44 protein-coding genes and 1 tRNA gene are annotated in these 57,385 nt (G+C 56.5%); 23 read left to right on the top strand and 22 right to left on the bottom strand.

All coding sequences use genetic code 11. From position 1 onward, the window contains the following. Positions 1 to 686: 686 nt before the first annotated feature. The 10 genes from pelG to Y5S_RS17980 form a co-directional block, all read right to left on the bottom strand. Positions 687 to 2,057 carry an exopolysaccharide Pel transporter PelG gene (pelG, locus tag Y5S_RS18025; protein ID WP_035235035.1) on the bottom strand — a complete coding sequence of 457 codons (1,371 nt, stop codon included), beginning with the start codon at positions 2,055 to 2,057 and terminating at the stop codon, positions 687 to 689. After that, the gene (gene pelF / locus Y5S_RS18020) at positions 2,057 to 3,616 is read right to left on the bottom strand and encodes a GT4 family glycosyltransferase PelF (RefSeq protein ID WP_035235033.1); all 1,560 of its coding nucleotides are present in this window, start codon (positions 3,614 to 3,616) and stop codon (positions 2,057 to 2,059) included. Before pelF ends, pelG begins: the two co-directional genes overlap by 1 nt. Further along, positions 3,597 to 4,604 (bottom strand): hypothetical protein, encoded by a 1,008-nt coding sequence (locus Y5S_RS18015; RefSeq protein ID WP_035235031.1) that lies wholly within the window; start codon positions 4,602 to 4,604, stop codon positions 3,597 to 3,599. The genes pelF and Y5S_RS18015 overlap by 20 nt, the downstream gene beginning before the upstream one ends. Next, entirely contained in the window at positions 4,597 to 5,928 is a 1,332-nt protein-coding gene (locus Y5S_RS18010) for a PelD GGDEF domain-containing protein (RefSeq protein ID WP_035235029.1), read from the bottom strand. Before Y5S_RS18010 ends, Y5S_RS18015 begins: the two co-directional genes overlap by 8 nt. Continuing rightward, the gene (locus tag Y5S_RS18005) at positions 5,928 to 6,440 is read right to left on the bottom strand and encodes a hypothetical protein (protein ID WP_035235027.1); all 513 of its coding nucleotides are present in this window, start codon (positions 6,438 to 6,440) and stop codon (positions 5,928 to 5,930) included. Before Y5S_RS18005 ends, Y5S_RS18010 begins: the two co-directional genes overlap by 1 nt. 11 nt (positions 6,441 to 6,451) lie before the next feature. Continuing rightward, on the bottom strand, positions 6,452 to 9,220 hold the full coding sequence (locus Y5S_RS18000) for a tetratricopeptide repeat protein (RefSeq protein ID WP_035235026.1): 2,769 nt from the start codon (positions 9,218 to 9,220) through the stop codon (positions 6,452 to 6,454). Further along, positions 9,220 to 10,092 carry a tetratricopeptide repeat protein gene (locus Y5S_RS17995; protein ID WP_035235025.1) on the bottom strand — a complete coding sequence of 291 codons (873 nt, stop codon included), beginning with the start codon at positions 10,090 to 10,092 and terminating at the stop codon, positions 9,220 to 9,222. Before Y5S_RS17995 ends, Y5S_RS18000 begins: the two co-directional genes overlap by 1 nt. After that, a complete protein-coding gene (locus tag Y5S_RS17990; protein WP_231552743.1) occupies positions 10,055 to 12,829 on the bottom strand; it encodes a bifunctional glycoside hydrolase 114/ polysaccharide deacetylase family protein in 2,775 nt (924 codons plus the stop codon). The genes Y5S_RS17995 and Y5S_RS17990 overlap by 38 nt, the downstream gene beginning before the upstream one ends. A gap of 131 nt (positions 12,830 to 12,960) precedes the next feature. Then, the gene (locus Y5S_RS17985) at positions 12,961 to 13,521 is read right to left on the bottom strand and encodes an HNH endonuclease (RefSeq protein WP_035235021.1); all 561 of its coding nucleotides are present in this window, start codon (positions 13,519 to 13,521) and stop codon (positions 12,961 to 12,963) included. A 271-nt stretch (positions 13,522 to 13,792) separates the two neighbouring features. Next, positions 13,793 to 14,428, bottom strand: coding sequence for a DUF3047 domain-containing protein (locus Y5S_RS17980; RefSeq protein WP_052041701.1), 636 nt, complete (start codon positions 14,426 to 14,428; stop codon positions 13,793 to 13,795). A gap of 105 nt (positions 14,429 to 14,533) precedes the next feature. On the opposite strand from Y5S_RS17980, the gene Y5S_RS17975 reads away from it, so the two are divergent. Both Y5S_RS17975 and Y5S_RS17970 read left to right on the top strand, forming a co-directional pair. After that, on the top strand, positions 14,534 to 16,135 hold the full coding sequence (locus Y5S_RS17975; protein WP_035235017.1) for a GMC family oxidoreductase: 1,602 nt from the start codon (positions 14,534 to 14,536) through the stop codon (positions 16,133 to 16,135). Positions 16,136 to 16,258: 123 nt separating this feature from the next. Next, positions 16,259 to 17,917 (top strand): hypothetical protein, encoded by a 1,659-nt coding sequence (locus Y5S_RS17970; protein ID WP_035235016.1) that lies wholly within the window; start codon positions 16,259 to 16,261, stop codon positions 17,915 to 17,917. 398 nt (positions 17,918 to 18,315) lie between these two features. Here the strand turns inward: Y5S_RS17970 and Y5S_RS17965 are convergent, their stop codons facing one another. Further along, positions 18,316 to 19,863 (bottom strand): adenylate/guanylate cyclase domain-containing protein, encoded by a 1,548-nt coding sequence (locus tag Y5S_RS17965; protein ID WP_035235014.1) that lies wholly within the window; start codon positions 19,861 to 19,863, stop codon positions 18,316 to 18,318. Positions 19,864 to 20,057: 194 nt separating this feature from the next. Here Y5S_RS17965 and Y5S_RS17960 point away from each other — a divergent pair, with 194 nt between their 5' ends. The 3 genes from Y5S_RS17960 to Y5S_RS17950 all read left to right on the top strand — a co-directional run bounded on the left by Y5S_RS17960 (position 20,058) and on the right by Y5S_RS17950 (position 21,278). Next, positions 20,058 to 20,615 carry a nitroreductase family protein gene (locus Y5S_RS17960; RefSeq protein ID WP_035235013.1) on the top strand — a complete coding sequence of 186 codons (558 nt, stop codon included), beginning with the start codon at positions 20,058 to 20,060 and terminating at the stop codon, positions 20,613 to 20,615. Further along, positions 20,612 to 21,049 (top strand): YiiD C-terminal domain-containing protein, encoded by a 438-nt coding sequence (locus Y5S_RS17955; RefSeq protein ID WP_035235012.1) that lies wholly within the window; start codon positions 20,612 to 20,614, stop codon positions 21,047 to 21,049. Before Y5S_RS17960 ends, Y5S_RS17955 begins: the two co-directional genes overlap by 4 nt. A 141-nt stretch (positions 21,050 to 21,190) precedes the next feature. Then, positions 21,191 to 21,278 (top strand) — tRNA-Ser (locus Y5S_RS17950). A 791-nt stretch (positions 21,279 to 22,069) separates the two neighbouring features. On the opposite strand, the gene Y5S_RS17945 is transcribed toward Y5S_RS17950, so the two are convergent. The 4 genes from Y5S_RS17945 to Y5S_RS17930 all read right to left on the bottom strand — a co-directional run bounded on the left by Y5S_RS17945 (position 22,070) and on the right by Y5S_RS17930 (position 25,938). Next, positions 22,070 to 22,351, bottom strand: a complete 282-nt coding sequence (locus Y5S_RS17945; protein WP_035235042.1) for a hypothetical protein — start codon at positions 22,349 to 22,351, stop codon at positions 22,070 to 22,072. A gap of 99 nt (positions 22,352 to 22,450) precedes the next feature. Next, positions 22,451 to 23,467, bottom strand: coding sequence for an AraC family transcriptional regulator (locus tag Y5S_RS17940; protein ID WP_035235011.1), 1,017 nt, complete (start codon positions 23,465 to 23,467; stop codon positions 22,451 to 22,453). Between the two features lie 170 nt (positions 23,468 to 23,637). Further along, positions 23,638 to 24,780: a fatty acid desaturase family protein gene (locus Y5S_RS17935; RefSeq protein WP_035235010.1), complete on the bottom strand. Its 1,143-nt coding sequence runs from the start codon at positions 24,778 to 24,780 to the stop codon at positions 23,638 to 23,640. 33 nt (positions 24,781 to 24,813) lie between these two features. Further along, positions 24,814 to 25,938 carry a ferredoxin reductase gene (locus Y5S_RS17930; RefSeq protein WP_035235009.1) on the bottom strand — a complete coding sequence of 375 codons (1,125 nt, stop codon included), beginning with the start codon at positions 25,936 to 25,938 and terminating at the stop codon, positions 24,814 to 24,816. Between the two features lie 186 nt (positions 25,939 to 26,124). Here Y5S_RS17930 and Y5S_RS17925 point away from each other — a divergent pair, with 186 nt between their 5' ends. The 3 genes from Y5S_RS17925 (at position 26,125) to Y5S_RS17910 (ending at position 29,845) form a co-directional block, all read left to right on the top strand. Continuing rightward, positions 26,125 to 26,775, top strand: a complete 651-nt coding sequence (locus Y5S_RS17925) for a TetR family transcriptional regulator (RefSeq protein ID WP_035235008.1) — start codon at positions 26,125 to 26,127, stop codon at positions 26,773 to 26,775. Positions 26,776 to 26,918: 143 nt separating this feature from the next. Continuing rightward, positions 26,919 to 27,791: a MaoC family dehydratase gene (locus tag Y5S_RS17920; RefSeq protein ID WP_035235007.1), complete on the top strand. Its 873-nt coding sequence runs from the start codon at positions 26,919 to 26,921 to the stop codon at positions 27,789 to 27,791. Positions 27,792 to 28,186: 395 nt separating this feature from the next. Next, positions 28,187 to 29,845 carry a DEAD/DEAH box helicase gene (locus Y5S_RS17910; RefSeq protein ID WP_035235005.1) on the top strand — a complete coding sequence of 553 codons (1,659 nt, stop codon included), beginning with the start codon at positions 28,187 to 28,189 and terminating at the stop codon, positions 29,843 to 29,845. Positions 29,846 to 30,003: 158 nt separating this feature from the next. Here Y5S_RS17910 and Y5S_RS17905 read toward each other — a convergent pair whose 3' ends face one another. Beyond that, entirely contained in the window at positions 30,004 to 30,219 is a 216-nt protein-coding gene (locus Y5S_RS17905; protein ID WP_035235004.1) for a dodecin, read from the bottom strand. Positions 30,220 to 30,405: 186 nt separating this feature from the next. Between Y5S_RS17905 and Y5S_RS17900 the strand changes: the two genes are divergently transcribed. Continuing rightward, the gene (locus Y5S_RS17900; protein WP_035235003.1) at positions 30,406 to 30,921 is read left to right on the top strand and encodes an Hsp20/alpha crystallin family protein; all 516 of its coding nucleotides are present in this window, start codon (positions 30,406 to 30,408) and stop codon (positions 30,919 to 30,921) included. 53 nt (positions 30,922 to 30,974) lie between these two features. Beyond that, the gene (gene bla, locus Y5S_RS17895; RefSeq protein ID WP_081939829.1) at positions 30,975 to 31,748 is read left to right on the top strand and encodes a subclass B1 metallo-beta-lactamase; all 774 of its coding nucleotides are present in this window, start codon (positions 30,975 to 30,977) and stop codon (positions 31,746 to 31,748) included. A 34-nt stretch (positions 31,749 to 31,782) separates the two neighbouring features. Here the strand turns inward: bla and Y5S_RS17890 are convergent, their stop codons facing one another. After that, positions 31,783 to 32,517: a nitroreductase gene (locus Y5S_RS17890; RefSeq protein WP_035235002.1), complete on the bottom strand. Its 735-nt coding sequence runs from the start codon at positions 32,515 to 32,517 to the stop codon at positions 31,783 to 31,785. Between the two features lie 72 nt (positions 32,518 to 32,589). On the opposite strand from Y5S_RS17890, the gene Y5S_RS17885 reads away from it, so the two are divergent. From Y5S_RS17885 to Y5S_RS17840, 10 genes are all read left to right on the top strand, one after another. Beyond that, complete coding sequence (locus Y5S_RS17885) at positions 32,590 to 33,090, top strand: DUF1643 domain-containing protein (protein WP_035235001.1); 501 nt, start codon at positions 32,590 to 32,592, stop codon at positions 33,088 to 33,090. 92 nt (positions 33,091 to 33,182) lie between these two features. Then, positions 33,183 to 33,635, top strand: coding sequence for a DUF3429 domain-containing protein (locus Y5S_RS17880; protein ID WP_231552742.1), 453 nt, complete (start codon positions 33,183 to 33,185; stop codon positions 33,633 to 33,635). 158 nt (positions 33,636 to 33,793) lie between these two features. Beyond that, on the top strand, positions 33,794 to 36,109 hold the full coding sequence (locus Y5S_RS17875; protein WP_035234999.1) for a fatty acid cis/trans isomerase: 2,316 nt from the start codon (positions 33,794 to 33,796) through the stop codon (positions 36,107 to 36,109). A gap of 292 nt (positions 36,110 to 36,401) precedes the next feature. Continuing rightward, positions 36,402 to 37,277 carry a putative selenate ABC transporter substrate-binding protein gene (locus tag Y5S_RS17870; protein ID WP_035234998.1) on the top strand — a complete coding sequence of 292 codons (876 nt, stop codon included), beginning with the start codon at positions 36,402 to 36,404 and terminating at the stop codon, positions 37,275 to 37,277. A gap of 2 nt (positions 37,278 to 37,279) precedes the next feature. After that, on the top strand, positions 37,280 to 37,927 hold the full coding sequence (locus Y5S_RS17865) for an ATP-binding cassette domain-containing protein (protein WP_035234997.1): 648 nt from the start codon (positions 37,280 to 37,282) through the stop codon (positions 37,925 to 37,927). Next, a complete protein-coding gene (locus Y5S_RS17860; RefSeq protein ID WP_052041699.1) occupies positions 37,924 to 39,411 on the top strand; it encodes a PhnE/PtxC family ABC transporter permease in 1,488 nt (495 codons plus the stop codon). The genes Y5S_RS17865 and Y5S_RS17860 overlap by 4 nt, the downstream gene beginning before the upstream one ends. Positions 39,412 to 39,521: 110 nt before the next feature. Next, entirely contained in the window at positions 39,522 to 40,295 is a 774-nt protein-coding gene (locus Y5S_RS17855) for a PhzF family phenazine biosynthesis protein (RefSeq protein WP_035234996.1), read from the top strand. Then, positions 40,295 to 42,469 carry a selenide, water dikinase SelD gene (gene selD / locus Y5S_RS17850; protein ID WP_035234995.1) on the top strand — a complete coding sequence of 725 codons (2,175 nt, stop codon included), beginning with the start codon at positions 40,295 to 40,297 and terminating at the stop codon, positions 42,467 to 42,469. Before Y5S_RS17855 ends, selD begins: the two co-directional genes overlap by 1 nt. A gap of 48 nt (positions 42,470 to 42,517) precedes the next feature. Continuing rightward, a complete protein-coding gene (locus Y5S_RS17845) occupies positions 42,518 to 42,907 on the top strand; it encodes a PA2779 family protein (protein ID WP_035234994.1) in 390 nt (129 codons plus the stop codon). Between the two features lie 14 nt (positions 42,908 to 42,921). Next, a complete protein-coding gene (locus Y5S_RS17840; protein ID WP_035234993.1) occupies positions 42,922 to 43,860 on the top strand; it encodes a PA2778 family cysteine peptidase in 939 nt (312 codons plus the stop codon). Here the strand turns inward: Y5S_RS17840 and Y5S_RS17835 are convergent. The 3 genes from Y5S_RS17835 to Y5S_RS17825 form a co-directional block, all read right to left on the bottom strand. Next, complete coding sequence (locus Y5S_RS17835) at positions 43,824 to 44,465, bottom strand: hypothetical protein (RefSeq protein ID WP_035234992.1); 642 nt, start codon at positions 44,463 to 44,465, stop codon at positions 43,824 to 43,826. The genes Y5S_RS17840 and Y5S_RS17835 overlap by 37 nt on opposite strands. Next, positions 44,465 to 45,805 (bottom strand): peptidylprolyl isomerase, encoded by a 1,341-nt coding sequence (locus tag Y5S_RS17830; protein ID WP_231552741.1) that lies wholly within the window; start codon positions 45,803 to 45,805, stop codon positions 44,465 to 44,467. The genes Y5S_RS17835 and Y5S_RS17830 overlap by 1 nt, the downstream gene beginning before the upstream one ends. A gap of 64 nt (positions 45,806 to 45,869) precedes the next feature. Continuing rightward, positions 45,870 to 46,892: a phospholipase C/P1 nuclease family protein gene (locus Y5S_RS17825; RefSeq protein WP_035234991.1), complete on the bottom strand. Its 1,023-nt coding sequence runs from the start codon at positions 46,890 to 46,892 to the stop codon at positions 45,870 to 45,872. A 438-nt stretch (positions 46,893 to 47,330) separates the two neighbouring features. Here Y5S_RS17825 and Y5S_RS17820 point away from each other — a divergent pair, with 438 nt between their 5' ends. From Y5S_RS17820 to Y5S_RS17810, 3 genes are all read left to right on the top strand, one after another. Further along, positions 47,331 to 47,996: a tRNA/rRNA methyltransferase gene (locus tag Y5S_RS17820; protein WP_035234990.1), complete on the top strand. Its 666-nt coding sequence runs from the start codon at positions 47,331 to 47,333 to the stop codon at positions 47,994 to 47,996. Positions 47,997 to 48,510: 514 nt separating this feature from the next. Next, positions 48,511 to 51,855 carry a mechanosensitive channel MscK gene (gene mscK, locus Y5S_RS17815; RefSeq protein WP_035234989.1) on the top strand — a complete coding sequence of 1,115 codons (3,345 nt, stop codon included), beginning with the start codon at positions 48,511 to 48,513 and terminating at the stop codon, positions 51,853 to 51,855. A gap of 334 nt (positions 51,856 to 52,189) precedes the next feature. Continuing rightward, a complete protein-coding gene (locus tag Y5S_RS17810; RefSeq protein ID WP_035234988.1) occupies positions 52,190 to 54,082 on the top strand; it encodes a propionyl-CoA synthetase in 1,893 nt (630 codons plus the stop codon). A 371-nt stretch (positions 54,083 to 54,453) separates the two neighbouring features. Here the strand turns inward: Y5S_RS17810 and Y5S_RS17805 are convergent, their stop codons facing one another. Both Y5S_RS17805 and Y5S_RS17800 read right to left on the bottom strand, forming a co-directional pair. Continuing rightward, positions 54,454 to 56,514 (bottom strand): BCCT family transporter, encoded by a 2,061-nt coding sequence (locus Y5S_RS17805; RefSeq protein WP_035234987.1) that lies wholly within the window; start codon positions 56,512 to 56,514, stop codon positions 54,454 to 54,456. A gap of 147 nt (positions 56,515 to 56,661) precedes the next feature. Further along, positions 56,662 to 57,150, bottom strand: coding sequence for a VOC family protein (locus Y5S_RS17800; RefSeq protein ID WP_035234986.1), 489 nt, complete (start codon positions 57,148 to 57,150; stop codon positions 56,662 to 56,664). Positions 57,151 to 57,385: the final 235 nt, after the last annotated feature.

The following is a 57,385-nucleotide window of genomic DNA, read 5'->3' as shown; positions in this document are numbered from 1 at the left end:
TTTGGTAGTGTGAACAGGCCCTATCCGAAAACCATCGACTTGCCACCGGATTCTCATTCCAGGCGACTCGGGAGCCTCTGAAGCCGAAGGCTCTTGCAAGGCTCTCTTTCTCTTAGACGGACAAATACCCGCTATCGTACTCAGGGGAGTGGCCTAAAAAAGGAAGCGGCTGGGGTTGCCAAATCAGGAGGACCACTGTGGTGCCTGCTGGCTCTTCTGGCCCTGGGCCCCACCGTAGGAGCGACGGTTCCGTCGCGATGCCGGAAGCCGTCTGAATGCACGTTCGTGCAAATATTGACCTAAAGAGCCAATGAAAAAGTCTGTAGAGCGAATGCAGATGCGAACAGGTGTCCACATAATGATTGCGTCGATGAGGTCCCATCCATCGACTGCGGAGTTCTGCTCCGTGTAGCTCTCCCGAGCCAAACTTTAATCGGCGCCCCATGGGCGCCGTTTTTTTTGCCGTTCAGCCATCGCCTGGTGCGACGCAGTGACAGTGCAAAAGGAGCCGATGATTTTAAAGGATGGGGATGCGGTAGGGACTGCAGAAATGCCGTTCTTCGTTGAACGTCCGTATTCGCTACGTTCACTTTTCGGGCCGCGCTGTGGATGTTACTGCGCCAAGCTTCGTTCCCAAAGGGCTGCGCTTCCTGCACTGCAGCCCTCCAGATAATGTTTGGCCAAGCTCAGTTCAGCATGAAGGTGACGTATTCCAGCTCACCCATCTTGCGGTTCACCAGCCATAGCCCCACCAACACACAAACACCCAGTGCCGCCATGTAACCAAAACCGAAGAACTGCGGCCCCAGCGACAGGCTAATGGCAGTAAAGATGATATTGAGCACCAGAAACAGGCTGGTCAGCAAAACCAGCATGCGACGCTGATCCAGGTAACAGAAGACGTTGATAATCGCGAGGAAAACCACCTGTAGGGCGGCTGCAACCAGCTGAACCTTGAGCAGAGGCAAATACAGTTCGGAAATCCCCAGAGCAGCAAAGATCTGCGCGCCGGTGGCCATAATCACCAGCGCCGCAATCGCCTGGATCTTGAGAATCTGGAAAATGCCCTGGCGGATGACAAAGACCATCTGGTTACGCATATCCTCGATATAGCTCAGCGACCCTCCTTCTCGTACTGCGGTATAGAAGTTGTTGTAGTACTCCACAAAATCCGTCTCCATGCGCACGAGAAATACTGCCATGCCTGGAATCAGGGAAAGATAGGAAAGAAAGACCGGGATATCGTAAATCAGTGAAGCGTGCATGGGCCCAATGACCTGGCCGCCCGTACCGGGGAAATACCAGAACATGATCTTGTCGGCCCAGACCCCGGCGTTATAGAACAGCCCGACAAACATCAGCGAGGGGAACAGATACTTGCTGCTGAAAAATTCGAAAGACACGATGCGAGTGGCGGGATAACCACGAACAATCAGCACCAGCATGCCACCCAACAATGTCACCTGACCGAACAAGAAACCCAGCAGCAATCCTTCAAGGTTGAAAACGCGCAGCCAGTAGGCACCCAGTACGGTAATCGAATAACCCAGAGCATATAGCCACAAGATCGCCTTGTACTGCTTCATGCCGGACAGGAATACCGTGGCGATCCAGATATTGCATAACACCACGAAACTGGCCACAACCAGTGCCCGGTAAAGAATGCTCTCACCGGGAAACAGGAATAACACCGTCAGCAAGCCAACCACACCAGCAATGGCCGTCACCAGCAGCGTAACCCCACCAAAGTTCGGCAGAATCAGCTCTTCCCGATTCTCAAAAACCCTGTCGGCACAGAAACGGGTAAAGGCGAGTTGCAGAAAGCCTGTCAGTATCAGACTGAGGGCAATCATATAGGTGACGGTCACCTGAAAGTGCGCGACCGCCACATCCGGGATCACCGTGCCGAGGCTGAAGATACCGATGATCAGAATGCCGATAATCGACAAGACCCAGGGACCGGAACTGATCACGCCCGCATAGGCATAGGCCCGGATCAATCCCAGCAGTGTGTCCTTGCGGAGCAGTTTGCGTAACTCAAACCCGATACCGGCCATCAGCGATGCCCCTCTTGCTGAGCCTGAGCCGCTGTCGCGCCGTCACCGGCCTGCATCAAATCGTGGTAGAGGGAACCATAGGCCTTGAACATTAATTCCTGGGTGTAGAAGGTCTCTACTCTCTGAATACCTGCCTGTTGTGCAGCATTCCAGGCCTGTTCATTGGTCAGCAACCGGTTGATCGCCTGGCCCAGCGCCTCAGGATCGGCAATACCCACCACTTCGCCGGCTTTGCCAAAGGCTTCATCTTCAGGACCCAGTCCCTCGATCAATTGCCGGCAGGAACCCACATCGGTGGAGACGCTTGGCACCCCGGCAGCCATGCCTTCCAGAATCACCAGAGGCAAGGCTTCACTGATGGAACTCAGCACCAACACCCCCACCTTCGGCAGCAATTCATCCACTTTCTGGAAACCCAGGAACTGCACGTTTTTCTGTAGCCCGAGGCTAGCTACCAACCCCCGGCATTCCTTGGCGTATTCCGGGTCTTCTTCCTCGGGACCGGCAATCCAGCCCTGTGCATCAGGCACTTCGTTGACCACCGTTCTCATGGCGCGCAAAAACGTTTTCACATCCTTGATCGGGACTACACGACCAACCAGGCAGGCAACCTTGGGCAACTCTCCTGTGCGCGTCTCACGCACATTCTCAAAACGCGGCAGATCGATACCATTGGGAATACAGCGGGTGCGTTCAGCAGGAGCACCATCGGCGACCTGTCGCTCACGATTACGTTCATACAACGCCACAATGTCATCCGCTGCCAGATAACACTGTTTGCCCAGCTCAGTGAAAAAATTCACCCACTTCTCACGAAAGTAGGCCATTTCCGCATTATTTTTCTCGACCAGGCCACGGTTGTCCGTGATCCACTCACTCTGAAACAGGTCGATTTTTCTTTCCTTGGTATAGATACCATGCTCAGAAAGCAGTAATGGCTTGCCGGTACGACGCTTGAGCAAAGCCCCCAGGAAACCGGCGTAGCCGGTGGAGATGGTGTGATACATCCTGGCCGGGATCAGGTTGTCGGCAATCTCGTTCAGCGCCCAGATTGGCGAATGCATGATCCTGACAGTCCAGAAGTAATCCACGAATGATGGATCACGACTTTGTTCCCGGTAGCATTTGGCAATGTATTCCCAACTGGCCCGGCTACGCAGGAAGGAGTCTTCCGAGAGCGCCTTGCCATCTCCGAGCTGGCTCACTATGTGCTCAAACATGGCCTCTTTTTGCTCGGTTTGCTTGCCGCTTTTGATCAAGTCATGAAACTTGCCAACTTGTTCATAGGCCGCCGCATCCCCTTTCATCGCTCGCTTCTGGGCTCCGCGCTGAAAGTCATGCAGATAATGGGTCTCCAAGTGCACCACATTATCGGGCAGCTGATATTTCATGGAACCGTAATCCTCAGGACGGCTGCCGATGAAACAACAGGCAAAGGAATACTGAGGAAAGCCCCGGATCATTTGATTGACCCAGCTGGAGACACCGCCGCTGACAAAGGGGAAAGTCCCTTCAAGCAGCAGACAGATATCGGCCTTGTCAGCGGTGGGAAAGCCCATGACTTCTCCAGTATTCAACGGATTTATTCAGAAAGGTGAACTGACTGTTATCGGAAATTTCACCCATGAGGCGGCGCACCAGCGGAAACTGACGACGCTCCATGGCAATTTCCGCCAACCATGGATTCACCTGGCTTGCAGAAAGCCCCAAACGGCGGGCAAAGACCAGGGATTGCTGGGCCCCGGAGGTATCACCCTGGGCTAGTTGTATCCTGCCCCGCAACACCCAGATGCCAGCATCCTGGGGTGCCTCCATGAGGGCCATGTCGGCGTAAAGCGCGGCCTTCTCCAGCGTCAATTTACGGATATCGCCTCGAACCAGGTCCTGGTAATTGAGCTCCCAGTACAGTTCTGACAGACGCCTCGTCAGCATGTAACGGCGTGATTCCTTCGCCCGTTCCAGCAATTGCAAAAGGCGATCAATATCACGCGTGATGGTCTTTTCTTTCTGATCGAGGATGCCGTAGGAGAGCAACCGGATATCTTCGAAATTGTCGCCCAGCGATTCGCGGAGCACCTTGCCTGTCACCCGAGCTGGCATGTCCTTGAGTACCAGCATCCCCTGCAGACGCAGCGAATCCGGCGAATCCGGATTGGAAAGCAGACTCTGGATATCGATCTGCCGGAATGTACTGCCGGAAGCGGCCTGCACCGGCGTGTAATAAGGATCTGCAACCAGTGAGAAGGGGCTTTCACGAAAGATGACCGGTAACCAGATACCAACAACGATGCCGCCCAGCAAGGTAAAGAGCCCAATAGCCGGGATAAAAAACGCGAACGCAAAAATCAGCAACCATGACACCACCGTCGGAGTGCGAAACCGCAGAGGCAGTAACCGCCAGGCCACCAGCGCCATCAGCGCTGCGGCCACTCCATGGGCCATCAGATAGAGCAGGAAGTGCGTCAGCGATGTGTCATCGCTCAGCAGCAACAATAACGATGCGGCTTCCGCACTGACCGCCAGCACCACCAGCTTCAGCTCAGACACGCCCGGCCTCCAGCAACTCCTCAAGCTGCACTTCGGGAGCACGGGTATCCATGTGCCGATAGAAGAAGCGTACCCCAGCCTGGCGCAGACTCATGAAAGCAAACTCTTCCTGTAGCCATTGCTCCGTTCGCAACACAAATCCTTCCAGACCTGAGACGCCCGTCATCGGCATCATGATCAGCAGCGTGCGGTCTGACACCCACCAAGCAAGATCGAGGCTACGCAGGCCTCGTCCCAGGGCATCCAGGATCAACCCGGCCTGTTCACTGTCATCCGCCACGAACAGGGTCAGGGAGGTTTCCACCTTGCCCTCCTCGCGCAGCCGACTGAGCGCCACCATTTCGCGCGCCATCTGGAAAGGCAGCTCCGGCCATTGCTGCAGCAGGGATTGTGCCTCCTTCCCTGCATACACCACATCCGCATAGAAGTTGAGTAGCACAGAGAGCAACTGCAAGTTCTCGTGATTAACCGACAGGAATGGCATCCGCTCGACCACCAGAACACCAATGATGTCACCGGCACTGTTACTCACTGGAGCACTCACCAGATAGGCACCGTGATAGTGCTCCTCACGCTCATGCTGAACATGGGCCAGCAACCGGTTTTCCATGGCATGAGCCAGCAGCGCATTATCCTTTTCCAGAGGCTTGTTCTCACCCAGCAGTGCAGCGGGCGTTTCATCAATCACACCATCCCAACAGGCATAAAGCGCCGCCCGCTGCAGCTGGCAGTAATCCGCCAGAATGCCCAGCAGATCATCCCCCGCCGGCAAGCTGATTTCGCGGCTTTCTTCCAGTGTCAGACTACGCAAGCGAAGCAGGGCATCACGCACGGTGTAGGGCTTGGTCAACAGATTTTCTTCAAGCCGGTCATGGGAAAGGCGGAGCAGGACAAACCGCTGGGTGAGGTTTTTCAATCGCTCCAGGGAATAGCTCGCCGAGCTATCCGCACGCATCAAGCGAGTGCGCCACAGGTCAGAAAATTCGCCCGCGACTAGGGTCAATACCAAACCACCCAACATGGCACCTTCCGGGAAGGCCTGCTGCGAATAAACACCATACGTCTGGAGCGCAAACCAGCAGCCAATCAGACACAGCATGGCCCACACGCCCACCAGGCCGCCGTAGCGCAAGGCCACCACTACCGGCACAAGCAGAATCCAGTGGAACTCCGCCCCCAGAGCCATGGGATCAGCCGGACGCAGCCACAGGCCAATGCCCACCGCCACTGCCGTCAGCAGCAGGGTTTCGAACATGGACCACCCTACCCGCATGGAAGGGGCAAGCCACTGTGTCAATTTGCCGTTGGCGATCCGCTCCAGCATTAGTCCACTACCGATTTGAGCAGTTTGTCGATAACTTTCTGGCCGGTTTCACTCAGCGAATCACGCGCCCAACCCGCACGGGAAGCCGTACCGCTGTAAACGATCTTGTTGGAGGGCAGCTCACGAATTTCCAGCATCACGCCTACCGCGGGCTCGCCGTCGACACCGGTTTTGTAGCGCCATTCATGCACCACTCCACTGACCACATAATTGGCGTTCTGGGCACTCACCCATTGCGCCATTTTGTTTCGGCTGGCGCTGGAAGAAGCCTCAAACAATACGCCTTCGTTATCCGTTTCCGGATACACTTCAACGCGCTCAACGCCATGACGATAGAGAACCGCCTCCACGATGGCTGATCCCCTGAGCCCGGCCTGCGGGGTGGCTGTGCGATTCACCAGCGGCAGTACCAGCCAGGTACCCTCCGCCGACAGGTTGACCCCCTTGCTGCTACGAACGTGGGTGCACCCGGCAACCGCGATCATCAGCATGACTGCGATGAGAACTCTCATGACATTGCTCCCTAATAGTAAATTCTGTATTCCAGTGCCATCCGGTAGCTGTCTTCATCGCTACCGCCAGTATTGAGTTGCCGCTCAAGCAACAATTTCCAGGCATCACGCCCAATCAACGGCCCTTCAATACCGATCCGACCATTGACCCCATCTTTAAACAGACTGTTTTCGCTGTATCCCACTTCCGCCCAGGCTTGCAGTCGATGCGGTCGAATGTGTATATCGGTGCTACCCAGCAACAGCACGGCTTCTGTCTGGTAATAGTCTTGCGGGATTGCAGAGGTCGATTGCCCCGGTGGAATAAACTGGCGCACTTCCGCCATGCTTTGGCGTGTCTCGGTAAAGTCGGTACGGGTGTGGATCACCCTCAAGCCGGGAGAGAAACGGGACATCCAGGGACGCCAGGTGGAACCAATATTCAGGATGCGGCCCTCGCCAAGCACCTGATCATTCAAATCACGGTATTCGTAATCTGCGATATCAATGCGATTCTGCCAGCTGGAAGACGGGTTCCAGTTCAACGCCAGCAGGCTGCCGGTTCGGGAGCCGCCCAGAATCAACAATGAGGATTCATCCGCCGGCATGTGCCATTGGTATTCCAGGCCCAGCGACCACTCACGAGAAAGCCGCGCGCCAAGATCCAGTGCCGCCATGGTTTCCTGATTTTCCAGCAGGGTCCGCTGCCCCACATACAAATCATGCTGGTATCGGGAGCGACGATATTGCCAAATCGCCCCAACGCGACGTTCATCCTCATCAACCACCAACAAGGTATCGTCGTTACTGCTGAACGCTCTCTGATCCAGTTCCAGCGCCCATTGACTGAAACGGCCTACTGGCTGGTACTGGGTAAACGCCCACTCTTCAATATCGAGTGCCCCAATCCGCTGCAGACCCGCATCCAGTTGAGAGGAGCGTGCAAACGGCAGCAACAGATCTTCCTGCATGGGATGAGCGCCCGCCAGCTGAGGAGCACCGCGCTGCAGATCCATGAAAGTCGCCGCCGCCAGCGCAGGCTCTTCAAGCTGAAGCTGTACGTCCAGGTTTTCCTGGATGGAAAGGCGACGTCCATACTGCTCACGGACACGCGCTATCCCGTCCACATCGCTCTGCAGGGAGGCATAAGCCAGTGCAGTGCCGGCCCGCAGTTCACCCTCGGCCTGAAGCTTGCGCAGGTACCAGCCCAGCGCCAACTCCTGACTGGTCTGCAACAGCGACCATTGCGCCAACCACTCTGCCTTGTCTCCCTCGTCCATTTGATCCCGGGAGTCAGCCAGCGCATTAGCGCGATTCAGCGACGCATCACCATTTTCGAAATACTGGCCAAGCGCCTGCATCATGTAGTGATATTCGCCCCGCTGTTCGCTATCCACCTGTGCCGGCAGATTAGCCCACAGGTGACGCAGTACCGGCCAGGCCTCATCGCTACGACCTGCCGCCATCAGCGTCTGGGCATATTGCCACTGGCGCGACCAATCATTCGGGGATCTCTTCAGCAATGCAGCCTGGTAACGCAAGGCAGCGTCGGTATCACCCAACACCAGCCAGGCCGCAGCAAAAGCTTCCCAGTAGCTACTGTTACGCCGCCCTTCCGCTTCCCAGGCTTGCAAGCTTCGACGCAGGATATCTTTATTGCCAACAGCCACATGCAGCCACAGCCAGCTAATACGGGACTCGCGATCGTCAGGGGCGAGATAGAGTGCCCGTTCCAGAGACCGCCGCGCTTCCGCGTGTCGCTGATTACGCGCCTGATACGCCGCCTGAAACTGCATGAAGGGCGGATACTGCTCCAGCTTTTTTCGTCGCTCGGGGCTAAGTTGGGAAAGAAAAACCTCCACGCCAGTGTTGTCGCCGCGCTCCTGCAGGGCATAAAGCACGCCCACCGCCAGCGCTGGATCTTCCAGCTTGTCCCAGGCCCGCGACATCAGCGCAACCATCTCTTCCCGATCCTGGTAACGGATCAGATTGATATAGGTATACAGGTCAGGGATCGTGTCATCGTCATGGGCAATCAGCTGTTCATAATTTTCGCGAGCGACGTCCCAGCGCCCCTGCTCCGCCGCCATAACCGCCAGCTGACGGGTAATCAGCGGGGAGTAATCCAGGCCCCGAGCATCGCGGATCAAATTATCCAGTGCCTTGTCCCGCTCCCCTTGAACCCATTGAATGCGGGAAGCATGCAGTGCCATGTCATGCTGAGGGCCATATCGGTCCATATAGTCGCGCGCATAACCGGCTGCTTGCCGATCCGCACCCTGATTCAGGGACAGCAACATCATTTGCCGCAAGGCCGGGCGGCTTGGGTACCGGCGATTCCAGTCCCTGAAAAACGCCACGCCATCAGCAGGCTTACCAGCCAGCTCGTACTGGCGAGCAATTTTTTCAATCAGATCCGCATCCCGAGGAGTCGCTCGCAAGGATTTCTGGTGCGCCTTGAGCACCAGCTCATCGTGATAAATCGCCGGTGCCAGCTGCATGACTTCATCCCAGGCCTGCTGGGAATCAGATAACTCTGCGACTTTACGCCAGGCCTCCAGAGAGGTTTGCGGGTCCCCCTGCCAGCGCGCGATCTGAGCCAGACGCTCCCACCAGCGCACATCATCAGGACGCCAGTACAAAGCGTTTTCAATGACCTGGCGAGCACGCACCAGATTGCCGGCCCCGACAAACACCTGATAGCTGTCGTTGTAGTACGCTTCGACATAAGGTTCCGGTGGCTGAGCATGTCCATAACCGCTCAGCAACAACACACCGAAAAGCCATCCCCGCCACTGCATTAACGATCACTCCCGGGAAGGCGTAGCAACAGCACCGCATAGTGCTGGGCCTGGGGCACATCGGCGCACGCCAGCGACAGGTTCATCAGCCGGTAAAGCACATCCTTATCCTTGAGAAACGCCTGATCTCGCTCGCGCATGACGCGAACCGCTTCCGCATACAGTTCGCCAGCCTGAAGTACTTCCAGTGCTGACAGAAAGGCTTGCCGGCGTGCGGAATAATCGCTACTGGCATCCATGGCTGCCAGATGAGCCTCGGCGGCTTCCTGATAACGTCCATCACCCAGCAGCAGGCGCGCTGACAGCGCGTGCAACTTCTCGGCCCCCTGCCCCTGTGCGGCAAGTTGCCGGTAGAAACGAACCGCCTGATCCACCAAGCCCATGGCCATGGCCATTTCTGCCGCTTGGTCAGCTTGTTCGGCAGTTAGCTGGCTAACATCCAGTGCCTGAATCTCTTCCCGGGTTTGGGGATAAAGCGACGACCCTGGACGCTGTGCAGGTTGCATCGCCATCAACTGAATAAAATCACCACGCAATTCGAGCCAGGCGATTTCCGCATCGAACCCGAACTCCGGTCCCCTGGGAATCAATTCCATTTGAACAGAAGCCTGACGATAGAGGCCCTGCTCAACCAATTCACGGGCCAGCAGTATTCTCAACTCATAGTCATCTGGCTTGGCGCGCAACCAGGCCTTCATATAACTCAGGCTCACGGCATCCAGCCGAGCGTTACGCAGTGTCTCTGACAAATTTCGTGGAAACACCAGCCAGAACGCCACCAGAATCACCACCAACAGAACCACCAGCTCAGGAAAGCGGGCAACACTCAGGCGATCAGTGCGAACATTGTAGCCGTAGCTCTTCGAGCCCATGCCGCGCACTCCTGTAGTGATACACCCCACCGCTTCGACGCGAAGGTGAAAGAATTTTGCCGTTGTGCCTTAACTGACACCCGGATACGTTAGCCAGCGCAAACGACAGCCCCTCATAGCCCTGCAGCGAAAAACGCAGACCATCCGGTAATTGCTGGAAAGACGTCAGGCGTGCATTGGCCTGCTGAAGATAGGGGGCACCCGGGTTCTCTTCGCCCTGCCAAATTGCCTTGTCTCCAGCAAGGTGCAGATAACGTCCCGGCTTGTCTTCCCGGTAACCGGCCACCCCTTCACTGCGGTTCAGGTCAGGGAAAGGCAATGACGACGGTAATCTGAGCGTTCGCAACTCCCCAGAGCCTTTGACTATCCAGCGGTCTCCTTCCCGGGCGATGGCCATGTCGTTGAAATCCAGCACTTTGCGGGCGTAATCAGATGCAAAAACAGGATGCAGATCCTGTTTCTGCGCCCATTCATACACATTGATCAAAGACGCCAGTGACGCATTCTTGCTGGCGATATAGGTGTGGTAGTAAATATCCACTGGCTTGAAACGATGAGGGGTTTCCGTCAGTTCAAAAGTTTCGATCACCCGGTTGAACCCGTAAAAAGGGCCTGTCCATTCATGGGTGTAGATATTTTCATTCTGGTTGGGCGCATACACTTGATACTCGTCACCCTTGGGCACGCCAATGCCTTTAATCAGTGTCCATGTTGGCGCACTGCGCGTGATGACCGTGTCACTGCCGTTCATGTTTAGCAGGCCGTTTTCACGCGCCACTTTCAACGCCTCTGGCGTCGGGATCGTATCGCCACTCCACAGCACCATGCGGGTCTTCTTGCCTGGTGGCAGCAATCGGTTGTCGATATAGGCTGCGGAACCTGCCACTTCACGCTCAGGGCTCATGGCATATTGCGGGATCGGCAGACGCAACTGCCCCTCTTCGCCATACAGGCTGGTGGGGTTTTCCTGAGAGTCATACCAGAAGAACGGGTGTGAATAGGTATGGGTAGCCGCTTCCACATGCTCCAGGGCAAAAATCTGCCGGGCAATATGCTCAAGCTGCGCCGACATTTTCGGATAAAGCCCTTGCGGTGAGGTCTCACCTTCGATGATGGAAACCGTTGTAGGCACCCTGTACTTCTTGAGCACTTCCTCGAGCATTACCAGCGCATCCGGCTGCCCCTGGTAACCCTTTACCTCAGCCAGGCTGGGGAAACCATCGCCATCCACATGGGCAAAAAACAGCCGCTTGCCATTCTCCGTGGTGACATCGGGAATCGGCATGTCAGGTAGCTTCAGCGCATCTCGCATGAAGGTCAGCGGATTGAGCATCCAGCGCTCCAACCCCTGCCCCTGTACGGCTGGCAAGGTGGAACGAATTACATAGGGATTGAAGGCGTAGCCTCCCCATTCTGTCATGGCAACCGGCATGTAATGCTGTGCCCCTGACACCAGCTCCAGCCAGGGGGTGGTGACCTGGGTGTTATAGAGTGGTTCACCTACCGGCATATACGCAGGCAATGGCGCTTCGAAGCCCATGGCTTCATGCTGAGAGATTGCCTTGGGCAATTCGCGCGGATTATTACGCCCCTGAAAACCAAAAATGCCACCATTAGGGCCGAGCGGATCCACTGCTGGATAGCCCACCATCACGATAGGCACACCCGCCGTGCGCTGAGTCACCAGCCAATCTTCAAAATCCGGGCTGGCAATACCGTCCTTTTCCAGCCAGATCACAATACCGGCATAGCGACCGCGCAACTGACCTGTGGGCATGGGCTCGTCGATTTCCTTGATCTCAGGAACCAACCCCTGGAACTGCAGGGGCATCAACCCATAACGCACTGCATCGGCCAGCTCCCACACCCTTTCCTCATTGCCGCCGTGAACCACCAGCACCCGCCTGGGGAGGATTTCCCTTACCCCAACCCCGATACTGTCAATCGCCGGATTGGTGATCCACGGGATCACTCCATGCGTGGCAATGTTCGCGGCCAAGGCGCGGGCTTCGTCACGTTGCGACGGCGCGGCGTAGTCGATGGCGATACTTTCTACACCATAGTCCTCGCGACTTTTGCGGAAGGCTTCCAGCAACCATACTCTGTCCGCTTCAGGCACCGCCTGATAGGCCTGTTTGTCTGGCTGCCAACTCTGGTAGAGCGACTCTGCCGCAATGGCATCCACCTGCGCCGAAATCATCGGCATCAGCTCGAAGCCGCGATTAAAGATAAAGCGCGCCTCAGGGAAACGGGTGCCGACCGCATTGATCAAGGCCGCCAACCCTTCACGCTGCACCTGCCGCCCCGCCTCATCAGTGACCGCCAGTTGATAGCTGTCCAGCGTATCCAGGAAAAAGCCCCGGTAGCCCTGTTTCCAGAGCGGCGCAAAAACCTGTTCCAGGAACAGCTCTCGCAATTCGGGGGAGGATTGATCCAGCAGGATAGAGCCCCAGTTGGCGTTAACGCCTAGCTTCCACTCGGGCTGAATCAGGGAAAAATAGGGCCGGGAAGCCAGCACTTCACCAAGGCTGACATAGGCATAGAAGGTTTGATCGCGTAAACGGGAAGGCACCCCATCCGCCTGCCCGGGTTCCACTACCGGGTAGTCGTACAGCGTCAGCTCGGACCAGGGAATCGACTCCCCATAATAAAAAGCCGCAGCGGCATCAGGTGCCGTCCACCCCCTGCCAGAAAGGACAAGGAGCAAACCACCCAGAAGCATCATCAACCGATACAAACGTGCGCTCCTTCACATTATTTGCGTGACTTGTGTGCGCTTTATACAGGAAATATGACAGCTCCGGGAGAAACATTTGTCCAACAAAAACAAAAATTTAACTACTTGACTAGCAATTTAATGCTTAAGCATTAGAGGTGGCGACTCTCTCGCCCGAATTGAGGTCTCAGAAAGGCCATCTGGTCACCCCTAATCCTGTGACTGTTAATCAGCGCCAGATATTCCGCCATGTTGGGCACATAAGGCAGGGCGAGCAAGTCCATCTCGATCTCCTCCAGAAGACGGCTTCCCTTGCGCTGGTTACAACGTCGGCAGGCCGATACCACATTCGACCAGATATCCCGCCCCCCTCGGGAAGTGGGTACGATGTGATCTCGGGTCAAAGCCTGCTCCGAAAACGGCTTGCCGCAGTACAAGCAAAGTTGCTGATCACGACGAAACAGTGCCCGGTTAGTCAGTGGAGGCGCACGGCGCCGTTGCGAATGAATAGTGCCGTCACAAGCGATAATCGAATGCAGTGCCAGCGTTGACCGCTTGCCAGTATGGCGACAGATCCCCCCTTGGGGCCGATAAATCACATCGCCTAACGTCCATGTCACCAACCCACGAGCATACAACGTTGCGGCCATTTGCCAGTCCAGCCACTCAACGGGGGTGCCCCCCTTATCCAGCCGCAGGATACGTTCACTCATGGGTAACTTCTCCAGTGCAGTTATTGTTGGATTGGGATGTTACGGGTACAGCAATGACGGTTCGGCGACAGCCAGAGAAAAAGAAGAAAAGGAGGGAAAAGAGACAAGGAGGCCGGCAGACGAAGTCTGGTGAGAGGAAATCGGGTTGCCGTAAAACAAACAACACTATCGCCCTGCCCTTGTTGAGGTGTCTATGGTTAACCTGCCCCGACAGGCTAACCATAGACGATCAAATAATAACCAGCCAGGTACCCCCATCGCAACCCAGGAACTACGGTAACTCCTGAAACCCGGGTAAACGGTAACAGGCCGACACGCTCGCTCCGGTATTGTCGCCGTCAGTCATGATCGCCACGGCATCGATCACTTCCACATCCATATTGTGATAACGACGAAAATCCTCTCTCACATTGCGTGAAAATGCCTGCCAGCCCTCCGTCAGACCAGGGCCTTGTACAACAACCATCTGCGCCTGGCGAGCAAAGGGGTTGGGCCAATGGGCACCAGGCGAATACTGTCTTGACCAGACATAGTTGATCGCCCGGCTCTGCCAGGGAAACAACCCCTCCCGTATGACATATACCCGGGCCTGAAAGTCATCCCCGTCTTTGAGCTTTTCATCTACGGCAGGCCAGTCAGGGAGCTCACGCCCCAACCACTGCCAATGCAGATAAGGGGTCTCGGCCAGATCAATCCGCTGGCGCAACACCAGACCGGATGCCGTGCCCTGCGCCTGCGCCTTCCAGCAGTTTCCCTCCTGGTAGTAGCGCGTTTCACCCTTGAAGCGTATCGCTTCCCAGCCCTGTGGGACCTGTGAAACCGCCACACAGGGCCAGAAGGCCAAAGACAAAAGCCAGATTTTCGGTAAACATTTGACTACCGGGTCGGTCACAAACCTCGTGTTCATCGGCTTTTTTCCTAAAATAGACACACTGTTTACGTGGAACAGCTCTCCGCTAACCACCCGGAGGTCCTGTGTTTTCCGCGAGCCACATTGTTTTGAGGGTATTTCATGGAGTTTGATTACATTATTGTCGGTGCCGGCTCTGCCGGTTGTGTACTGGCCAATCGGCTTTCCGAAAACCCGGATAACCGGGTATGCCTGCTGGAAGCCGGCCCCGCTGACAACAGCCTCTTTATCCGCATTCCCGCCGGCATCATTCTGATGATGCGATCCAACTCCCGAAACTGGCGTTACTACACCGTACCGCAAAAAGCCCTGAATAACCGCCAGATCTATATTCCGCGCGGCAAGACGCTCGGCGGCTCATCCGCAGTGAATGCCATGTGTTATACCCGTGGTCACAAATGGGATTACGACCACTGGGCAGAGTTGGGCAATGAAGGCTGGAGCTATGACGATGTCCTGCCAGTGTTCAAGCGCTCCGAACACTACGAAGATGGCGAAAACGCCTTCCACGGTACTGGCGGCAAGCTGAACATCGCCAACCTGCGCTTCTCCCACCCGGTAAGTAATGCCTTCATTCGTGCAGGCGTAGAAGCAGGTCACCCGGAAACCGACGATTTCAACAATGATGTGCAGGAAGGGGTTGGCCTTTACAAGGTGAACCAGAAAGACGGGGAACGCTGCGGCGTTTCCCGTGCCTACTTGCATCCGGTGCTGGACCGCCCGAACCTGACGGTCCTGACCAACTGCCTCGCCAATCGCGTGCTGTTCGAAGGCAAGCGTGCTGTCGGTGTCGAAGTAGAGCACAATGGCCAGATCCGCACCCTCAAGGCCAGCCGCGAGGTTATCCTGTCCGGCGGCTCAATCAACTCTCCGCAAGTTCTCAAACTGTCTGGGGTCGGGCCTGCCGCAGAACTGGCCGAGCACAATATCCCGCTGGTTCACGAACTGCCCGGCGTAGGCGAGAACCTTCAAGATCACCCTGATGTTCTGGTGGTTAACAAGAGCCTGAAAAAAGACACTCTGAGCCTGGATCCTGTTTCACTGCTGATGACCGGTCTGAAAGGCATCTTTGATTTCTTCTATCGTCGTAGCGGTCAGCTCACCTCCAATGTGGCGGAAGCAGGGGGCTTCATCAAATCACGTCCTGAAGAAGCGATCCCGGATCTGCAGCTTCATTTGACCGCAGCACGCCTGGATAATCATGGCCTGAACCTGGGCTTCAGCATGGGCCACGGCTACTCCGGGCACGTCTGCATCCTGCGCCCGAAGAGCCGGGGCAACATTACCCTGCGAGATGCCAACCCTCGCTCCCCCGCGCTGATTGATCCACGCTTCCTTGAACATCCTGATGACATGGAAGGCATGCTTCGCGGCCTGAAAACAATGCGAAACATCATGGGCCAGGATGCACTGAAAGAATGGCGCGGTGAAGAAATCTTCCCGGGCAAGGATGTGCAGAGTGATGATGAACTGCGCGATTTCCTGCGTCGCAAATGCGACAACATCTACCACCCGGTTGGTACCTGCAAGATGGGTAACGATGACATGGCCGTGGTCGACAGCCAGCTGCGTGTTCATGGGCTGGAAGGACTGCGGGTGATTGATGCCTCTATCATGCCGACTCTGGTGGGTGGCAACACCAACGCCCCCACCGTAATGATTGCCGAAAAAGGCGCAGATTTCATTCTCGCCGACAACATCTGAGCCAGCCTCATTGCCACCGGTATTCAAGCCTGAAACCGGTGGCAATGTTCACACTACTGTCATCTTCTTTTTACACACTCTCCCCTCAATTCGATTTTTCGCCAAATCCATTTTGGGGGGTTTATGGTGGATGCAGTATCGTCGCCGCGTGCTCAGCTGGTTGAGCTGTTGTGGCAACTCAAACAAAACTTTGATCAGGAAAACGACAGCAGTCTGCGCTTTGTGCATTTCAATACGCTGTTAAACGATCCTGTGTATCGCGCAGAGATCATCAAGCGAGCCACACAGAGTGACAACCGCAAAATCCGCGCTCTGGGGCTCAAGCTGCAACAAGCCAACCGCGACGGCGTGCTGCTTAACAAACGTCCAGGCGGTTCATCACCTTCACCCGCCATCACCAATCCAGACATTGCTGAAACCCTGAACCAGCACAAGCCGAATCAAAGCCAACGACAAAGCCGCCGGGCCATTTCTGCCTGGCTCACTCTCGCCGTAGTGATGCTCGGAATCATTGGCTACTTTGGCTACCAACCCGTCCATGAGGCGCTAGCTGGACGTCATGTGGTCAAAGGTTCGCTAACGGGTACGCATACCTGGACCGCCAAAAGCACCTGGATTCTGGAGGGGATTGTCTACGTAGAGGCCGGGAGCAGCCTGACCATTGAACCGGGAACCCGTATCGAGGGGCGGCCCGGTTCGGCACTGGTGGTTACCCGTGATGCCACCCTGTTTGCCCGTGGTCAGGAAAACGCCCCCATCGTCTTTACCAGCAACCAGGCTTCAGGTACCCGCACTGCGGGAGACTGGGGTGGCGTAGTGTTGCTTGGCAATGCGCCAGTGAATGTGGCCAATGCCCAAATCGAAGGAGTTCCCCATGGTGATACCCGCGGCCAGTTTGGCGGCAGCGATGCAGAATCATCCTGCGGAGTGATGGAATACACCCGCATCGAGTATGCGGGTTTTGAGGTATACGCCAATAATGAACTGAACGGGCTGACGCTGGGTGGCTGCGGCAGCAATACTATTATCCGCAACGTACAGGTTCACCGTGCGTTGGACGATGGCATTGAAGTCTTTGGGGGCACCGTCAACCTCAAGCACATTGTCATTACCGGCGCGGGTGATGACTCACTCGATTGGGACATGGGCTGGCGCGGCAATGTGCAGTTTCTGGTGGCACAGCAACATCCCAACGTGGGCGATAATGCTTTCGAGGGAGACAACCTGAAAGCCAATCCGCTCGCCACACCGGTCTCAGAGCCTACTCTGTACAACATTACCTTGATCAGCCCGCGAAGCCATGAAAAATACCACCGCGCGATGACTCTCAAGGTCGGCACGGGCGGACACTTTCATAACATGATTATTGATGGTTTCTCCGGCGAAACCATCGACCTGAAAGGGAGCGAAACGGTAGGTCGTATCGCCACAAATCAATTGAGTTTCAACAGCATGATGGTGCACCGGGTAGGTAGTCGTGGTCTGACGTTCTTCGATGCAGAACATCTGGATAGTGACGACGACGGCGGTTTCGACGAAAGACGCTATTTTCAGAGCAGCGCCGTTAACGCCCAGTTCGGCACGGACCCACTACTTACCCGGGATGCCTATAGTCTTTCCCACCCGGATTTTGCCCCCACAGCCCGCTCCCCGGCTCGCAACGGTGCCAGCTCAATTCCCCAAGGTGAATTCTGGGATGAAGCCGCCACCTATCTGGGTGCTATCCGGCCAGGTAGCGTGCAGAACTGGACGGATGGGTGGACCAGTTATCCGTTGAATTGATATAGAAGCTAGTAACGAGTTTCGAGTTTCGAGTTTCGAGTTTCGAGTTTCGAGTTTCGAGTTTCGAGTTTCGAGTTTCGAGTTTCGAGTTTCGAGTTTCGAGTTTCGAGTTTCGAGTTTCGAGTTTCGAGTTTCGAGTTTCGAGTTTCGAGTTTCGAGTTTCGAGTTTCGAGTTTCGAGTTTCGAGTTTCGAGTTTCGAGTTTCGAGTTTCGAGTTTCGAGTTTCGAGTTTCGAGTTTCGAGTTTCGAGTTTCGAGTTTCGAGTTTCGAGTTTCGAGTTTCGAGTTTCGAGTTTCGAGTTTCGAGTTTCGAGTTTCGAAGAGCAAACCCGAAAACGCTTTCCTGCGAGGGGTTTAAATTGACTTTCGAAACTCGTTACTCGTTACTCGCTTCCGTCTTCAAACCCGAACCTGCGTCTGCACCCGTTTCGCAGCCCGTCCCATCATCTCGATGATCCGGTCACGCTCCCGCTTCTTGATGGCATCACTATCCACATGCAGGCTGAACCCTTCAGCTTCATAGTCAACGGATACGGCAATTTCCTTCTTCAGCTCGGTGGCAGAGCGGGCCAGGGTTTTAAGGATTGTGTTCTTGTCAAAATTGCGGATGCGTTCCACATCCAGGTGGATACCAAACCCGGTTGTTTGCGCAGAGACATAACGGTTCTTGGCACCGGCATCTTTCTTCGCACCCATGGCTTCATAGACAGGGATGGGCCGGTTGAAACCCTTGACCTGAATATCGCCCATATTGCGGCACTGGATGCGGTCCTTCACCAATTCCTGTGTCGCCTCAGAAATCAACACACCACCTGGTCGGCAGGCAGATTCCAATCGGCTGGCAAGATTCACATCCGTTCCCAGGATCGTGTAATCCATGCGAGAGTCAGTACCGAAGTTGCCCACCGTGGCGTACCCGGTATTAATCCCGATACGAATTTCCAGCTTGTGATCGATGCCCTCTCGCTTCCAGCGCTGGCGCAACAACTTCATTTGCTCCTGCATCTCGATACCCATCATCACACAGCGATAAGCATCCTCAATAGCGCCTTCACTCTTTGGATCACCAAAGAACACCATCACCGCATCACCGATGAATTTGTCGATGGTGCCGCCATGACGCAGTGCGATACGGGTCATCTCGCTGAGATAGGTATTCAGCATGCTGGTCAGGGTTTCCAGCGGCAACTCTTCGGAGATAGCACTGAAACCTTTGATATCGGAAAAGAAGACGGTCAGGCGCTTGCGGCGAGTCTCCAGCTTGGCATCACGCTTGCCGGAAAACATGGAACCCCAGATCTGTGGCGGCAAATATTTGGCCAACTTACGAGACAGTTCCACCGCCTGCTGCTGCTGACGACGCACCAGCTCCTGGGCCTGTTTGAGATAACGGGCCTGATAATGCGCAAACGCCGAGGAAGCCCCCACATAAACACCCAGCCCCAGCAGCGAAATTACGGTCAGCAGAACGGGCATGGGCGCACTTGGTGACAAATAGGGAAAGCCCAACGCCGCCCCCATCACCAGAGCGCCGATGGTCGTCATGAGCAAATTGAGCGCCCAGGATTTGAGCCCCCCGCTGGTCACCGCATTGGCATGCACGATGATGAGCAGGACTAACGAGGGCACCAGCGCAAAATGCAGCAATGCGCATGTCATGCCGATCACCATGGCATCCATCTGCATCAGCCATTGGTGCACGGACGACTCAGGGATATCGCGCCGTTCAGCAGCAAACAGTACTCCCTGGGCAATCAGCGGATAGGCCAGCAGGCCCGCCACACCCAGCAGGTACATCTCGGGATAAAGTTGCAGTTTGAGCCCGACGACCAGCATCATCACCGCCACCAGAAAGGCAAGCAAACGGATGTAGTTGGCCTGTCGGCGTGCCCGCTCCATGGGCCCAACAACCGGGCGGCGAGCTTTCTTCTTTGGCGTGGAGGTCATGTGAACCATTTCACGGAGTTTTTGCGAAGCTTAGCGGTTTAACGTCTAAGAAAAAAGACTGGCCTGACCAGCGTCACAGATTAAGGCCTGTTCGCGCCAGCGGACACAACCCTTGATCATCTTCCCATCAAGAGGTGGGTGGGACTCATTTTCATTTCGGGCTACCATTGCCGCCACTTTACCGGGAGCCATGAATGGATACCATCACCGCCCTTACCACTCGCGTTTCAAGCCCTCGTCTCCAGGAGCCAGGCCCCAGTGATAGCCAGCTGGATCTGTTGCTGCAGGCCGCCATCCGCGCTCCAGACCACGGTCTGCTGCGCCCGTGGCGCTTTATCGTGTTGAGCGGTGATCAACGGGAACGGCTCGGTGACATCATGGAAGCCCAGCTGCTGGAAGGACAACCCGAAGCCGATCAGCGCACCCGCGAGATTGCCCGTAACAAGGCCTTGCGCGCCCCCACTATTATTGTGGCGGTGGCTGAAATCACGGAAAACCACAAGATTCCCGCCTGGGAACAGATGCTGGCGGTTGGAGCATCGGTACAAAACATGATGCTGGCGGCCTACGAACTGGGCATAGGCGCCATGTGGCGCACCGGAGCCATGGCCAACTCCGATCTCGCCAAAGGCATGCTGGGTTTCCAGCCCAAGGATCAAGTCATCGCCTATGTGTATCTGGGCACACCTGCCAGCAGCCTCAAAAGCCTGCCGGATGAATCGCCTGCTGACTTTATCCGCGAGCTGCCATGATCACACTGGAAGCCCTGGCCAATCAGGTGCGTGACGCCATTCCCCTGACCCGTCACCTGCACTTTCAGTTCACGGAGTTTGATGGCTATACACTCACAGTAACTGCCCCCATCGGCCCCAACCATAATGACAAGGGCACCTTTTTTGCGGGCAGCCAATCCGCTCTGTTGACCCTGGCGGGTTGGGGCCTGACCACGCTACTGGCCCATCACTGCGGGCACCCCGCCGATGTGGTTGCGGTCGAAACCCAGCTCAAATACACCCTTCCCCTGGATACGGATCTGCGCATTACCGTCACCACCGAGCAACGCCAACGCTTTGAAGAACGACTGCAACACCGCGGCAAAGCGTCTCTTCGTATTACCGCTATCGGCTGTGGCGCTGACGGCAAAACCGTATGCGAATTCAGCGGCGCCTACCTGGCCCGGGTATAAAATTGCTCAAACCCTGAACAACCGGCCCTCCAGCACTTGCCAGCTTCCCCACCCTCCGGTACTCTACGCGCCCTCAAGTGTGAGCAAGGCATTCGGCCAGAAGCCATGCTCCACCACTGTCTCGCAGTGGAATCAGTTTAAGGTGAGGTGTCCGAGTGGCCGAAGGAGCACGCCTGGAAAGTGTGTATACGGAAACGTATCGAGGGTTCGAATCCCTCCCTCACCGCCAAATAAAAAGCCCTGACTCGTCAGGGCTTTTTTTATGCTCATCGCGGATTTCCGGGAAAGCCTGATTTAATCCCCCCCTTTGCCGTAGCGTCGCTGGCAGCGTGTTCCCAGACCAGAATCAAAAGCATTTTCACCACAGAGGGCACAGGGTTCACTGAGGAAAGACAGGTTTTTCTCTGTGGACCTTGTGTGCTCTGTGGTAAATCACTCTTTAACGATGTGGGTTGTCGCGCCGCCAGCGGGAAGCATCGGAAAACGCGGGCTGTGCCGCTGGCAAAGACGCCCTGCCGTTCAGTGACCGCTTGGTTTGAGGGTGTTGTGGGAGTGGACGTTCGGCCACGATGCGCGGTAGCGCCTGGCAAGGCATTTCGCGGCGGAACCGCCGCTCCCACAGGTGCAGCAGCTCGCCCAAACGCTGAAGTCCACTCGCCGTGGGAGCGTTTGTTATGCCTTCCGGGTGGGACCGCGAAAAATAGCCTTTCTGCGTGAATATGAACTCACGGGAGGAGAGAGCTGGAACGGCAAGGGTTAATCGCTGGCAACAACGCTGTGGGACACACTGTGGGGGCGGAGCCTGCCCCCTTCGGAAAGGTCCTGCCAGCTCAACTTTAGCACCTCGCTGGGCGGATCGCAGTGCAAGATCGCATTCCAGATTGCTAAACGTATTTCTGAAATTTTTACCTCGCTCAAGCTCGGATCGCAGCCGAACGTCCGCTCCTACGGCGGCTTCGTAGACATGTAGAAGCCCGGAAATTTTTTGACCTTTCTTAATCCAATCAGCCTATTTCTGAGCTATCGATTCTTCCAGATCCTGGCCACGGCCTGATCACTCCCCAACCAAGCCACGATCACACACACCAGCCCCGCTCCACCAAAGAAAACAGCAGGAATAACACCCCCTGCCAGCCCCGATGACAATGTCATCGCCAATGAGCCCGACGACAGGATCAGGAACAAAACCGCCACTGCGACAAGGATCTTGCGGTGTGAGGGTCTATACACATAAACCGTATCGTCCTCGCCCTCAAACAAGGCAAGAATCGGTGAGCACAGTTTTCGCATAAATGCTTTCAAAGCAATCTCCAGTAACCTAGAAGGATCGTCTGGCAACGCAGACAGCAAAAAGGCGCTGAACGCGCCTCTTTGCACCAGCAATTTTCACGCCTGACCGACTCAACCGGCAGCGGCATCTTCTTCCGCCTTGAGCTTTCGGTATTCAATCGGCGTCATGCCGACCCAGCGTTTGAAAGCGCGGTAAAAGGTAGAGGGTTCAGAAAAGCCGGTCAGGTAGACAATCTCATCAATGGATTCATCCGTACCTGCCAATAAGCGCTTGGCCAGACGGCAACGATAATCTGCCACCAGCTGGTTAAAGTTGGTGCCTGCGTCCGCCAGACGTGTACGCAACTGCCGGGCCTTGATACCGAGGCGCTCGGCCACTTCTTCCAGATTCGCGTGACCGGATTCCAGCAACTCGCCAATCAAGCGATTCACCTGGGCCACCAGATCCTGTTTTTCCAGCCTGGCTACCTGCTCGCTGGCCAGCTGTTCATGCAACTGAAGCAGTTCAGGCTCGTGATGGGCGGAGGGCAACGTCATCACAGAGGCATCGAAGTACATGCCCACGCTGGGCATATCGAATTTTACACTGCAGTCAAACAGACGCTGATACTCGTTAAGGTCCGCGTGGGGAGAATGGCCAAAGTGAATTTCCAGTGGCTCGAAAGCACCATCGGTGACGAACCGGAAGAACTTGATGACTCCCATCATCATGCACTCATTAAGGTGACTGAGTCGCTTGCTCCAGATCATCTGCTTGAGAAAAACCCGATCGCCTTCCTCAAACAATTCACCCTGGGCCGCGTCAGAGAGAAGCCGCTGGTAATCCAGGGCTCGCTTGACGCCCTCGCCGAAGGTCGGACTGGAAAGAAACAGGTACTCGAGGACTTGGCCTTTATAGACGGGGATATGTTCACCCAGATGAAGCCCGATATGCTCATCACCGGACACTTTTTCCAGTGCCTGCCAGAACCATTCCTGAGCGTCGTGGGGGGTGCGCAGATCCGGCACCTGAAGAATGGATTTGTCGAGCCCGACTTCTGCCAAAACGGCATCGGCATCAATACCGGCGTTGATCATGGCCTTATAGGCCATGCGCAGCAGCACACCGGAATCCGTCATTTCTGCCATGCGTTTGCCTGTTCCCCTCAGGAAAACCGGCCCATCCACTGACAATTGCCAGACACCGGTTTCCAAAATAAAAAAAGCTACTCTCGAATGGATCGAGAGTAGCATAAGGATGGCAGGGCCGGAACCAGCTACCGGCCGCTACCGGGTGCTCATGGAAACTGACTACCGGGTCACGCGGCCTTGCGTACAGCTGACTGTGATTCACCCATCAGTGACACCACTTTTCCGCGCAAGCCCTTGTCACTACCCTTGCCTTTGCCGGGCAATGACAGCTTGACGATACGCTTCCAGACACTCAGGGACTGGCGCATGAAAGAGCCCGTGTTGTAGGGCAAACCATACTTCTCGCAGATCGCCTTCACTTCCGGGGAGATCTTCGCGTAACGGTGTGCCGGGATATCCGGGAACAGATGGTGCTCAATCTGGAAACTGAGGTTGCCACTCATGATGTGCATAAGGCGACCCCCTTCAAAATTGGCCGAACCCAGCATCTGGCGAACGTACCAATGGCCACGGGATTCGTCCTGCAGCACGGATTCCGGGAATTGCTCTACCTCTTCCGGGAAGTGGCCATTGAAGATCACCTGTGAAGACCACAGATTCCGGGCCAGGTTGGCGGCCACATTGCCGGCAAAGACGAATGGCGCAAACGGTCCCGCCAGTGCCGGGAACATCAGGTAATCTTTCACCAGCTGTTTACGCATTTTCTTCCAGGTCGGCTTGAACTCCGCCTTCAGCTCTTCCTTGGTCTTGGTCTTGTAGATCAGATAGTCCTCAAGCTTGAGGCTCTGAACCGCAACAAAATGCTGGAAGAAGGTGGACAGAATCACCGCAAGAATCGGGTTGAGAAGGAAACGGGGCTCCCACTCCTGCTCGTCGGACATGCGCAAAATGCCGTAGCCGATATCATGATCCTTATCGAGCACGTTGGTGTAGGTGTGATGCTCATAGTTATGGGTTTGCTTCCAGGCAGTATTGGTACAGGTGTTGTCCCAATCAAAATTCCGGGAGCTGATGTTCTTGTCACCCATCCAGTCGTACTGGCCGTGCATCACGTTATGGCCGATTTCCATATTGTCGAGAATCTTTGCCGCAGACAAACAGGCCACACCGGCCAGCCAGGCAGGCGGCAGGAAGCCAACCATCAACAGGCCTCGCCCAGCCACTTCCAGCTGACGCTGGCGCTTGATCAGGTTACGGATGTACTTCTCGTCTTTCTCGCCCAGGTCCGCAATCTCACGGTTACGGATCGCGTCCAGTTCCTGGCCGATGGCGTCAAATTGTTCCGGGGTCAGAGTGCTATAGATGCTCATGGTACCGACTCCTTGCTCTTAAATATCGAATGCTTAAATATCGAGAGCCACCGTGCCCACCGGCACGCTGACGCAAAGTTGAATGTCTTCTTCGTCACCACTGCTGATCTCACCGGTACGCAGATCGCGGATCTTGCCGGCGGTCTTCTTGCAGGTGCAGCTATAGCAAATGCCCATACGGCAGCCGGATTCCGGGTTCAAGCCGGCAGCTTCGGCCTGCTCGAGCAGGGTCTTGCCATCATTGGTGACCAGGGTTTCACTGCGTACAAAGCGGACTTCGCCTTCAGCAGAACCACCATCATCAACAGCAGCGGTAGCCAGGGTGAACTGTTCCTTGTGCAGGCGATCACTGATTCCCTGCTCATCCCAGACTTTTTCCACTGCCGCCATCATCGGCGGCGGCCCACACAGAAAGGCCGTTGCCTGTGCAAAATCGGGGACAGATTTGAACAGATGTTCACTGGAGAACAAGCCGCTCAATTCACCACCTTCGCTCTCATCAGCGAACGCCCGCAGCAGCGTGACATTGTCGAAATGAGTGGCGATCTCGTTCACTTCACTGGCATAAATCATGTCTTGCGCACGGTTGGCGTAATGCAGGAAGGTAATCTCTCCCTGATACCCCTCATCGCAAAGGGTGCGCAGCATGGACATCACCGGGGTGATCCCGCTGCCTCCGCTGATCAACAGCACACGCTCAGGGCGCTGCTCCGGCAAGGCAAATTCCCCACCAGACTGGGACAACGTCACCACATCACCCACGCGAACAACGTCACGCAAATAGCGGGAAACAAAGCCGTCTGCATGGGCCTTGGCAGTGATTTCGATGCTGCCATCCTTGCGATACAGGGAGTTAGCCGGTGAATAACAACGGGTGTGCAGCTTGCCGTTGATGCTGACCGTGAGCTGTACATACTGGCCCGGAACAAAGCCCTGCCAGTTGCTGTTAGGGGTGAGCGTCAGGGTGACGCTGTCTGCGGTCAGGTGTTGTACCGCATCTACCCGGGCGCGCACTTCCTTGGCGGACCACAGGGGGTTAAACACTTCCAGGTAACGATCTACCCCGTGAGGGTAGCTCAGTACATCGGCAACTCGAGACTGCAGCAGGCGGTTCAGGCCTTGCTGAAAACGTCTTGAAGTCGGGGTGGTTGCGCTCATGGAAAAATCCCTTAAAGTGAACAAGTGTGCTCATTTTTATTTGTCGGCAATTTTTTGTCAACACCTGTTCACTAAAAAAATAAAGCCTTTCATTTTCATGTGGTTACAACCGCATTTTCGGAATTTGTTGCATCACAGCCTGACAAAAGAGAGAATTTACAGCGTATTTTTTGGAGAATTGCCTCAATGACCAAAGAGACCAGCAGCAAAACCCGCAAGCCCAAACGGGGTCAGACCCGTGAAGCGCTGATGGCGGCGGCACTGGATCTGGTGGTCAAGAAAGCGCCCTTCTCCAGCCTGAGCCTCCGTGAAGTCACCAAGCGGGCGGGCGTTGTCCCCACGGCCTTCTATCGGCACTTCCCCGACATGAGCGCCCTTGGCCTGACTCTGCTGGATGAGTCCTTCCGCACACTGCGGCAAATGATGCGGCAGGTGCGTCAGGATCAGGTACCCGGCGAGAACATGCTGCGCGGCTCGGTAGAGACCTACTTCAACTATGTGCGCGAGAACCGTGCGCACTTTCTGTTTGTGGCCAAAGAGTTGTTCGGTGGCACGCCCACCATGCGCAATGCCATCCGCCGTGAAATCCGCATGTTCACCAACGAACTGGCCATGGACATGGCTCGATTTCCTTTCCTGAACCATTTCAGCTCTGAAGACTTGCAAATGATGGCAGCGCTGGTGGTCAACAACGTTACCGCGCTGACCCAGGAAATGCTGGAGCTGGAAGAGAACGACGAGTTTGGCCAACAGCAAGTATTGGTAGCCGCAGAAAAACAATTACGCCTGGTTTTCCTCGGCGTGACTCAATGGAAATCCTCGCCCGTCACAACCTGACGGCTCTCTGATTACCCTGCCGTGCTGCACGGCTGCACGGCCAATAGCAGCCCCTTTTCCCTGCTCTATACTGCCTGCCTATTCCGGCCCATTTATGTCTGGCCGCTACTTTCGTCCACTACGAAACGTGAAAGGAACAAGTAATGAGCGAGGTCACCTTCCGCGAACTGCGCAACCCGCCCCCCATGGTCATCAACTTTGCCAAGGCCGTGCTGCGCGCCACCGTCAAGCCAGGCAAGAGCCCGACCCTGCCTGATGTGGGCCTGCGGCTGAACGATGTCGCTCTGGACGAAAAGCATCTTGCCGCCTATCGCAAGGTGTGTGGCTTTGCGGCAGACGGCAAACTGCCGGTGACCTACCCGCACATGCACGCGTTCCCGCTTCACATGGCCCTGATTCTGACTGACGGCTTCCCGTTCCCGGCCATGGGCCTGGTGCACGTTCGCAACAGCATCACTCAGTACCGCCCGATCAGCGAGAAAGAACAGCTGAACGTGAAGTGCTATCTGGGCAACCTTAACAAGGTAGATAAAGGCTACGAGTTCTCCATCTTTACCAGCATCAGCACCGGTGGTGAGCGGGTATGGGAAAGCGAGTCCGTCAACTTCTTCCGCACTGGTGGCGGCAGCGGCAGCAAGAAGAAAGATGCCCCGACGCCTGAGCCGGCAAAGAATACCGTTGAATGGAAAGTGCCCGGCGATACCGGCCGCCGTTATGGCGCCGTATCCGGCGACCGGAACCCGATCCATCTGTACCCGCTTTCTGCCAAGCTGTTTGGCTTCAAGCGTCAGATTGCCCACGGTATGTGGTCCAAGGCACGCTGCCTGGCCGAGCTGCAGAACCAGCTGCCAGAAACCGCCTACACCGTGGATGTGCAGTTCAAGCTGCCCATGTTCATTCCCGCTACGGTGAAGTTTGAAAACACCGAAGTGAAAGGCGGCAGCGATTTCCGTTTGCTCGCCAAGGATGGCATCAAGCCACACCTTGCGGGCCAGATTCGCCCAGTGGAAAGCTGATCAGCGCCTGAACCCGGACGTCAGCATCAAAAGGCCCGCCTGGAAAATCCGGCGGGCTTTTTTATGGCGCATCGCGGCGGAACCGCCGCTCCCACAAAAACACGACACGCACGTCCCAAAGTCCCCACCAGTGGGAGCGACGGTTCCGTCGCGATACCCTGACTTCCGTCACTTCCCGGTAGCAGCCAAATCTCCAATTCCCCGATCGCCCTGCCCCCCATCCCTCGCTCCCTGAAACTTGCTCATAGCACTCCCCCGCCAGGAGCGACACAAAGCACTTTCTGACCATCCAGGGCGCCTGATTGGCGAAATAACGTGCAATTTTGACTCCATGCGCGTATGATTCGCGCTCCTCGCCGGCACCCCCGGCCCTCTCCCTACTCCATAGGTAACTCATGTCAGATTCCCGTGCCGGGTTCGCCAGTCTTGGCCTACCCGAGGTTTTGCTCTCCGCAATTGCCCGACAGGGCTTCGAAGAGCCATCGCCAATTCAGGCGCAAGCCATCCCGCTGTTGCTCGATGGCCACGATTTGCTGGGTCAGGCCCAGACGGGTACCGGTAAAACCGCTGCCTTCGCCCTGCCCCTGCTTGCCCGCCTGGATGCCAGCCTGCGTGAACCGCAGATGCTGATCCTTGCCCCCACCCGCGAACTGGCTATCCAGGTCGCCACAGCTTGTGAAGAATTTGCTGCCGACATCAAGGGCCTTCAGGTCCTGCCTATCTATGGTGGCGGTGAATACCGCACCCAGCTCAAGGGCCTGCGTGGCGGAGCCCAGGTTATTGTCGGCACTCCCGGTCGCGTCATGGATCACATGGAACGCGGCTCACTGAAACTGGATAACCTGAAAGCCCTGGTGCTGGATGAAGCCGACGAAATGCTGCGCATGGGCTTCATTGATGATGTGAAGTGGGTGCTTGAGCGTACTCCTGACGACTGTCAGCTGGCTCTTTTCTCCGCCACCATGCCACCGGTTATCCGCAAGGTTGCTGACCAGCACCTGAAAAACCCCCAGCGTGTTCAGATCGACAATGGTAGCGCGACCACCTCCACCACCATTCGCCAGCGATTCTGGCCGGTGGCAGGGCTGAACAAGCTGGACGCCCTGTGTCGCATGCTGGAAGCCGAAGAACACGATGCCGTCATCGTATTCGTGCGCACCAAGCAGGCCACACTGGAATTGGCCGAACAGCTTAATCGCCGCAATCTGCGTGCTGACGCCCTCAACGGCGACATTCAGCAGCAGCAACGCGAAAAGACTGTACAGCGCCTGAAAGACAAGCGTTTCGATCTGCTGGTTGCCACCGATGTGGTCGCCCGTGGTCTGGACGTGCCGCGTATCACTCACGTGATCAACTATGACATGCCCGGCGACCCGGAAGCCTATGTACACCGTATCGGTCGTACCGGCCGTGCAGGCCGTCAGGGTGACGCGATTCTGTTCGTCAGCCGTCGCGAACAGCACGTGCTGCGTCAGATCGAGCGAGTGACCCGTCAAAGCATTGAGAAGATGGCGCTGCCCTCTGTGGATGACCTGAATGCCAAGCGCATTGCGGCCTTCCAGGAACAGCTGGCGACTCGTCTGCAGGATGGCAACATCGACGAGACCCGTGCGCTGGTGAAACAGATTGCTGAAAGCATGGAGCTGTCCGGCGAAGATATGGCTGTGGCTCTGGCCGCTGCCATGTTCCAGCGCGAACCGCTGATCCTTAAGGAACCCAAGTTCGTCAAGCAGGTACGTGAACCGCGTGAGCCCCGCGAGCGTCGTGAACGCCGAGCCAATGGCCGTGATGATCGCGGCCCCCGCGGCAAGCGCAACGACAAGCCCATGCGTCGCTATCGTATCCAGGTTGGCCACGACCATGGCGTCAAGCCAGGCAACATTGTCGGCGCCATTGCCAACGAAGCCAAGCTGCCCAGCCGCCTGATCGGCCCGATCAAGATCCATCAGGACCACAGCACCGTGGAACTGCCGGACGATCTGTCACCAAAGCAGCTGCACACCATCCGCACTGCGCGGGTATGTCAGCGGTCTTTGGGACTGGAAGCGGTTTAAAGACAGTTGCAAGTAACAAGTTAAAAGTTACAACGCGACACTGCATTGGTAGTTAATCAATGCCATGGGGCCGCGCTCAAACATTTGGGCGCGGCCTTTCACATTTGAGGCCAGGGTGAAATCGGTCGCGTTGAAACTTGAAACTTGTAACTTTCTCCTCAGGATCCGGAAATCCGGAACCCCACCTTCAAACACACCTGATAATGGCCCACCTTCCCGTCGACGATATGGCCACGGGTTTCCGTAACTTCAAACCACTCGGTGAGATCAAGGCTTTCACTTGCCGTGCTCAGTGCATTCTCAATGGCATCCTCAATGCTTTTTTTAGAGGAGCCCACCAGTTCTACCTTCTTGTAAACGTGATGGTCAGACATGACGGCTCTCCTTTTCGGTCGCTGACGGTCTTTTCATCTTGCACCCTCTGCCGCCAGGGTCTCAACCACCCACACCATGACACTGATCAAAAAACAGCCACAAAGGCATTGAAAGCCCGCCCGGAAAGGCCCAGAAAGAGAAAGGAAGAACATCCCTTTCTGAATGCCAAATCGGGAGGCAATGCGATGGATATGCATAAATTGACACCTTGGAACTGGCTGAGTGATGAAAGCAACCGGGAGCGGCCACTCCCCCAGCGCCAACCACGGCATCCACTGCTTCGCTGGGAGCGTGAATTCGACAACTGGTTTGAACAAATGCTGGGAGACATGGCGTGGACCACACCGGCACCACAAGCCCAGCCCACGGCCCCCTTCCGTCCCAATCTGGATATTCTCGAAAGGGACGACCACTACCTCATCACGGCGGAGCTCGCTGGTGTGGAAAAGAAAGATCTGAATATCAGCCTCGACAATGAACGCCTGCAAATCAGTGGTCACAAGCAGGACGTGCAGGAATCCGACAAGGACGGTTACCACTACAGCGAGCGCCGCTATGGCTATTTTCAACGTATGCTGTCGCTACCCGCGGATGCAGACGGCGAGCAGATGAATGCGGTCTTTCACAACGGCGTGCTCACCCTGACCATCCCCCGCCACGAACAGCATGGTCATGGGCGCAAGACGATCGAGATTCATTAAGCCTGTTTACCAGAGCAAAGCGTCGTCTATCATGGGCCTTCCTCAGGAGGCCCATGATGCGTGTTACCCAGTTATTGCTTCTCTTGTTTTTTGCTCCGCTGTTTATTGCCCCAGCCTGCCTTGCCGCGGAAACCCAGGACCGGAACATCATCGAGCTGTCCGCAGACCTGCAGGTTTACCCTCTCACCGATGATGTCTGGGTTCACCGTTCCTGGGCTGACCTGGCGGGTACGCGTTATCCCGCCAATGGCCTGTTGATTAACAACGATGACACCCTGGTCCTGATCGATACTGCCTGGGGCAACGACAGCACGGCATTATTGCTTGAATGGGTAACAGTAAAATTTGGAAAGTACCCGGACGTGGCGATCCTTACCCACGCCCATGCGGATCGCATTGGGGGGTTACCGGCACTGGCAGAGCACCATATTCCAGCCTATGTACACCCCATGACGAGAGAACTGGCCGCGAGCCAATACCCGGAGGAACAGCTCCCTGAAGTGATTCCCGGGCTGGAAAAACACGCCTCCGCTCGCCTTGAGTTTCTGGAAGCCTTCTACCCCGGCCCTGCACACAGCCCCGACAATATCGTGGTTTGGTACGACAGCATGAAACTGCTGTTTGGAGGGTGTGCAGTGAAATCTGCTGACGCTGGAGACATTCATTACGTGGAGGGCTCCAGTCCGGAAGGCTGGGAAGCCGCCATTGGCAATATTCAGGGCCGTTATCCCGAAGCCACAACGGTGATCCCCGGTCACGGTGCCGTTGGGGGCGCACAGCTACTGGATCACACCCGGAAATTGGCCCGGCAGGGAAACCAGCCCTGACATGCAATGCAGCCCCCACCGCCGGGGCACTCGTTTATACCGCGTTCCCTGGTGCCTTTACCGGCACCAGCAACTCATCCAGCGGTGCGCGCTTGGGCTTGAACCGGTTGATGGCCTCGTCGGCCTCGTAGCCTAACGACAGGCCACACAACAACTTGTAGTGTGTGGGTATGTCGAAATGCTTCTCCAAAGGCGAGCGCCAGAGTGCCAGCGCCCCCTGAGCACAAGTCCCAAGCCCGGCATCTGTGGCCGCCAGCATCAAACTCTGTAGAAAGATTCCCGCATCCAGCGGGCTGTAAACATCCAACCCCTCATGAACAAAGATAAACAGCGCCACCGGAGCGTTGAAGAAGCGGAAGTTTTCTCGCATTTGCTGGTGGCGACCCGCCTTGTCTCCACGCTCAATCCCCAACAATTCATACAATTGATGGCCGGTGGCATTGCGGCGCGGCTGCAAATCTTTCGGGTAGTTTGTGACCGGCTGAAAATCACCATCTGGCACGCCGTTATTGGTCAGCTTGGCCTTGATCTGCCTGATCTTTGACCCGCGCGCCAGCGATACCAGCTCATCAAACTTGGGCGGTAGCGTCTCACGCAACTCTTCCAGCACCGCCCCTTTGGCAATGGCGATCATATAAGGCTGGGTGTTGGACCAGCTCGGAGATGTGCTAGCAGTCGTCAGCAATGCATCAAGCAGCTCATCACTTACCGGCTTGTCAGAAAAGGCTCGCACACTGTGGCGCTGAGCCATCGCGTCCTTGAATTCCATGGAGCACTCCACCAATGACAGAGGAAACACTATCGATGAAATGACTATGCCAAATCCCTACAATAGCTGGCCATGACCAAGACCAACGATAAGCTGAAACGCGCCGCCAATTTTTCCCGCTGCAAACAATACCGTTACGCGCTCTGGCGTCAGTGGGCAGACGGCGATGACTTCATGCTGCTCATTGGTCTTAACCCCTCCACCGCCGATCATCAACAGGACGACCCAACCATTCGCCGCTGCATGGGGTTTGCCCGGGATTGGGGGTATTCCGGCCTGTGTGTAGCCAACCTGTTCGCCTACCGTGCCACCTACCCGAAAGACCTGTTCGCGGCGGCAGATCCTGTGGGTCCGAAAAATGACCTGTGGCTAGGCAAACTGGCTCGCCAGGCAGAACTGGTCGTGGCGGCCTGGGGCAATCTCGGTCATCACATGAACCAGGCCCATCGCGTAGCAGGTCGATTGCAGAACCTGCATGCCATCAGAGTCAATGCCTCCGGCGACCCTGCCCACCCGCTGTATCTTCCCAAGCACCTGACGGCTCAACCCTGGGATGGATATCCGCCGGCCTGACCGGGAACCCTGGGAGCCCCTGAATAACACCTTGTCCCAACCTTCACTCATCCGCCGGATAATGGAAGCAGTGACCAGTGAAGGGAATGACCGTGTCCAAATCTCGAGCCGACAACATCCGTCGCACCCGTACCCTGACGCTAGCCAGTCTGGCCCCGATGTATGTCATGGCGACATTGGCATGGGCTGAAGCCTGGAGGGAGATAGCCCTGACAGGCCTGGTGGGGTACGCCGCCATTTCCCTCACCTTTGCAGGGGCGATTCACTGGGGCCGCGTACTGAATCAATTCAACCAGTCCAACCAGTTCCCCACCCAACTGTTTGGGGTGCTGGCTGCCTTCATTGGCTGGGCAGGGCTGTTGTTACCCAAAGAGCTTTCCATCCCTATGCTTTCCGCCGGGTTGATGTTTCTGTGGGGAACCGAGCAGATGCTGTTCAATGACGAACTGCCCAAATGGTACGGCCAGTTGCGCACACAACTTACCGCAGGTGCGGTACTGGCCATGCTGATCGGCTGGGCCGCAGCCATGATGCCGATGTTTTGAGTGTCGGCGTTCGGCAATAAACTGCCCCCCCCCAACCTGTTTCAGAAAGATGACTGCCCGCAGTTTTACCTCGTTTTTCGAGAGCCCGGCCTCCGCCCATAGCCACTCCTGGCTCTCGCCGCTAAACTCATCGGACATTGATCAAGAGGGAGCAACGGATGCGGCGGGCAAAACAATGGATCACCCTGACCACGCTACTACTGGGGACCGCTGGCTTCGCCATGGCCGCCAGCCCCAGTTATCAGAAAGACATCCGCCCCATCTTTGATAACAAATGTCTTGCCTGCCACGGCTGCTACGATGCGCCCTGCCAACTGAAGATGGAAAGCGCCGATGGGCTCGATCGCGGCGCCAGCCAGATTCCGGTCTACAACGGCGGACGCGAGGAGAGCATCTCTCCCACTCGCCTTGGCACCGATGCCCAAACCACCGCCCAGTGGAGAGAAAAAGGGTTTTACTCTGTGCTCGACAGTGCCTACGGGATGCGTGGATCGCTACTCTACAAGATGCTGGTCCTGGGCCATGAGCACGACTTTGCCGCCAATGAAAAACTCCCTGAAAAAATCCAGCTTGGCCTGAGCCGAGAGAACACCTGCCCTAACCCTGAAGAATTTGCCGATTACGCTGATGACCATCCCATGGAAGGCATGCCGCTGGCGGTAACCGGATTGACCGATCAGGAATTCGACACCCTGCAACGCTGGATGCGGGGTGGCGCGACGATTGAAACAGAGACGATCAATCTGTCCGGTAGTGAACAGCAGCAGATTCAACACTGGGAAGCGATGCTCAACCAGCAAGACGACCGCTCTGCCCTAGTCGCACGCTGGCTCTACGAGCACCTCTACCTCGCCCATCTCTATTTCGGCGAGGAAGAAGGCCAGCGCCCTGATCACTTCTTTACCCTGGAGCGCTCTACCACACCGCCCGGTGAACCCATTGAGCCGGTGAAAACAGTACGCCCCAACGATGAACCTTCACACCCCTTCTGGTACCGGCTACGACCGGTAGCAGGCACCCTGGTGCATAAAACCCATATCACCTTTGCCCTCAACCCGGACAAACTGGCTCGCACCAAAAAACAGTTCTTCTCTACCGATTGGAAACTGGAAAGCTTGCCTGGCTATAGCTATGAAGAGCGCTCCAATCCCTTTATCACCTTCGCGGCCATTCCCGCCGAAGCCCGCTACCAGTTCATGCTGGATAATGCGGAATACTTTGTCAGGACATTCATTCGCGGCCCCGTGTGCCGCGGGCAAATTGCCACCGATGTGATCCGCGACCAGTTCTGGGCCGTATTTCAGGACCCCGAACACGATCTGTTTATTACCGATAAGGAATATCAGGCCAAGGTAAGCCCACTACTCGGCCTCCCCGGAAAGGATGCCGACCTACTGGAAGCCGGATCTGCCTGGCTGAAGTACAGCGGTGAACGAAATGACTATCTTCGCGCTCGCCAGGCCGCTTACGCCAAGGCAGAACCGGCAGGCCCTGGCTGGGAGTCCATCTGGGCAGGAGAAGGCCATAACCAAAACGCGCTGCTGACCATTTTGCGCAATCACGATAACGCCTCGGTACGTAAAGGACTGCTTGGCGATTACCCGCTCACCACCTGGGTCATGGACTACCCGCTATTTGAACGCACCTATTACAACCTGGTGGTCAATTTCAACGTCTTCGGCTCCGTTTCACACCAGGCCCAGACACGACTTTATTTTGATCTTATCCGTAATGGCGCAGAGCAGAACTTCCTCCGTTACCTGCCTCGCGAGCTGCGCAAGCCGGTGATCAATCACTGGTACCAGGATGGCGGCAAGATCCGCCTGAAAATTAGCTATGCCAGTATTGATACCCAGCACCCCACCGCCATCCCGTTCACAACCAGCACACCGGTGAATGAATTCAACGCAGAACTGATCACCCGCTTTGCCAACCTGAATGCACGACCGGACCCAATTAATCGCTGTGATAGTGAGCATTGCGCTCGTAAACAGGTGGAGCCCTGGCGGCAGCAGGCCGACAGCGGCGTGAGCAAGCTGGCCTCCCGACGCATGACCAACCTGCCGGCTATCCGCCTTCTCCCGGAAGTCACCATGCTGCGGGTAGAGAACGACACAGGAGAACAGGAAATCTATACCCTGTTCCGCAACCGGATGCACAGCAACGTCGCCTTCATGTTTAACGAAGATGGGCGCTACCAGCCCGAGCTGGATACCCTGACCCTCTACCCTGGCGTGCTGGCCAGTTATCCAAACTTCATGTTTAACCTGAAGCTTTCCGAGCTGGATGACTTCGTGGCAAGAATGAATGCCGTTGAGGATGAAGAAGACTTCACCCAAGTGGTGGATGACTATGGTATCCGGCGTACCCACCCGCATTTCTGGGACTACTTCCATGCCCTGACCCTTTACATGGAGCAGCATGAGCCGACCCAGGCCGGAGTATTGGATATGAATCGCTACCAGAATCTGTGATTGCGGTGGAGGCTGGAAGCCTGACGCGAAAGCCAAAAGAGGTTTTTACCACAGAGGGCACAGAGTTCACTGAGTGAAAAGAAGGGGATTCCCGGTGGCTGTGTGCTTGCAGTAATCACGGCGTTTCAAACAAAGCAGGCATTCGTTCAGCAAGCTGAATCTCCTACAGACCCTGCGGTAGCGCCCTGGTAGCCCGGTTATATATACTTCGGCTGTCGCGTATCGCCGGGCCCGCGACACGCTCTATTTCATCATCCCGCCCGGTAAGCCTCCCTATTGAACGGAGCTGACAATGCGTTTCAAGATTCTTGCCACCCTGCTGGCAGCGGTGCTGCTGTCTGCCTGCTCAGAAGAGCCCCATCTGGGCACTTTCACTTTCACCGCCATTCCTGACCAGGATGAGTCCCAGCTGGAAAAACGCTTTGGCGTTGTTGCCCTCTATCTGGAAGAACAGCTCGGCGTACCCGTGAAATATGTGCCGGTGAAATCCTATGCCGCCGCGGTTACCGCTTTCCGTAACGACGAAGTACAAATGGCATGGTTTGGCGGTCTGTCCGGCGTGCAGGCCCGTCGCCTGGTACCCGGCTCCCAGGCCATCGCCCAGGGCGAAGAAGATACCGCATTCAAGAGCTACTTCATTGCCAATACCAGCACTGGCCTGGAAGCAACGGACACGCTCACTGAAGACTTCATCAGTCAGCCCTCTTTCACCTTCGGCTCCAAGGGCAGCACCTCTGGTCGCCTGATGCCGGAATTCTATCTGCGCGAAACGTTCAATCAGGCACCGGAAGCCCTGTTTGATAACGTCGGTTTCTCCGGTGATCACAGCCGTACCATCGCCCTGGTACAAAGCGGTGCCTATGCCACCGGTGCAGTGAACTTCAAGGTATGGGAGCGTGAACTGGAAGAAGGCAAGATCGACACCAGCAAGGTAAAAGTGGTCTGGGAAACTCCTACTTACCCGGATTATCACTGGACCGTTCGTGGCGATCTGGACGAAAAGTTTGGCGAGGGCTTCAGCCAGCGTGTTACTGAAGTGCTGCTGGCCATTGAAGATCCGGTATTGCTGAGTGCCTTCCCACGGGAAAAATTCATTCCTGCCAGCAATGCTGACTACGCCCCCATCGAAGCAACCGCCCAGGAAATCGGACTGCTGGACGCGCCCTGACCGTGTTTCAGTTCGAACAGGCACGGCTTGGCCACCCTGGCCAGGCCGTGTTTGAGAACCTGACGCTACACATCGCCAAGGGTGAACATGTTGCCTTGCTGGGTCCCTCTGGATCCGGCAAATCCACCCTGCTGGCCGCCCTGCGCCAGCAGCAGGCAGATCGCGTTGCCTGGTGTCCGCAGGATGCCGACCTGGTCCCCATGCTGAGCGTATTTCATAACATCTACATGGGTGCCCTGGATCGTCAACACAGCCTGATCAATCTACGCAATCTGATCTGGCCATCGCGCCATCAGAAAAGCGCTATCGGCGAGATCGCTGCCCAATTGGGGCTCGCGGAAAAACTGTTCACCAGCGTGGACAAACTGTCTGGCGGTCAGGCACAACGGGTAGCGCTGGGACGAGCCATCTACAGCCAACGTCAGGTATTGCTGGCCGATGAACCGGTCTCCAGCGTGGATGAGCATCAGGGTCTTGCCCTGCTCAAGAAGATACTTGGCAGCCACCCCACCGCTGTCATCGCACTCCATGATCGCAGCCTCGCCCTGCAATGCTGTAGCCGGGTTATCGGTCTGCGTGATGGTGTCATTGCTCTGGATGCGCCCTGTGATTCACTGAGCCTGGCGGATCTGGACGCGCTCTACCAATGACACCCTCCCTGAACACCACGGCCAGTGGCTGGCGGCGTACCAGCGGCCTGCTGGCACTGGCGGGGTTACTGGCACTGTGTCTGGCCGATCTGGGCATCTCGGAAGTCTCCCCCGGCCATGAACTGCTACGCATGGCCCAAGGCTTTTTAAGCCCGGATTTTTCCTCAACAGAATTTCTCTGGCGGGCCGTTGCCAACACCCTGGCCTTCGCCTGGCAAGGTACCGCACTGGGAGCCCTGGCCGGCTTCTGCATGGCAGTGTGCTGGCAATGGCGTGCAGTGCGCACTGTGGCGGCTAGTCTGCGCGCCGTACACGAATTGTTTTGGGGCTTGTTGCTGCTGCAGCTCACCGGACTGAGCACGGTCACTGCCGTACTCGCCATCGCCATTCCCTACAGCGGAATTTTTGCCAAAGTGTTCGGCGAATTTCTGGAAGAAGCCAACCCGGCTCCAGCCGCCGCCTTGCCTTCCCGCAGTAAAGCGCTGAGCGTCTTTTTCTATGCGCGCCTGCCGCTGGTCTGGCAGGCGTTCAAGGCTTACGGCGGCTATCGGCTGGAGTGTGCCATCCGCGCCTCCGCTATCCTCGGTTTTATCGGCTTGCCTACCCTCGGCTTTCATTTGGAAACCGCTTTCCGCGAAGGCCATTACGATCAGGGCGCAGCCCTGTTGTATCTGTTTTTCCTGATCATCTTCACCCTGCGCTGGTGGCTGCGCCCCGCCTTGATCCCGGTGTATTTGATTGCCGCTCTGGCCTGGGCACCGCCGGTAATCAATATTAAACCGGCCATACTGATCCGCTTTGTCACGGAAGATCTGGTGCCCGCACCACTACGCCAGGGAGGCGGTATCAGCGAACTGATCAGCTGGCTAAGCACGCTATGGCAACAACAGCTTTGGCCGGGACTCTGGCAAACCCTGGTCCTTGGCATGGGCGCTTTGCTGGTCACAGCAGTACTTTCCCTATTGCTGTTTCCACTGATATCGCCGCTGTTTGGCAATCGTGTTTCTCGTTTTGGTGGCCATGGCCTGCTGGTCGTACTGCGCACCACACCAGAATTTTTCCTCGCTTTCTTTTTTCTGATTCTGCTCGGACCCTCCATGCTGCCCGGCATCCTGGCGCTGGCCCTGCACACCGGCGCTATTGTTGCGCACCTTACCGGACGCTTTAGCGAAAGCCTGAGCCTGCGAGCGGATGCACCCAACGGACTCAACCGCTACGCCTGGGAAGTACTGCCCCGCATCAGCCCCAATTTGCTGGCATTCCTGCTCTATCGCTGGGAAGTCATCATGCGGGAAACCGCCGTGCTGGGTATCCTTGGCATTCATACCCTGGGGTTCTACATTGACTCCAGCGTGGCAGAGTTTCGTTTTGACCGAACCCTGGTGCTGATTGTGGCTACCGTGATGCTGAACCTGCTTGTGGATGCCCTGTCACGGGGTATTCGCAAACGGCTACGCTTGAAGCCCGGCCACGGAGTGGGATAACGCGCGCGACATCGCCCCCCGAAAAGTTGGAGCATTCCCCCCTGGCCTTTATCCTGTAGACGCTTGATTCATTCCGGTTTGACGATTTCAGCAGCAACGCAAGGAGCATCATGAAGCTTTATCAGGTGGATGCCTTTACCTCTGCCCTGTTTGGCGGCAATCCGGCCGCCGTCGTGCCACTGGATTGCTGGCTGGACGATAGCCTGCTGCAAAATATCGCGCTGGAAAACAATCTCTCTGAAACCGCTTTCATCGTGCCCGATGAGCAAGGTTATGCCCTGCGCTGGTTTACCCCCACCGTGGAAGTGGATCTGTGCGGTCATGCCACGCTCGCCGCCGCCTGGGTAGTGTTTAATGCGCTAGGGTTTCCCGGTGAGCGGGTGCGTTTCAACTCTGCGTCCGGGCCGCTCTTTGTCAGCCGTGAAGGCAGCCGTCTGACCCTGGATTTCCCCGCTCGACCAGGCAACCCCATTGTGGATCTGCAGCCACTGGAGGCCGCCCTCGGCGTGACGATCCGTACGGCCCTGCAATCCCGTGACACTCTGGTGGTACTCGATAACGCCGAGCAGGTCAGACACTTTCAGCCAGACCTTCAAGCCATCGCCCAACTGGATACCTTCGCAGTCATGATCACTGCTCGCGGTGATGACTGCGATTTTGTCAGCCGTTTCTTTGCGCCAGCCAAAGGGGTTCCGGAAGACCCGGTAACCGGTTCCGCCCATTGCACCCTGGTGCCTTTCTGGGCCGAGCAACTGGGCAAGTCCACGCTTCATGCACGCCAGCTCTCTGCTCGTGGTGGTGAACTATTCTGTGCCCTTAACGGCGACCGGGTAAGCCTCAGTGGTGAGGCCCGTTGCTATCTGAAAGGCGAACTGTTGCTGTGATGCCCTCTCCTGCCAACCAGGATCTGATACTTGTCGGCGGTGGCCATAGCCACTGTCTGGTGTTGCGCATGCTGGCAATGCAGCCAATTCCCGGTGTTCGCATTACTCTGGTTTCACCCGAGCCGCGGAGTCCCTACTCCGGTATGTTGCCGGGGCTGATCGCCGGGCATTATTCGCTGCAACAAACCCATGTGGACTTGTACCGGTTGTGCCTCGCTACCGGTGCCCGCTTTGTGCAGGCGGCAGTGACGCATATCGACAACAAGCATCGGCAATTACAACTCAGCGATGGCAGCTTGCTCGGATACGACTGGCTCAGTCTGGATGTGGGAGCCACGCCGGACCTCTCTCCTCTCGGCACAGATCTCCCTGAACAGGTCGTCGCAGTAAAACCGGTAAGCAGCTTTTATGCTCGCTGGACGCAATGGATCAATGACAACCAAGGCACATTGTTAGCAGTGGTGGGTGGCGGTGCCGGCGGCACAGAAATGGTTCTGGCCATTGCCGAATACTACCGCCAGCATCGCAAAATGATTCAGCTTTCACTGATTTCCGGCAGCACCCTGTTGCCCGGCTACCCGCCAGGCGTGCGCCGCAAAATGCAGGCTCGGCTTCAGCAATACGGTATTGATGTGCTGGAAAACACGGTTGTCGAAAACCAGAACGGCAACTTGATGGCCAATGGCCAGCCGTTAGATCGCCACAAGATACTGTGGTGCACTGGCGTGCGTGGCATCCCATTGTTTGAACAATGCGAGCTGGCCTGCGACGAACGTGGCTTCGTCAGGGTTAACCAGACACTACAGAGTCTGAGTGACACCCGCGTCTTTGCCGCCGGCGATTGCGCTGCATTCCCCCAGCCGCTACCCAAGGCTGGGGTCTATGCCGTGCGACAGGCAAAAACCCTGGCGCACAATCTGCGTGCCAGTATTCAGGGCCAGCCCCTCAAACCCTACCGCCCGCAGCGACGCTTTCTGTCCCTGCTCTCTGCCGGCGGCAAGGACGCGGTAGCCAGCCGTGGCGGCGGCACACCAAGCCTGGCCGGCCCCATGATCTGGCGCTGGAAGGACCGTATCGATCAAACTTTCATGCGCAAGTTCGATACAGAATTACCGCCTATGCCAACCGCCACTGCCAACCCGGACGCACTGCACTGTGCCGGCTGCGGAGCCAAGGTAGGCAGTGAGTCTCTGGGCAATGCACTTTCGACCTTGCAGCCCCATATCAATCCGGGTATTGAAGCCGGTGTGGATGCCGCCGACGATGCCGCCGTGATCCAGTGGCCTGCCGATCATAAACTGGTGCAAAGCCTGGATTTTTTCCCGGCGTTTATTGATGAACCCTATCGCTTCGGCCGCATTGCTGCACTGCACAGCCTCAGCGATCTTTACGCCATGAATGCCACGCCGCATTCTGCGCTGGCGAACATCACCCTGAGCTGGAATCACCCGCGCCTGCAAGGGCGTGACATGACCCGATTGATGGCCGGTGCCATGTATGAACTGAATCAGGCAAAGTGCACCCTGGTTGGCGGCCATACCATCGAAGGGCCGCAAATGGCGGCAGGTTTCACCGTTAATGGCTCCGCTAGTCCCGATACACTCTGGCACAAGAAAGGCGCCCGGCCCGGCGATGTCATCATCCTTACCAAACCTGTTGGCAGCGGCGTACAGCTGGCCGCGATGATGCATGGAAAAAAACTGCGCGGTCACTGGTTGGCCTCCACGCTCGATATCCTGCTGCAAAGTAATCGCCCAGCCCAACAAGCCATGTCCAGGAATACGGTGCACGCCTGCACCGATATCACCGGCTTTGGGCTACTCGGCCATCTTTATGAAATCTGCAGCCAAAGTCAGGTGAGCATGGCAATCGATATCCCATCCGTTCCCTTGCTACCCGGCACCCTGGAACTGATTCAGGAAGGCGTCACCAGTACGCTTAGCGAAGCCAATCGGCAAATCCTGATGCAATGCCAATACGATGATGCAATCAACGATGAGGTACTGACAGCACTGTGCGATCCGCAAACCAGCGGCGGCCTGGTGTTCTGCATCCCCGCTGCGCAACAGGATGGTGCACTGCAACAATTGGCGATAAACGGCGTGAACAGCACCGTTATCGGTAAAGTCCTTGTAAAAGATGAGAAAAACGCGGCATCAATTTTTATTAACTGAAGTCAAACTGATAGCGTAATTACTACCAAAGCCATCAGGAGAAATTTCATGACCAAGCGTCTGACAGGCCTTGTTACTGCATTCGTACTGCTGTTTATGCAACTGCTGGTTGTACCCGCGGCCCAAGCCGCCATGGTGGGCAACGATACCGTCATTCAGCAACAGGATCGTGCTGCGCTCAAAGCCAAAGTGATGCAGGTGATGGATCATAAAGCCGCCGCCCAGACTCTGGAGAAGTATGGCGTCGACAAGGAGCAGGTAAGCCAGCGACTGGATCGCCTTACCGACCAGGAGCTGCAACAACTGGCTCAACAAGCTGATGAACTGCCAGCAGGCCAAAGTGTGCTGGGAGCTATCCTGCTGATCATCCTGATTCTGATCATTCTGGATTTGCTCGGCGCCACCAACGTCTTCCCGGCCATTCACCCGGTTAGCTAATCGGGGTGATATTCATGCCCCCCTTCAAGACTGCGTGGCAACGGGTTCGCCCCGTTGCCACAGGCAGCCTGCTGTTGCTGCTGGCAGCCTGCCAGACACTCCCCCCTCCCGATCTTGCCCAACAGCAACCTGAGCATCAGATAAGTGTCCCGTTCGTGCCCCAGGAGAAATATCAATGTGGCCCCGCGGCACTGGCAATGATGCTGCAATGGGCAGGCAAGGACGACACCGCCAATGCATTGGTGGAGGAAGTCTGGTTGCCGGAACGGGAAGGGAGTCTCGGTATCGAATTGAAGGCTGCCGCTCGCAGCCGTGACTTGCTGGCCTACCCGGTAGAAGATGAAGACAGCCTGTTCCAGGAATTACAGGCCGGCCGCCCTGTTCTGGTGCTACAGAATCTGGCGCTGGAACGCTGGCCAAAATGGCACTTCGCCGTTGTCACTGGTTATGACAAGGCCGGCAAGACCATCATTCTGCACAGCGGCACCACTGAAAGTGATACCAGCCACTGGAATCGCTTTATTCGCACCTGGGCCCGTGCTGACCGCTGGGGCTTCACACTGGTACAACCCGGCGAACTCCCCGCCAGCGCCACCGCCCATGGACTGTTCCGCGCCATCTCGGCTGCTCCCAATGGCGCAAGCTACTGGCCGGTGGCCGTAGAGGCTTTCCCTGAAAGTGGCGAGCTGTGGTTTGGCTACGGCAATAGCTTGTGGGGCGAGCAGCAACGCCATGCCGCCTTGAAAGCCTTTGAAAAAGCAGTATCCCTCAAGCCGGATTTTGCAGCGGCCTGGAATAACCTTGCCTATGCGCACCATGCATTCGGCGATGAGCAAAAAGCCAGAGAGAGTCTTTGCCAGGCGCTGACGCTGTCACCCGATGACCCCGGTCTGCAGGACAGCGCAAAAGATCTTGGCTATTCCTGTCCTGCGGTTCCGTCAGACTCAGACTGAATGGCTTCCGCCACATCAGGATGGGCCTGCAGGATTTCATCCCGCTGATTGCGCAGGCCCTCAAGCTTTTCCCTGCCTTCCTGGATCTGCTCAGGCGGGAGCCCCTCGGCTTCCGCTCGGGCAATCATGTTTTCCAGTTCACTGATTTTCTGCGTGGCCGCAGACGCAAAGGAGGCATACACCTTCTGGTTCTGTCGCTGCTCATACTGCTGATAGAGATCCGGGTCTGCCAGCTCCGCAGCACTGGGCATGTCACGCAGGTCCTCGCTGCGTGCCAGCGGTGGCGTACGAGGGTCACCGTTTTCCATACTGTTGCGCAGTGCCGACACCGCTTCTTCTGAAGGCACAGGAACAAGGGAGGGGTCATTGCTCTGCGCGACCCGAGCATCGCCCGGAACTGGTACATGGCGATCACCGATGATCTCAATCATGGGTTCCGGCGCGCTTTCCATTTCCGTCATACCGGGCAAGCCTGGCGGTTCAGGGGACGCAACAGATTCCGATGATGTTGCTTGCTCAAGCACCGGTTCATTCCCCTGCCACCAGGCGGCTCCGGCAGCAATCACCAGCCCCATACCTGCTACCACAAGCAGCACCACACGCATTACAGCAGCTCCGGATTCACGCGCAGGGAAGCCGCATCACTCGCCTCGGCCAACCGTGCCTTGAAAGCTTTCTGCAGCTCTACCCTGGCCACAGCCATGGACGCACGATAGCGCACCGATTCACTCTCCACAGGCTGGAAGCCAGTTACCTTTTCATCCACCCAGAGAATTTCCCAGTAAGCATCATCATTGTTGGTGGGGCTACGGAAAGCCGCAGAAACACGTCCTTCCGGCTGAACAAAGGCCAGCGCCCGAATCCAGTCATCATTACGACTCTCCCGATCAACCCAACCCAGCTTGCCACCCTGGCCCGCATCATCCGCCACGGAGTAACGGCTCACTGCATCTTCAAACGGCAAGCCCTGTTTGATTTCTGCTACCACCCGGTCAGCCTCTTCCTGGCTATTCACTCGCAGGTGCCGTGCGCGCACTTTATCCACCCGTACAAACTCGTCCTGATGCTGCTGGTAATACTCGGCCACCTGTTCTGCTGTCACCGCTTCCGCCTGGGCACGAAGTGCAGGATTGTCATCATGGATATCATGCATCAGGCCATACTCATGCAGCATCACTTCACGCTGGCGAGCATCATCGATGCAGCGATCCATGGCCACAATCGCGGCCGCAGAAGTGCCGGATTCATGCTCGAACCAGTGGAATACATACTCCATGTTCAACTGTTGTTTGATAGCTTCACGAATAAACCCAAGGTTCATGTTATGCATCTGCACCTTGAGCTGAATGTTCTGGCGACGATAAAGGTCCCACAGGGATAACGTCTGTTCCGGCTCACCCTCAGCGAAGCGGTAACGGGCAATCACATACTCTGCCGCCTGCGCCTGCTGAGCTTTGGTCATGGTGGTATAGAGGTTTTGTTCCAGCGTCAGCATCGGTGCCAGCGCTTCGGGTGACAACGCCAACGGTGCCGTCAGCCAGGTGAGGCTGTCAGTGATGCCAGACTGGCTGACAGCAGCCTGAATCTCTTTGGCGTAAGCAGTTCGCAACAATCGGAAACGCTGTTGTTCGTGAAGAGTTTGCGCATCATAGCCCACACTCCCCTCTCGCGTTTCATCACCATGGGCGTGCTCGCTGTCTGCCATATCCGCCAGCAAGCGGTTTTCGATCAGGCCTTTAAGTACCGACTCGCGGCTCGCCTGGGGATTGGCGCGACGGGTCGCGGCCACAAAGATATTCAGGGTTTCGGCGGGTATCGCCTCACCGTTCACCCGGGCGGCCACTGAGTCCGGCAATGGGCCCCACTGCCGCCAACCAAGAAATGCCAGTATCGAGAGCGCCGACACGACCGACACCATCGCAAAAGTTTTGCCAACACGGTTCATTACAGCCCCCTCATTTTATGATTATTGTAGGGATGGCGACCCCGAAGGGCCGCTAGTATGACGCTTACGGATTCACCTTCAGCGCAGCGTGGTTAAGTACATGCACCACCATGGCAATCGCATGGGGGATCACCACCTGGGCGACCTGCAGACGATCAGAGTGATCGGTACTGGACAGTACGATCCCACCATTGCCATAGGCCAACGCGCCACCCTGGGTCAGCAGCGGACGAATATCATTGCTGGAAGCAGACAGCGGGGTGTAATTCTGGATCGCTGTCGTCACCATGGCTGGGTTGTTGAGGTTTTCACTGTCGTAGTAATCCGCCACCCAGGATTCCCAACCGCTGTGGTTCAGGGCAGAGGTCGTCCACACATGGTGCGGCTGCAGCAGATCCGTGGTGTGCATCACGAAGCCCAGGGTCTGGGCGGTCGGGTTGGACAAGAATTGGCTGTACCAGTACTGGCCCAGGTTATCGATGGGCTGGAACGGCATTTCCTCGAAGTCATCGTACATGGACTTGCTGGAGTAGCTGCCCTGACGATAGTTGGCTTCGGTCACACCGTAGGTGTTGTACTCGGAATCGTCAGACCACCACCAGCCGGTCATGCCGCCGTTGCCATCGTCCATGTAATCGCCATACAGCCAGGTAGCGGCCAGATTATCGATGTCACCCCACACGGTCAGCAGATCGTAGTTGTAACCACCGAAGTCATTACCGTGCACATCGGAACCGCGGGTGTGGTTCTGGAAGTGCCAGTAGGAAGTGTAGTTCACCAGTGAAGAACCGGCGTTAAACACCGGCGCGTAGACGCAATCACCCGTGGTAGCACCACACAGGTAGGTATCCTGGAAGTCGTCCACGTCGTAGGCACCCTGGCCGATTACCTCAGCGAACTGATCCATGGTGTAACCTGCGGCGTTAACCCAGGATTTCAGGCGGTTGTATTCCGTGGTGGTCGGGTTGGCCTTCATGTAGTTCACCGCATCAATGGCGATACGCTTATGGGTGATCTGCTGGAAAGCCTGAGCCGGTGAGGCCAGTACAGCGGCGCCAAGAACGCCGGCGATAGCGAGCTTCTTCATTTGGGGTCCCCGTTTTCTTGTTGTGTAACTTTTTGTTATTTGGGCATCACTAAACAATTCCTTGCTTTCTCAGCGTGACCAGAAGCGTACAGCTGTTGTGTCTTGGCTCGCTGGCCAGGGTGGTGTCCTTTCCAAGAGGCAAGGCGCAGCAGATGTGCGCTTCTGGTCACGCCCTCCGGGTCTTCCAGGCTGACCCACTCTCGTTGTTGCACTTTCTCGACAGGCAACCAGCATGCCTTCAAAAGTGCGCCTAGATAGTGAGTCAGCCTGAAAGACTGAGAATGCAAGGAATTGTTTAGTGATGCCCTTGTTCAAACAATAGCCAAACGAGCGTCCCAACCCTAGGACGCCCCCGGACAATTCATGGACATTTTCTGCCACGGCCTGAACAGCGGTTACAATGCCGCCATCCACACTACCCGGCAGACATGACAATCCATGGACATCGCATTCGTACTGGTAGAGCCCGCAAGGGGCGAGAATATTGGCGCTGCGGCGCGTGCCCTCAAGACCATGGGCTTTGCGGATTTGCGGCTGGTAAAACCCGGCGACATGACCGCCGCCAACTGGGTAGCACACCAGAGCCAGGACATTCTCGCCAGTGCCCGACAATTCGAGTCCCTGGACGATGCGCTGGCCGATGTGGACCTGAGCATTGCCTGCACGGCGCGCCATCGCATCCAGAAGGATCGCTATGTGAATGCGGATGCATGCGCCGCACTACTGTCGAGCAAGTCAGACAGCCTGCAACGTGCCGCCATTGTCTTCGGACGGGAATCCAGCGGCCTCACCGGTGAAGAAGTGGCACGCTGTGATCTGGGAAGCAGCATTCCCCTGGCACACCCGCAACCCTCCCTGAATCTCGCCCAGGCCGTGATGGTGTATGCCTGGGAGTTGCGCAAGCATCGCCCCGAGGAACCCGCCGCCGCCAGCGACCGGGACACCTATCGCCACACCCGCGACGCCCTGCAGGGCCTGCTCAATGAACGAGGTATCGAAGAGCGTGAAAACCTGCACCAGTGGCTGCTGGAACTGCTGCCCCTGGCTGATGACCGTGAGCTGGGCCTGATCCGGCAACTGCTGCGCCGCCTGACAACATCTTAGGGTCCAGCCGCCCACACCTGTGAGAGCCTGCAGCACAAGCGAGGAAAAAACAGTTTCGAGTTGCGAGAAGCGAGTTTCGAACCCCAACACCCGACAACCCATCCTGTTTTGCCTTTCGCAACTCGAACCTCGTCACTCGCTTCTCCCTCCCTTGCCTCGCTGTCGCTCGGATCGCTTGCAGGCAAGCTCCCACAAAACCCCGCGCCCGATGGCGATAAAACCGTAGGAGCCAGCCTGCTGGCGATCCGAGCCCAAGCGATGAAACACCGTTACGAGCCACGAGAAGCGAGTTTCGAACCCCAACACCCGACATCCCATCCTGTTTTGCCTTTCGCAACTCGAACCTCGTCACTCGCTTCTGCCCCCCTCCCCCTCCCTCGGCCCGGATCGCTGACATACCCCAAAGAACACAGAGAGCACCTGCAGGAGAGCTGCATTTTGCATGATCCGTGAGGCGTGCCGCGTCAGCCTGTGTTACAACTAGCGCTGAATAGCCCTTGGAGAGATTTTTGTTATGGATCGACGCCTTCCTTTGATCCTGTTGCTACTTCTGCCAACCCTGGCTTTTTCACAAACCGGCGATTTCACCCTTCCCGGTGTTGGGGATCTTCAGAAGCAGCTCGCTGAAACCAGTGAAGGCAGCCAGGACGGCAGCAGCAACCCTGACCGGGAGACACTGGAAAAAACACTGGAGTTTCGCCAGGAAATCGACAGTAACCAGTCAACCATCAAGGATTTGGAAGCCTTCGCCCGCCAGGCCCCCTCTCAGCGAACCCGCCTTGAAGCGGAACTCACTCGCTTGCGTCAGGAGCGGGACGCCGACTGGCAAGCCGACTACGCCGACGACGATCTGAAAACCTTGGTTAAGGTGCTGGTCAGCCAGCTTGATGCACTGGAAACCAACCAGAGTGAACTGGCCCGCGCCAACAGCGAATTGACCCGCGCCCAGACACTCCCTGAACAAGCGCAAAATGTTATCGGCGATGCCATGGACCGGATCAATGCCATCCGAACGCGTTTGAACAATGGTACCGATGAGGAGGGGGAGCCCCTTAAAGAACTGGATATACGCCTGCTGCAAACCGAACAGAAAGCGCTGGAAACCCGCATTGAACGCTTCAATCAGGAGCTTTCGATCATAGATCGTCAGCAGGATATTGCGCGGCTGGAGCAACAACTTTTCAAACTGCAGCAAACCTTGATTGAGCAGCGCCTGGACGCCGTGCAACCCCTGATCAACCAGCGCCGTACCAACCAGCTGGAGCAGCAAGCCAACTCGCCTGACTCGTCCCTCCCTGCTGATGTGCTGGAGCATCCGCAAGTACAACAGGCCATGGCGACTAATCAGGCCCTCCGCAAGGAACTGGCGGAAACCAGCGACAGTGTGAACAAGTTGCTACGCACCGCCGTGGATACCAAGACCCAGCTGGACAAAGCCCGCTCCCTGTCCGCCACCGTCAATGATCAGATTCGCATGCTCGACGGCAGCCTGTTGCTATCGCGTATTCTCTACAAGCAACAAAAAAGCCTGCCCCAGTATCAGGGCGAACTGGACCTGGAAAAACAGATTACCGAAGCCCGGTTACGGCAGTTCGAAATTGAGCAGCACATTCAGGGGCTGGACGATTCCAGCCTGCCCATGGACAAGGACATCGCTTCTCCCGGCGGGGACGATCTCGACCAGGCGTTTACGCTGATTCGCCAGGAAAGAATGGGCCTGTACGACCAACTGGATCAGGAGTTAACCCGCCAGCTGGCCATCCTTACCCGCACCCAGCTCAACCATGATCAGCTCCGCAAGATTACCCGCGATCTGCACAATACCATTTCCGAGCAGACCTTCTGGATGCCGAGCAATCAACCGTTGAGCTTTCACTGGCTCGCGGCGCTTCCTGCCGAGCTGGTGAAACAGGTCAAGAACATGCCTTGGGAATCACTGGTCGAAGGCACATGGAAACTGTTCGCCAGCGGCTGGGGATGGCTCATCGGCATGCTGATTCCCTCAGCCCTGCTGTTACTGATTCGTTCCAGGCTGAAAAAACGGATTGCCGAGATGAACCATGACGTAGGCTCTCTGCGGCGGGACAGCCAGGTTCATACGCCACTCAGCCTGCTCTATACCTTCATTATCTCCTCACCGTTCCCGGTGTTTCTCGCCCTGTTGGGCAGTGCCATCTGGTTGACACCGGGCACGTTCAGCAGTGTCATCGGCGCCGCACTAACCCAGCTGGCATTGCTCTGGCTGGTCTTCGAGGTGCTGTACCGGCTTCTCAAGACAGAAGGCATCGCACAACGTCACTTCCGCTGGGACATGACACATCAGCAGCAAATGCGCCGGCGGATGCTGATCACCGGACTGGCGCTGGTGCCGATGGTGTTCATCATTGCCTTTGGGGACCAGTGGCCCGCCCAGCTCAGTAACGACCGGCTGGGCCTGGTGATCATGCTGGGCAGCCTTTTCGCTATTTTGATCAGCCTGCCTTCCATTGCCCAGGCCTACCCCGGGCGGCATTACAGCGGAGCCATGAAGGCCCTTTCCACTGGCCTTTGCGTGCTGGCCCCGCTTGCATTGATCATATTGACCGGGATTGGCTACTACTACACCTCCGTGCGCCTGGCCGGGCACATGATTTATAGCCTCTATCTTGTTGCCCTGTGGATACTGCTGGACGCTACAGCCGTGCGCGGACTGGCCGTGGCAGCGCAGCGGCTGGCTTACAAACGGGCGGTTGCCCAGCGCGAAACCGAGCAGAAGGACAACGCCAGTTCGGAAGCGGTCGAGGTGGAAGAGCCCCAACTGGACCTCAAGCAGGTCAACCAGCAATCCCTGCGTCTTATCCGGCTGGCGCTGGTGGCCGCCGTTGGCTTGATGGTGTACTGGGTTTGGGCTGATGTGTTCCATGCCTTCGCCTATACCGACAAGATTGTGCTGTGGGAGACCACTGGCAGTTCAGGTCAGGTGGATAGTGCCTCGTTGATCAGTCTTGGCGATGTGATTGCCTCACTGATTATCGGTGCGGTGACATTCCTGCTGGCCAGTAACTTGCCCGGGCTGCTGGAAGTGCTGGTACTGTCGAGACTGGATCTGCGCCAGGGCACCAGCTATGCCACCACAACCCTGCTCTCCTACGTCATCGTGGCCAGCGGTATCGTCTTGACCCTGGGGGCACTGGGCCTCAGCTGGGACAAAATGCAGTGGCTGGTCGCCGCCCTTGGGGTTGGCCTGGGTTTCGGCCTACAGGAAATCTTTGCCAACTTTATTTCTGGCATCATTCTGTTGTTCGAACGGCCGATTCGAATTGGCGACGTAATTACCATCAACAACCTTGACGGTACCGTCAGCCGAATCCGGATTCGCGCCACCACCCTGATTGACTTTGACCGCAAGGAAATTCTGGTGCCGAACAAGGTGTTCGTCACCGAAAGATTGATCAACTGGTCACTGTCAGACACCGTCACCCGGGTGATTCTCAAGGTTGGCTTTGCCTACGGCTCCGACCTGCAAAAATGCCGCGACATCCTGCTCAAGGCAGCAAGAAACAACAGCCGGGTGCTCCGTGATCCCGAGCCAGTGGTACTGTTCATGGGCTTCGGTGCCAGCACTCTGGACCATGAACTCCGCGTGCATGTGAATGATATCAACGACCGCCTGGCGGCCACCGATGAGTTGAACCGCCACATCGATGCGCTCTGCAAGGAACAGGACGTGGAGATTGCCTTCAGCCAGCTGGACATCCACATCCGCACCAGCAATGGCGATCAACTCAATCTGGAAAACCACAAGGGCAACGAGCAAGCATCATCACCAGATGCGCAAGCCAATGATGGCAAATCCAACCAGACCGACGATCCAAAGTAACCCGCTTCCTGTAGTTTTTGTAAGTCATGGCAGTAGGTGCGCCGTTCACGGCGTACCTGCGTTCGGCATACGTGCCCCCTCCTTGCTTAGGCTCAGATCGCGTGCAGGCACGCTCCCACAACAGAGAGCAGCCCTTGCTGGGTGAAGCGTGTTGCATGCCGTGCTTCTTTTCCCAACTTTAGTCTAATTCACTAGCGTCCCCGCCCCGCCTAGCATCCAATGGAGACACCTTTAACCATCCCATGCCCTCCCCGCTTTACCTGTGGGTAGCCAGAGGCATCAGGCCAGGTAGTCCACCACAAGTGGAAAGCAACACGGAACGAGGTCCACCGCGATGAGCTACGAACAAGAATATTCCGCCTCCATTACCGATCCCGAGGCCTTCTGGGAAGACAAGGCCCGCCAGCTGGACTGGTTCACTTTCCCCAACATCATCCTCGGCAAGGATGAACACGGCATCGATCGCTGGTTTGTGGATGGCGAAATGAACACCTGCTACATGGCTCTGGATGCCAATCTGGCCCAGGGCCGCGGTGAACAGATGGCGCTTTACTACGATTCTCCGGTCACCCGTAGCAAACAGGCCATCACCTACAACGAACTCACAGACAAGGTTGCCCGCTTCGCCGGAGCCCTGCAGCAGCAGGGTGTCGAGAAAGGGGACCGGGTGTTGATCTATATGCCCATGATCCCGGAGGCTGTGGTCGCCATGCTGGCCTGTGCCCGGCTGGGTGCCATCCATTCCGTGGTCTTCGGCGGCTTTGCCGCCAATGAACTGGCGGTGCGCATCGATGATGCCCAGCCCAAGGTGATTGTGTCTGCTTCCTGCGGTGTAGAAGTGGCAAAAATCATTGAGTACAAACCGCTGGTGGATGCCGCCATCGAACAGGCCGAACACAAGCCTGAACACTGCATCGTCTTCCAACGCCCACAGGTGCAGGCCGCACTGACACCGGGCCGCGATCTGGACTGGAATCAGGCCGTAGCCACCGCCTCACCAGCAGGTTGCACTCCGGTACTGGCCACTGACCCGCTTTATATCCTCTACACTTCTGGCACAACCGGAAAACCCAAAGGGGTGATACGCGACAACGGCAGCCACGCCGTAGCCATGCGCTACAGCATGAAAGCCATCTACAACATGGATCCCGGTGACACCTTCTGGGCCGCTTCGGATGTGGGCTGGGTAGTGGGCCACTCCTACATCGTCTATGCCCCCCTGCTCAGTGGACTCTCAACGGTGCTTTATGAAGGCAAGCCCGTGCGTACCCCGGATGCCGCCGCCTTCTGGCGCGTGGCAGAGGAATACAAGGTGAAAGCCCTGTTCTCCGCACCGACTGCCTTCCGGGCCATCAAGAAAGAAGATCCCAACGCCGATGGCATCAAGCAGCATGATCTGTCATCCCTGCAAACCATTTTCATGGCCGGCGAACGGCTTGACCCGCCCACCTATGACTGGGTCCGCGACATCACCGGACTGCCGGTGGTAGACCACTGGTGGCAAACCGAAACCGGCTGGGGCATCTGCGCCAACCTGATGGGGCTGGATCCCAAACCCTGCAAACCCGGTTCTGCCACATTGCCCAGCCCAGGCTTTGATGTACGCATTCTGGATGACAACGGCAATGAAGTCGGTCCTAACCAACAAGGCAATGTGGCGATCAAACTGCCGCTGCCCCCCAGTTGCCTGCCCTCTATCTGGGGTAACCATGCCCGCTTCCTGGCCGGCTATCTGGAACAATTCCCCGGCTATTACACCTCTGGTGATGGCGGCTACAAGGATGAAGACGGCTACGTCTTCATCATGGGCCGCACCGATGATGTGATTAACGTGGCCGGCCACCGCCTTTCTACCGGGGAAATGGAGGAAGTTCTCGCCGGCCATCCGTCAGTGGCCGAATGCGCAGTCATCGGTATTGAGGATGCGCTGAAAGGACAAGTGCCCATTGGGCTGGTGCTGCTGAAAGATGGCATCACCGTGGATGCTGACACACTCAATCAGGAGCTGGTGGCCCGCATCCGTCATGACATCGGCGCAGTGGCCTGCCTGAAAGACACCCTTATCGCCCAGCGTCTGCCCAAGACCCGCTCCGGCAAGATCCTGCGCAAACTGCTGCGTCAGATCGCCAATGGCGAAAGCTATAACATCCCGTCCACGATTGATGATCCGGCGAGCATTCCGGAGATTGAAGCGTTGCTGCGGGAAAGAGAGCTGGTGGCAGGTTAAAACGAATGAGGCCCCATGCGGGGCCTCATTCAGTGGCAACGACTCAAGCTAAGGAGCCTCTGAATAACTCCTTGCGTACTCAGCGTGACCTGAAGGGTGCAGCTGCTGTGTTTTGTCTCGATGGTCAGGGTGGCTCCCTTTCCGAGAGGCAAAGCGCAGCAGATGGGCCCTTCAGGTCGCGCCTTTATGCCCGAAGGGTGCTCCCGGGTCTTCCAGGCTGATCCACACTCGTTGTTGCCGTTCTTTGATGGTAAGAGGCTCGACAGGCAACCAGCATGCCTTCAAAAGTGCGCCCCTCTTTACCTTTTGGCCCTAGAGGGGGTGAATCAGCCTGAAAGACTGAGCATGCAAGGAGTTATTAAGAGGCTCCCTTACTCTTTCACATCGTTTTTCTCGTTCTTGTCATCCTCTGGCGGGTTCAGCAAATCATCGTGTTCCGCCATATTCCAGGGCAGCTTGCCTGGACTGTTGTCCAGGAAGTGCAGGTAGTTCTCGAACTGGTCGAGAACATCACGGATCAGATCATGCTGATCATATCCATACACGTCATAGGAACGACCACCACGCCGCAAGAATACTTCTGCACGGCAATAATCTTGCTCCCCCTGGCGTCCGGCCTTGCCGGCATAAGCAAACTCGGGAACAGGGTTGGTCACCAGACGCACATCGTAGATAAAACCGACCTGGTCTTCCCTGTCCACCACCAGTTCCGCACGAATCAGATTTTCATCAAACCCTACCCGGGCATCCCATCCTGCTTTTCGTAGCTCATCTACCACCTCTTTCATGCTATCCATGGCCGTGTTTCGGATGAAGTTCTCCACCTCATCACGGGTGGGATAGCGAATCATGGCGGTAAGACGGTGACGCCATTGGGAACCCGTCATATGACGACTGCTGGCCATGTGCGCCTGCAGACTCACCTCGCGATGGCTTTCGATGATCAAGGCACGCCACATGCCCACGGCCGCCAGAATGATCACTACCGCAAACGGCAAGGCACTGACAATGGTCATGGTCTGCAGGGCACTCAAACCACCCGCCAGCAACAGCACCGATGCGATTACCCCTTCCAGGCTCGCCCAGAAAATCCGCTGCCAGGCCGGCGTTTCCATGACCCCACCGGACGCCAGCGAATCCACCACCAGAGAGCCGGAATCCGAGGATGTGACAAAGAAGGTAATGATCAACAATACTGCCAGGAAGGATACGAACGAGGACCAGGGCAGCAGATCAAACATCTGGAACAAGGCAACGGCCTTATCCGCCTGCACCTCTTCCACCAGCACCGTCACCCCTTCATTCATGATCAGGTTCAGGGCCGTATCACCAAACACCGAGAACCACAGAAAGGTAAAGATGGTGGGCACCAACATCACCCCAACCACGAACTGGCGAATGGTGCGGCCGCGACTGATCTTGGCAATGAACAGCCCGACAAAGGGTGCCCAGGCGATGGTCCAGCTGAAAATGAACAGGGTCCAGTTACCAATCCAGTCACTGTGGGTGTAGGCCTGCAAGTTGAAAGTGCGCTCTACGATGCCACTCAGATAACTGCCCGTGTTCTGGACGAAGCTTTCCAGGATATGGATGGTCGGCCCCACCACAAAGACGAAAGACATCAACGCAATCGCCAGCACCATGTTCAGAATGGACAGGCGCTTCACCCCCTTGTCCATCCCGGCCACCACCGACACCGTCGCTGCCAGGGTAACCAGAACAATCGCAGTGATCTGCACCCAGGTTGCCACCGGCACATCCCACAGATAGTTCAGCCCCGCGTTGATCTGTGCCGCAGAAAGCCCCAGCGTGGTAGCAATACCAAACATGGTGCCAAGAATGGCAAACACATCGATAGCGTGACCTATAGGGCCGTGAATTTTTTCGCCGATCAGCGGATAGAACGCCGACCGCATGGACAATGGCAACCCGTGACGAAAAGCGAAATAGGCCATCACCAGCCCCACCAATCCGTAGATCGCCCAGATATGGAAACCCCAGTGAAAGAAGGCAATCTGCATGGCCTGCTTGGCGGCTTCCACGGTTTCCGGAGCCCCCACCGGAGGCTCGGCATAATGCAACACCGGCTCGGCTACCCCGAAGAACAACAGAGCAATACCGTAACCGGCAGAAAACAACATGGCGAACCACTCGGGGAAAGAATATTCCGGATCACAGTGGTCAGGCCCCAGTTTGATGTTCCCCCAGGACGTCAGCGCAATCCCCACAATAAAGATGAAGAACAGCGCTACCACCAGCATGTAAAACCAGCCGAAGGTTTCCGTGATCCAGCTCTGCGCCTGCTGGAACAGCTCTCCGGCCTGCTCCGGATCGCTGATCGTCCCGATGATCAACAACAGCGATACAATCACCGCCGGCAAAAACACCGGCACCAGAATCGTCGAGTTACGCATCATTCCCTGCTCAGCCATATCTCATCCTTGCTATCCATGTTGGAAAGACGTTCTGGTTTCTACCCTATAGATATCCTCCGCACGCTTCCACCGGCAGTCCTTTTCTGGCATTTCTCAACGCTCAACCCTGCTCCACCATTGGAATTATTCAATCTGGAGCCAGTATTACTGGCTCCGGCATGCCGCCTCGATCGCAGCCACATCAATCTTGTGCATGGTCATCATGGCTTCAAAGGCACGTTTAGCCAGTGCCCGGTCCGGGCTGTTGATCGCCTGGGTCAGCACCACCGGGGTAATCTGCCATGACAACCCCCACTTGTCCTTGCACCAGCCGCAGGCACTTTCCTGGCCGCCATTCTCGATAATCGCGTTCCAGTAGCGATCCGTTTCTTCCTGATCCTGGGTGGCCACCTGAAACGAAAACGCTTCGTCATGGCGGAAGGCATCACCCGCATTAAGCCCCAGACAGGGAATCCCCATCACCGTAAACTCAACAGTGATCACATCCCCTTCTTTCCCCGCGGGGTAATCGCCCGGCGCACGATTCACCGCATCCACGGTGGTATCCGGGAACACACTGGCATAGAACCGCGCGGCGTCTTCCGCATCACCATTGAACCAAAGACAGACCGTGTTTTTTGCAGGTATGGACATCCATATCTCCCGTTTCCCGGTGTCGGTATCATTACTCATGAAGGATGATCCTGCGATAGGCGGTAAACCAGGGTCAAACCGGTAAAGCAGGGTCAGGTCACACATTGGAGAAATAGTGAAATGCTCGCGTAATAACAGGAAGCACCGTAAAGAAACCGGAGCGCTAGACACGCCCCTTCGCCTGGAACTAAAGGTGATCGCGCACGAAGTGGTTAGGGCCTGTTCACACTACCAA

Source organism: Alcanivorax nanhaiticus (assembly GCF_000756665.1).
Taxonomy (GTDB): domain Bacteria; phylum Pseudomonadota; class Gammaproteobacteria; order Pseudomonadales; family Alcanivoracaceae; genus Alcanivorax; species Alcanivorax nanhaiticus.
The sequence above is the reverse complement of the archived record's forward strand: the minus strand, read 5'-3'. Positions and strand labels throughout refer to the sequence as shown.

Excerpts from the sequence above, each read along its gene's own strand:
- pelG (WP_035235035.1), bottom strand. The coding sequence starts at position 2,057 with ATGGCCGGTATCGGGTTTGAGTTACGCAAACTGCTCCGCAAGGACACA.
- pelF (WP_035235033.1), bottom strand. The coding sequence starts at position 3,616 with ATGGGCTTTCCCACCGCTGACAAGGCCGATATCTGTCTGCTGCTTGAA.
- Y5S_RS18010 (WP_035235029.1), bottom strand. The coding sequence starts at position 5,928 with ATGCTGGAGCGGATCGCCAACGGCAAATTGACACAGTGGCTTGCCCCT.
- Y5S_RS18005 (WP_035235027.1), bottom strand. The coding sequence starts at position 6,440 with ATGAGAGTTCTCATCGCAGTCATGCTGATGATCGCGGTTGCCGGGTGC.
- Y5S_RS18000 (WP_035235026.1), bottom strand. The coding sequence starts at position 9,220 with ATGCAGTGGCGGGGATGGCTTTTCGGTGTGTTGTTGCTGAGCGGTTAT.
- Y5S_RS17995 (WP_035235025.1), bottom strand. The coding sequence starts at position 10,092 with ATGGGCTCGAAGAGCTACGGCTACAATGTTCGCACTGATCGCCTGAGT.
- Y5S_RS17985 (WP_035235021.1), bottom strand. The coding sequence starts at position 13,521 with ATGAGTGAACGTATCCTGCGGCTGGATAAGGGGGGCACCCCCGTTGAG.
- Y5S_RS17980 (WP_052041701.1), bottom strand. The coding sequence starts at position 14,428 with ATGAACACGAGGTTTGTGACCGACCCGGTAGTCAAATGTTTACCGAAA.
- Y5S_RS17975 (WP_035235017.1), top strand. The coding sequence starts at position 14,534 with ATGGAGTTTGATTACATTATTGTCGGTGCCGGCTCTGCCGGTTGTGTA.
- Y5S_RS17970 (WP_035235016.1), top strand. The coding sequence starts at position 16,259 with ATGGTGGATGCAGTATCGTCGCCGCGTGCTCAGCTGGTTGAGCTGTTG.
- Y5S_RS17965 (WP_035235014.1), bottom strand. The coding sequence starts at position 19,863 with ATGACCTCCACGCCAAAGAAGAAAGCTCGCCGCCCGGTTGTTGGGCCC.
- Y5S_RS17960 (WP_035235013.1), top strand. The coding sequence starts at position 20,058 with ATGGATACCATCACCGCCCTTACCACTCGCGTTTCAAGCCCTCGTCTC.
- Y5S_RS17955 (WP_035235012.1), top strand. The coding sequence starts at position 20,612 with ATGATCACACTGGAAGCCCTGGCCAATCAGGTGCGTGACGCCATTCCC.
- Y5S_RS17940 (WP_035235011.1), bottom strand. The coding sequence starts at position 23,467 with ATGGCAGAAATGACGGATTCCGGTGTGCTGCTGCGCATGGCCTATAAG.
- Y5S_RS17935 (WP_035235010.1), bottom strand. The coding sequence starts at position 24,780 with ATGAGCATCTATAGCACTCTGACCCCGGAACAATTTGACGCCATCGGC.
- Y5S_RS17930 (WP_035235009.1), bottom strand. The coding sequence starts at position 25,938 with ATGAGCGCAACCACCCCGACTTCAAGACGTTTTCAGCAAGGCCTGAAC.
- Y5S_RS17925 (WP_035235008.1), top strand. The coding sequence starts at position 26,125 with ATGACCAAAGAGACCAGCAGCAAAACCCGCAAGCCCAAACGGGGTCAG.
- Y5S_RS17920 (WP_035235007.1), top strand. The coding sequence starts at position 26,919 with ATGAGCGAGGTCACCTTCCGCGAACTGCGCAACCCGCCCCCCATGGTC.
- Y5S_RS17910 (WP_035235005.1), top strand. The coding sequence starts at position 28,187 with ATGTCAGATTCCCGTGCCGGGTTCGCCAGTCTTGGCCTACCCGAGGTT.
- Y5S_RS17905 (WP_035235004.1), bottom strand. The coding sequence starts at position 30,219 with ATGTCTGACCATCACGTTTACAAGAAGGTAGAACTGGTGGGCTCCTCT.
- Y5S_RS17900 (WP_035235003.1), top strand. The coding sequence starts at position 30,406 with ATGGATATGCATAAATTGACACCTTGGAACTGGCTGAGTGATGAAAGC.
- bla (WP_081939829.1), top strand. The coding sequence starts at position 30,975 with ATGATGCGTGTTACCCAGTTATTGCTTCTCTTGTTTTTTGCTCCGCTG.
- Y5S_RS17890 (WP_035235002.1), bottom strand. The coding sequence starts at position 32,517 with ATGGAATTCAAGGACGCGATGGCTCAGCGCCACAGTGTGCGAGCCTTT.
- Y5S_RS17885 (WP_035235001.1), top strand. The coding sequence starts at position 32,590 with ATGACCAAGACCAACGATAAGCTGAAACGCGCCGCCAATTTTTCCCGC.
- Y5S_RS17875 (WP_035234999.1), top strand. The coding sequence starts at position 33,794 with ATGCGGCGGGCAAAACAATGGATCACCCTGACCACGCTACTACTGGGG.
- Y5S_RS17870 (WP_035234998.1), top strand. The coding sequence starts at position 36,402 with ATGCGTTTCAAGATTCTTGCCACCCTGCTGGCAGCGGTGCTGCTGTCT.
- Y5S_RS17860 (WP_052041699.1), top strand. The coding sequence starts at position 37,924 with ATGACACCCTCCCTGAACACCACGGCCAGTGGCTGGCGGCGTACCAGC.
- Y5S_RS17855 (WP_035234996.1), top strand. The coding sequence starts at position 39,522 with ATGAAGCTTTATCAGGTGGATGCCTTTACCTCTGCCCTGTTTGGCGGC.
- selD (WP_035234995.1), top strand. The coding sequence starts at position 40,295 with ATGCCCTCTCCTGCCAACCAGGATCTGATACTTGTCGGCGGTGGCCAT.
- Y5S_RS17845 (WP_035234994.1), top strand. The coding sequence starts at position 42,518 with ATGACCAAGCGTCTGACAGGCCTTGTTACTGCATTCGTACTGCTGTTT.
- Y5S_RS17840 (WP_035234993.1), top strand. The coding sequence starts at position 42,922 with ATGCCCCCCTTCAAGACTGCGTGGCAACGGGTTCGCCCCGTTGCCACA.
- Y5S_RS17835 (WP_035234992.1), bottom strand. The coding sequence starts at position 44,465 with ATGCGTGTGGTGCTGCTTGTGGTAGCAGGTATGGGGCTGGTGATTGCT.
- Y5S_RS17830 (WP_231552741.1), bottom strand. The coding sequence starts at position 45,805 with ATGAACCGTGTTGGCAAAACTTTTGCGATGGTGTCGGTCGTGTCGGCG.
- Y5S_RS17825 (WP_035234991.1), bottom strand. The coding sequence starts at position 46,892 with ATGAAGAAGCTCGCTATCGCCGGCGTTCTTGGCGCCGCTGTACTGGCC.
- Y5S_RS17820 (WP_035234990.1), top strand. The coding sequence starts at position 47,331 with ATGGACATCGCATTCGTACTGGTAGAGCCCGCAAGGGGCGAGAATATT.
- mscK (WP_035234989.1), top strand. The coding sequence starts at position 48,511 with ATGGATCGACGCCTTCCTTTGATCCTGTTGCTACTTCTGCCAACCCTG.
- Y5S_RS17810 (WP_035234988.1), top strand. The coding sequence starts at position 52,190 with ATGAGCTACGAACAAGAATATTCCGCCTCCATTACCGATCCCGAGGCC.
- Y5S_RS17805 (WP_035234987.1), bottom strand. The coding sequence starts at position 56,514 with ATGGCTGAGCAGGGAATGATGCGTAACTCGACGATTCTGGTGCCGGTG.
- Y5S_RS17800 (WP_035234986.1), bottom strand. The coding sequence starts at position 57,150 with ATGTCCATACCTGCAAAAAACACGGTCTGTCTTTGGTTCAATGGTGAT.